This is a genomic window from Novosphingobium sp. UBA1939, assembly GCF_002336885.1.
Lineage (GTDB): Bacteria > Pseudomonadota > Alphaproteobacteria > Sphingomonadales > Sphingomonadaceae > Novosphingobium.
This window is the reverse complement of the sequence record NZ_DDFB01000137.1, coordinates 174,581-231,661: the sequence shown is the minus strand read 5'-3', so window position 1 is coordinate 231,661 and position 57,081 is coordinate 174,581. Positions and strand designations below refer to the sequence as shown.

Here is a 57,081-nt window from a genome sequence, read left to right as displayed (position 1 = left end):
CAATCCCGGCGACCCGCTGCTGCTGGACGAGATCGCCGGCGTGCTGGCGCGGGCAAACGCCCCGGCCTTCGTGCTGGGTGCCGGCATCGCGCGCGATGGCGCGTGGCAGGAAGCGATCGCGCTGGCGGAACGCCATTCGGCCAAGGTCTGGGCCGCGCCGTTCGCCGCGCGCGAGGTCTTTCCCGAGCGGCATCCCCTGTTCGCGGGCTTTCTCAACCCGGCCCGGGAAGCAATCGTCCACGACCTTTCGGGTCACGATCTGATCCTGGTCGTGGGCGGCCCCTTGTCGCTTTACCACACCGAGGGGTTCGGACCGCACCTGCCGGAAGGCGCGCAACTCTACCACATCGTCGATTCCATCGCGGTGGCTAGCTGGGCGCCCGATGGCGCGGCCGTGATCGCCGATGCCAAAAGCGCATTGGCGCGGCTGCTGGGAGGCCCGGCGCCGAAGGCACGCACGCGGCCGGCCGGCCGCGAAATTCCCGCGCCGCTCGCGGCCTCCGGGCTGACCGACGCTTACCTGCTCCAGCAGATCGCCCGCCTGCGGCCGGCCGGGTCCGTGATCGTGGAGGAAGCGCCATCCAGCCGCGGTGCGATGCACGATCATTTGCCTATCCTGGATGCGGGCGGCTTCTTCACCTGCGCCAGCGGGGGGCTTGGCCACGGATTGCCCGCCTCGGTCGGTGTCGCGCTCGGGCGGCCCGATGCCAAGGTGATCGCCATTCTGGGCGATGGATCGAGCATGTACGCCATTCAGGGCCTCTGGTCGGCCGCGCAGCTGGGCCTGCCCGTCAGCTTCGTGATCGTGAACAACCGGCGTTATGAAGCGCTGGTCAACTTCGGCCGCCACTTCGGCTTGCAGCAGACTCTGGGGACCAATCTCGACAATATAGATTTCTGCGCGCTGGCCCGGGGCCAAGGCCTTTCGGCGGTGCGCGTCGATACGGTAGAAGCTCTGGACAGCGCGCTGACCGCTTCCTTCGCGGCGCAGGGGCCGACGCTGGTAGAAGTGCTGGTCGATTGACGCGCACTGCCACGAACGGGGCTCCATGAACGGGGCTCCATGAACGGGACAAGGACAATGTTCACCGGACGCCTCTCGGACCTGATCGACGACCGCCCCGATGAAGGCATCTTCCGCGTCAGCCGCGCGATCTTCGACGATCCCGGCGTCTTCGAGCTGGAAATGCGCCACATCTTCGAAAGCGGATGGGTGTTCCTTGGCATCGCCGATCAGGCGCGCGATCCGCATGACTTCTTCACTACCGATATCGGCCGCGTGCCGGTGCTGGTCAGCCGCGATGGCGAGGGCGCCCTGGCGGCCTTCGTCAACTCCTGCCCGCACCGTGGTTCGCGCGTGGCGCAGACACTGGCCGGCAATGCGCGCCTGCACGTGTGCCCTTATCACAGCTGGAGCTTCGACAGCGCGGGCCGCAACAAGAACGTGAAATTGAAGCGCGCCGGCTGCTATGCCGAGAGCTTCGACGCGCAGAGCCACGACTTGCCCGCCCTGCCCGCCTTCGGCGAATATCGCGGCTTCCTGTTCGGCAGCCTCGATGCAAACGTGCCGCCGCTGGAAACACATCTGGGCGAAGCGGCCAAGCTGCTGGATCTTGTCGCCGATCAAGGCCCGGATGGCTTCGAACTGGTGCCCGGTGCCGTCACCTTCACGTTCCAGGCCAATTGGAAGCTGCAGCTCGAAAACTGCTCCGACGCCTATCACTTCACCTCGACGCACCCTTCCTACATCCGCATCCTCGAACAGCGGCAAACCGCCAACACCGGCTTCGCCGTGAAGTCGGTATGGGAAAGCAGCGACTATTGGCGCGAGGACGCGCAAGGCGTGGCCGGCGGCAGCTTCAGCTTTCCCCACGGCCACGTGTTGAACTGGGGCATTTTCGGCGTGACCGAGGCGCTGCCGCTGTTCGAGCAGGCCGAAGCGCTGGCCGAACGGCACGGCGCCGCCAAGCGCGACTGGATGTTCAACATGCGCAACCTGTCGATCTTTCCCAATCTGCAGATCGCCGAAAACGCGTCGAGCCAGTTGCGCGTCATCCGCCCGCTGGCAACGGACCTGACCGAAATGCGCACCTGGTGCATCGCTCCCAAGGGTGAAAGCGCGCAAGCGCGGCGCCAGCGGATCCGGCAGTACGAGGATTTCTTCAACCCCAGCGGCATGGCCACCCCCGATGATACGGTCAGCTACGAGAACTGCCAGCGTGGCTTCGCCAGCCGCGTAGATCCCTGGCTGCAAGGCTATTCGCGCGGCACGACAGCCAGCAAGCCCGGCGGCAACCCGTTCTCCGACCTGATCGGCATGGAGCCCGCCCGCAACGTGCTGGCCGATGCGCAGCTTGGCGATGAAACACTGTTCCAGAGCTACTATCGCGAATGGGCGCGCCGCATGGCGGGAGTGATCGGACAATGACGCTGTCCCTGCAAGACGCGGAAGCCATCCTCTATCACGAAGCGGAATGCCTTGATGAAAGCCGCTGGGACGATTGGCTGGACCTCTATGCCGAAGATGCCTGCTTCTGGATACCGGCATGGAAGAACGAGACCGAAACGACCACCGATCCCGATACGGAGCTCTCGCTGATCTATTACAAGGGGCGCAACAACCTGGCCGATCGCGTGTGGCGGGTGCGCTCCGGGCAATCGGTGGCCTCCACTCCGCGCATCCGCGCCGTCCACTTGATAACCAACGTCAGGCTGGTGAGGGCCGACGAAGCGAGCGCGCAAGTCGCGGCGAATTTCGCGGTCAATCTGTTCGACAAGCGATCAGGCCGGACGCATACCTTTTTCGGGCACTACCGGCACGCGTTGCGGCGCGAAGGGGATCGCTGGCTGATCGCTGGCAAGACGATCGTGCTGCTCAACGATACCATCCCCACCGTGCTGGACTTCTACTGCATCTGATGGAGGATGTTTGACCCCGTCCCTGGAAATGCCTCCAGCGGGAATGAGAGGAATCTGGCAAAATCGAAGCTGCGCGCAGCTGGAGGTTTTGCATGAAGAAGTCGAAGTTCACAGCGGAGCAGATCGCGTTTGCGCTGCGCCAGGCAGAAGTGGGAACGCCGGTCGCCGAGATCTGTCGGAAGATGGGCGTTTCCGAGGCGACGTATTACCGCTGGAAGCAGTTGTATGGCGGTCTGGGGCCATCGGAACCGCGCAAGATGCGTCAGCTTGAGGAAGAGAACCAGAAGCTGAAGCGCCCTTGCGTGGCCCACTCCCATCCGCTGGCGGCTCTGGACCGGCCTGCCTTGCCAGCCGATCTGGAACCGCATGTGCAGCTTGTGCTGTCGGACCCGCTCGAAACACAAGGTGCCAATTACGGGCTGGCCAGCGCTCGCCTGTGGCGCTTTATCGACCTCGGGCGGCGGCTGGATTTTCTGCTCGCGGGGCTCGGCTGGTGCCGCATGCCCGACCATGTGGTCGCTGCGCCGATTGCCCGGGGACAGGTCGTGCGTTTCCAGATCGAGGACGACCCTACCCCGCGCGAGGGGCTCACGATTTATGCCGCGCATCGGCGCGATCGCGGGCTCGGTCCGGGCGGGCGGCGTCTGTGCGACGAATTGCGCCAGCGCTTGATGTGAAAGGGCAGAGCCATGATCCACTTGGCAGGTTGTGCGAGCAGCCATGCATCAGCGGGTAGATGGACCTCAGCCCTTCGGCATGGACACGATCGTCATTGTGCCCGGCGCCTTCACCCTTCACCACCGGTACTGCGCATTTCATGCATGCCAACCAGCTATCCTGCCGTGCAGGCACTGCATGGGCAGTTGACGGCCTCAACGCCAGCGCATCAATGGCTCTTTATGCGCAGTCACTGGTCTTTGATCCCGTTTCGCACGCGGCCTGTGGCCGCTGAAAGTCGAATGAAGCTCGGAGGAACGGCAGGTTTTGGGAGAAGCTGTTGTTGAAGAGCCAGTAAGGGAACGACAAGGCTTGGTCGGGTTCGTCCAGTCCGCCGCGGTGGGAATTACCGCCTTCAAAGGGGACGTTGCACGGCCTGGGGGCCGGCCACCAAACCGCTCCTTCGTTCATCTTCTGGGGAGAGGCGGCAAGCGGCGGCTTACAACGACGCGGCAAGCATCGCCGCTCGGCGCCAATGGCGGGGCTGCGGACGCTCCGCTGCCTAATCCGGCAAATTCTGCCCCAGCAAAACCACCTCGCTGCCATCTGCGACCAATGCGTTGCCGTCAAAAGTTTTCAGCCCGAAAATGGGATCGCCTTGTGGGTCATGAATATGTGCCTCGGCTTGAACGAGAATGCTTGGCAGATCGCCGTCTTCGCCGCGCCACAAAGCGTATTGCGGGATCAAAACGTCAAGAGCGCTAGGCTGAGCCCCTTCCGACGATTGCTGGCAGAAAACCGCGTTACCTTGGTCAACGTCATCCATTTTCGCGGATCGCCCTGCCAGAAAGCCTTGGGTTGGGAGCGATGGCCAATTCATGAGGCTATGAATTGCGCAAAAAACGAATGGCCGCAATGTTATCGTGTCCGCCAAGCCAGGTTTTTGCGCGGGAATGGCGATAGCCGCCGCCAGCGTGCCGGCGTCACGCTCCGCCTCTAAAGTAGACGTTCAGTGCCTCCGGAGGCTCAACCCAAACTTGTCGTTCATTCATAAAATGCTCAGGGCAGATGGCGCGCCATGCGTGTCTTGAGCAGTTCGACGAGTTCAGGTTGCATGAAGGCATAATCGTCCGGGATATCCAGACAGATAATCCGTTGCCCGCGCAGGGCCTTGCGGAATCGCCGTTGCAGTTTGGCGCGATGCTGCTTTTCCATCACCACGATGATGTCGGCCCATGACACGAGTTCAGCGGTCAGTTGGTTTTCAGCATCGTGGTTGGTGCCCGCAGAAGAGACCTCCAATCCCGGATAAAGAGCGAAAACTTGCTCGGCTGTAGGGCTGCGCAGGCGATTCTGGCTGCAAATGAAGAGTATGGCTTTCAAGCAACGCCTCTGGCGAAAATCTGCGGACGTTTTTGAGCGCCTTGCCGAAAAGGTCAATCTGAACTACCAGCCTGTTCAGCCAAATCCGGCCTGTTCTTAAACCGAGGAAAGGAGAAGACCATGCGCGCAGCATTCGCACGCCACAAATGCCGCTTCTTATTTCCCTGTGTTCAGGAACAGATTGCATGGGCAATTCTCTCACGGGCGACGCGTCTCGCCTGATTGCTTTCCGCGGCCTTCGCGCCGCTGATTTTCCCAAATTTTTTGCCGTCGTCGCTCCTCTCTTTGGGGAGGTGAATCATGCGCGATGACATGTTCAAGGTGATTGTCGAACGCCCTCGCTGGGGCGCACGGCACGCTGCCTCGCCCAAACTGAAAAGGATGCCTCACGCCGACACGAAGCATATCGGGCTCAAGCGCCATGTTCGCATCGGTGCGCCCTACACCAAGATGCTCAACGAAAACCTTGCCCCGCTGCTGCGCTACTTGCGCCGCCAGCGCGGGCGCCGCTGGGACGCCGTCTTCAGCGAGATTTGCGCCAGCCTCGACACAGGCAGCACCGTCAAAATGCACGTGCGCCAGCATATTGAGGACTTCGTTCTGACGCGTATCTCGATCGGGCGTGGCGGCGAGTGGATGTTCGAGGGGCAGGTTCTTGGCCACAATGGCCAGTGGTTCCGCCGACGGGAGCTGTTTGTTGATCCACGAGACGGCATCCTCAAGGATATGAAGCAACTTGAGGCATGGCTGGCCGCGGGACAGATCCACGGCAAGGGAGGCCTGCGATGAGCGACATAACTCTGATCGCCGCCGATCCCTCGCGTTTCGACCCTCTAGCGCTGGACCAACTCGACGCCTGCGCGCGCTATGGCGGCATGGCGCGCGTCGTCGGACTACCCGATCTCCATGCCGGCAATGGCATCGCGGTGGGCGCGGCTTTTTGGTCTCCTACCCACATCTGGCCCCATTTGGTGGGCAGCGACATAGGCTGTGGCATGGCGCTGTGGGAGACGGACTTGCCTTTGCGCAAGTTTCGGCTCGGCGCGGTAGAGCGCAAGTTGCACGGACTGGATGGGCCTTGGGCGGGCGATGGCGCCGCGGCTCTGGTCGAGGCCGGATTGCCGCCCAGTTTGGTCAGTCCTGCGCTGGGTACCATCGGCGGGGGCAACCACTTCTTCGAATTCCAGCGCATTGAGGCGGTAGCAAATGAGGAGCGCTTTGCTGCATTGGGCTTGGCGCAGGATCGGGTGTGGATGATGGTCCACAGCGGATCGCGTGGGCTGGGGCAGGCTGTCTTGCAGGCGCATCGCCAGCCTGACATCAGCCAAGGCATCCCGGCCAATAGCTCGCAAGCCCAAGCCTATCTGTCCGACCACGATGCGGCCTTGGGCTGGGCCATCCTCAACCGCCAGATCATCGCTGTGCGCTTTTGCGATAGCCTTGGCCTTGAAGGGCGCTGTGTGCTGGACATCTGCCACAACAGCGTCACCCCGCATCAAGGCGGGTGGCTGCATCGCAAGGGGGCCGCCCCCGCTGACAAGGGGCTGGTGACCATCCCCGGCTCGCGCGGGGATTTCAGCTATCTGGCCGAGCCCATTGTCGATGGCGCGGATCATGCCCTCCATTCGCTGGCCCACGGCGCGGGGCGTAAGTGGAGTCGCAAGGATGCCCACGCCCGCTTGTCCCGCCGCTTCAAGGTGGCCGATATGCAGCGTACGAGCCTTGGCAGCCATGTGATCTGCGAAGACCGCCGCCTGATTTTCGAGGAAGCGCCCGATGCGTACAAGGACATTGGCATGGTCATCACGGATCTGGAACAGGCAGGGCTGATCCGCGTCATTGCCAAGCTGCGCCCCCTTCTCAGCTACAAGACGAGGGCAGCATGAGCGAGGTGATCCTGCACATCACGGCGGGCAAAGGTCCGCAGGAATGCCGCTGGGTGGTGGCACAATTGGCACGTGCTTTTGCGCGTGAGGCAAAGGGCATCGGGCTGGAATGCGAGTTGCTCGATGGGGCGGAAGATTTGTCGCCCTCGATCCTGCTGCGCATCGTGGGCGATGGGGCCTCACCCTTTGCCGCCCAACGCATTGGCACCAACCTGTGGATCGGCAACAGCCCCTTTCGCCCGACACACAAGCGGCGCAACTGGTTCGTCGGCGTGGCTCTGGCGCCGGAGCCCGAAACCATCAGCGACCTGCGAGAGGACGATATCGAATATCAGGCAATGCGCGCCAGCGGGCCCGGCGGCCAGCATGTCAACAAGACCGACAGCGCCGTGCGGGCCACCCATCGTCCAACGGGTCTTGTCGCCACAGCGCAGGAACAGCGATCCCAGCACGCGAACCGCAAGCTGGCGCGGCTGAAACTGGCGATCATGCTGGACGAGCGGCGCGGACAGGCCAAGGATGATGCGCGCCGATCCCAGTGGCAGGTCCATCAAGAGCTTGAACGCGGCAATGCGGTCAGGGCGTACACCGGAAGCAAATTTGCGCTGAAGGCATGATCAGTCACCCGATGGAGAGCAGATGCTCGCCATCGCCCTGCCTTGTCAGTTCGATCCGCCGCCCCGTGAAGCGCCTGGCGATGTCGATAGCCGTGCGCGTATGCTGGCTGGGTTTCACGGTCGTGAAAGCGCCACCACTTGCCAGCACGAAAGGCAGGACCAATTGGTCAGCGAGATACGGTCCTGCAAATGCCGAGGTCGCGATGTAGCCTGCCATGCGCGCAGCGGCAGTCTTCGCCAGGCTTTCCGCAGGGACGCCAAGCTGGCCGAAACCGCTCACGACTTCGGTGACGTTGGCGTAACGCGCCTCCAACATCAGGATCACGCCCGGCCCCTGTTCAGCCGGGAGTTCGCGCACCACAAAGGCGTCGTCGGACCAAGCGGCCAGGTCGCGCCTGGCGCGCGCCAACATGCGTTCGGCGATCTCGGACGGCAGACCTGTGTAAACCGCGTGTCCGGCAACACCCAGTTGCTCGCCGCGCGTGGTGCAATCTATGGGGACCAATGGCGCCGGGACTATGTCGACCTCGATCCGTCCACCGCCGCGCGGATAGAAGCCGTGCCGGACGAGCCGTGCGGAAACGGTCGGTCCCATGCGGTTGATGACCGGGAGAAAAGTCCGCTCGATGAAGTCGAACGGTGGCGCCAACATGTTGTGTGTGCCACCTTCGAGAACGAGGCGCGATGGACTGTCGGCAAGGATGAGCGGCATCAGTACGGTTTGGAGTACAAGGCCGGTCGATCCTGCGGTGCCAACGGCAAAGAGATACTCGCCGGGGACCGCTCGGCCGGGGCGGAATTCCAGCTCGGACCCGCCGACAGCAAGGCCGGTGCATTCCGAACCTGAAATCACGCATGCGGCTTCCACTGCGGTCACATGCTGCCGCATGAGGCCGGGCTTCGAGCGCTTTGCGCGGATGTTGCTGATACGGAACGGCTCGCCGGTTAGGAGCGACAGCGCGCATGAATTGCGCACCATCTGCCCGCCGCCTTCGCCTTCCGATCCGTCGATTGTGATCATGGTACTTTCATTCGATGGGGCAGGTCGCCCGCGTGAAGGGGGATTACCCCTTCACGCAGACCACCTGCTTCAGCGTATGAACAATCTCCACCAGATCGGCCTGTGCGGCCATCACGGCTTCGATCGGCTTGTAGGCCTTGGGCGTTTCATCGATGACGCCCACGTCCTTGCGGCATTCGACACCTTCGGTATCGCGGACATGTTCATCGAGCGTAACGAGGCGCTTGGCCTCGTTGCGGCTCATGACGCGTCCGGCCCCGTGAGAGCAGCTGTCGAAGCTCTCCGGGTTACCCAGCCCGCGCACGATGAACGACTTTGCGCCCATCGAGCCCGGGATGATGCCCAGCGTTCCCTTGGCCGCGCGCACCGCTCCCTTGCGGGTGATGAGCACGTTCTCGCCGAAGTGGTTCTCGCGTGTCACATAGTTGTGATGGCAGTTCACCGCTTCCAGCTCGGCCTCGAAGGGCTTGGCGATCTGGCCCCGAAGCGCGGCGATGACGTTGGCCATCATCATGCGCCGGTTCAAGGCCGCAAAGTCCTGCGCCCAGCCGACCGCCTCGACATAGTCGTCGAAGTGATCGGTCCCTTCCGGGAAGTAGGCAAGGTCCTCATCGGGCAGGTTGATATGCCACTTGCGCATGTCCTGCTTGGCCAGTTCGATGAAGAACGAGCCGATGGCATTACCCACGCCGCGCGAACCCGAATGCAGCATTACCCAGACGCGCGCCTCCTGATCGAGACACAGCTCGATGAAGTGGTTTCCCGTGCCGAGCGTGCCGAGGTGCACCAGGTTGTTGGTGTTCTTCAGCCGCGGGAACTTGTCGCAGATCCGCTCGAACCGAGCGACAAGCGTGGCCCAGGCCTCGACAATCGCCGGGGGCGGCGAACCCCAGGAACCCTTGTCGCGCTTGCCGCGCCCGACATCGCGCCCGTGTGGCACGGCCTGCTCGATCGCCGAGCGAATAGCCTCCAGGTTGTCCGGAAGGTCATGCGCCATCAGCGAGGTGCGGGCGGCCATCATGCCGCAGCCGATGTCCACGCCAACGGCCGCCGGGATGACCGCGCCCTTGGTGGGGATTACCGATCCCACGGTGGCGCCGATCCCCACATGCACGTCCGGCATGGCTGCGACATGCTTGAAGATGAACGGCATCTTCGCCGCGCGCGAAAGCTGGTCGCGCGCCTTGTCGTCCACGGGTACGCCGCGCGTCCACATCTTGATCGGCACGCCGCCCTGCACGGCCTGAAACTCGAACGTCGTATCGGCCATGAACGGCCTCCTTTGCTTGCATCATGGTGCCGGCGACGAAGTTTGGCGAGACATTACCCGGCTCTCAGCCGGGTGGAGGAGTCGAACCTCCTAGCCCGATGTAGTCCCGCCGGCATTCGCCAGCATTGAAAGTGTTCACGGCGACGAGGTGTGGGAAAGACATGCCCCCGAAGGGGCGCCGCTCTAACCGCTGAGCTACAGGCCCGCACATGGTGGACCCGGCGGGATTCGAACCCGCGACCGGCATCGTCACAAGATGTAGTCCTTACCCGGCATTCGCCGTGAATCGGGGTTGCCGTGGCGACAAGGGATGGCGAGACGCGGTCCTTAAGCTACGTGTCGGCGGCGGGATTCGAACCCGCATCTCCCGTCACCCCTTCTCCCGCAAGAGATATGGCAGATCGGGGCGCTTTACTCGTCGGACCTTCGGTTGGGGACATGTAGTCCCACCGGCATTCGCCACGGCAATTCGGTGAAATTCATCAAAGGGTCACGGCGACCAGGTTTGGAAAGACATTCGTGCTCTACCAACTGAGCTACCGCCCCGAGGGACAGGCGGGGATCGAACCCGCGACACCGACATTATCAATGTAGTCCTTCCGGCATTCGCCGTGACCCTTTTCTATCATACCTCCGTATTCTGAACGATCTCGACCCAGTCACGCGACTGCCCGGAGGCAAAGCGCGCCATTGCGTCGAACACCGCGTCGGTGAAGCCACCGACATTCATGATGTCTGCGCGATCCCCCTTGGAATCCGGGGCCTGCGTGGAGCCATAGGGCTGGATGTCGATGCAGATCAGCTTCGCGCCCGGGTTGCGGGCCTTCAGCTTGTTCCACTCGTTCATCGTCGCCGTGGCGCCGCGCCGCGAGGGATCGACCCAGGACTCGTTGTCCGAGACGATCACCACGACATCCACCCGCGCCCGCTCCGTGTTGAGGAGCGCCAGCGGAGCCGAGACATTGGTCCCGCCGCCACCGACCCCGGCCAGCTTCGCTGCATTCACCGCAACGCGGGCATGGGGATCGAGCTTCAGCCTGACCACGTTCTGCTCGAACGGGATCACCCGGGCATCGCGGTTCTGGCGCAGCACGGCGGCGGCAACCAGCGCGGCGATGTCGATGCAGCGCACCTTCGAGCTGGCACCCTTGCGGTAGCCCGTCGCCGGCGAACCCATCGAGCCCGAGACGTCGGGGCAGACCACGACCTGGTCTTCCAGCTTCGGCACACCGGCCAGCGATGCTTCGAGCGCGCTTTCGAGCGCCGCCTGTACCGCCAGTGGTACACCGTCACCCACCTGACCCAGTGCCACCATCAACTGATAGGGCATCGGGCGAACGCGGGTGATCGCTGCGGGATCGGCGAGCCGAGCCGCGACCGCTTCGGTGACCCCGTCTACCGCGAACGCGCCATTACGCGCCAGCGTGTTGAGGTTCATCCGCAGCGCCTGCCAGCCCATGCGGCCAAGACCGTCACGGGTAGCAAGGACGCCCCACTGCTCAGACGAGAGCGGGAAAGCGGTCAGCCATTCGAACGGCACCGGGGGCAGCTCGCCTTGCGGCGTCCGCTTCCAGGCTTCGAACGCCGCGATCTCGACGGGCAACGCTGCCACATCGTATGGCTTGCCAATCAGCCAGCCATAGAACGCACGCCGCTCAGCATTGGCTGGAGCCGGGTGGACCATCTTCACGATGTCCGCCAGGCTCGGATCGTTGCCGGTAGCCGCCTGCATCAGCTGCGCCATCGACGCCTGCTCCAGCCATTCGCGGACCAGCCGCTTCGGCCGCGAGCCAAGCGAGGCACGGCCAACCTGACCCGAGCGCATGATCTGCACGAAGGTGCGCAGCATGCGGCCGTTGTCGATCACGCGCCGGAACACGCGCACCGACAGGTCGGGATCGGCCACCGTCAGATAGGCCGCCAGCAGAGCCGGCATATCCTTCATGGCGCCCGACTGGCGCGCATAGACCGCGCACTTGGCGACCCATTCCGGATCGACATCCTTGGCCGCCAGCACGACATCGGCGAGCTGGGTCTCCGCGCTCGAGTAGAAGCCATCGGCGAGCGTGCCGGTTGCGGCAAGCTGGGCCAGCCTGGCTTCGGGGCCATAGGCATAGGCGGCCCCACCCGCCTGGTTGACCGTGTCGGCGCGCGGCAGGAACCGCGACAATGCCGAAGCGAAAAGATTCCTGTTGGCCATAGTCCAACTCCAAAGCTTTCGGACCTGCGAGGCGGCCGGCCCATTCCGGCCGCCTCATGGTTCCGCTGGTGCCGGGCTGTTCGACCGACCCGACGCCAATATCGTTGCAGAGCGCGTGCCAGTTGCGCTCGACAGCGCTAGGAATTTTTATAATAGATTGTAATTAGGCCATTTTATCTCCGATTTGAGATACTGAACCCTCGACATTGCTTTGCAGCATTTCCCAATATTGTATCCCTGAATATAAGATTATATATCCTGAGCGCATGAAGCCCACTACGGTCATCAGCTTTCTCGGCTCCACGCTCGACGCCTCCAAGTTCGGTCCGTCCCGCTGGATGAAATGGCGGCCTTCTGTTGGCCTGTGCATGCACGAGGACCTCCGCGTCGATCGTTTCATCATGATCCACGGCTCGGCACACCGCCGCCTCGCCGAATATGTCAGCGAGGACATTGCATCGGTCTCGCCTGAGACGTTGGTTGAGCGGCACGTCATCGACTTCGCCGACGCTTGGGATTTCGAGGAAGTGTACGGCAGGCTGCTCGACTTCGCTCGCTCGCAGCCGCTCGACCCGGATGTCGAGGACTATCTGATCCACATCACCACCGGCACCCATGTCGCGCAGATTTGCCTGTTCCTGCTGACCGAGGCACATTACTTTCCTGGCCGCCTGCTCCAGACCCAGCCTCGGCGCGGCGCACCCAATGCGGCCGGGACCTGGAGCGTGATCGACTTAGACCTGTCACGCTACGACAGCATCGCCACCCGCTTCGCCAGCGAAAGCGCGGAAAGCACATCGTTCCTCAAGTCCGGGATCGAGACGCGCAACGCCGCGTTCAACGCGATGATCGACGAGATCGAGCAGGTCGCCAGCCGCACCCGCGCTCCGATCCTGCTCATGGGCCCCACCGGTGCAGGCAAGAGCCAGCTTGCCCGCCGCATCTTCGAACTCAAGAAGCTAAAGCGGCAGGTCAGCGGTTCGTTCGTCGAAGTGAACTGCGCCACCCTGCGCGGCGACAGCGCGATGTCGGCACTGTTCGGCCACAAGAAAGGCGCCTTTACCGGAGCGGCAGCAGATCGACCGGGCCTTCTGCGCACCGCCGATGGTGGCATGCTGTTCCTCGACGAGATCGGCGAACTCGGCCTCGACGAGCAGGCGATGATCCTGCGCGCGATCGAGGACAAGCGTTTCCTCCCGGTCGGTGCCGACCGCGAGACGGAAAGCGACTTTCAACTGATCGCCGGCACCAATCGCGATCTCGCTCAGTGCGTCGCTGATGGCACCTTCCGCGACGACCTTTACGCACGTCTGAACCTGTGGACTTTCGCGCTACCCAGGCTCGCCCAGCGCCGCGAAGACATTGCGCCCAACCTCGATTACGAACTCGACCGCCACGCCGAACGTGAAGGCGAACGGGTGACCTTCAACAAGGAAGCGCGCGAACGCTACCTCGCCTTCGCGATGTCCGGCGAAGCGCAATGGCCCGGCAACTTCCGTGATCTTGCCGCCAGCGTCACCCGCATGGCGACGTTTTCGCCAAAAGGGCGGATCGACAGCGAAGTCGTGGACACCGAGGTCGCGCGCCTGAAGCGTGCGTGGACCGGAAAACAAGACTCACTTGATCAATTGGACGGCTTGCTAGGCAAGGAGGCCTTGGCCGGCATCGACCCCTTCGATCGCGTTCAACTCGCCTTCGTTGTCGAAACCTGCCGCGCCAGCCGTTCACTTTCAGATGCCGGACGCAGACTTTTCGCCGCATCGCGTACCAAGCGAGCAAGCACCAACGACGCCGACCGGTTGCGCAAATATCTGGCGCGCTTTGGTATCACGTGGGAACTCGTGACTGGGTAACGCTTAGTCGCAATAGCTGACGTTTACGGCATTTGATCGCATCGTCCAAAGCGGCCTTCCGTTCATGGGGTGCCTTCGGCGGCGTGACAAATTGGCTATTGGAGAATTCGTCATGGCTGCGGAGATCACGGCAACGATCATAACGAGGATTGTAAGCACTTCCATGTAGCAATGCTCGCACGGAACCCGGATTCCGGTAACGATAGCTTGGGCAGCAGGCGATTGACGTAAAGCACTTCCCTTGATTCAAGGCTGCTTTTGAGAGGCAGGTCTGAGCGGGGGTGATCTCACCGAGGCAGAATGGCGCGTGTTGAAGGGCTTGTCACCAATCGAGCCCAAGAACCGTGGTCCAGGCAGGCCGCCAGAGCTGAACCGTTCGATCATCGATGGCATCCTCTGGCGGCTTCGGTGCGGTGCTCCATGGCGTGATGTGCCGCCCAAATATGGCAGTTGGAACACCATCTATCACCGGTTCCGGCGATGGAGCGGGGCCGGGGTCTGGGAGGGCGTGGCGGTGACTTTGGCCGAGGTCATGGTTGACAGCGGCCACTACAGCACCACGGTTCGCGCCCATGTCTCTGCAGCGGGCGAAAAAGGGGGACTCATCGACGCGCTCTTGGTCGCTCGCGGGGCGGGTTCACCAGTAAGCCACTGCATGGCCGATGCCCTCGGACGACCGCTTGTTTTCCACCTAACGGGAGGAGAAGCAGCGGATTGGAAGGCTTAGACGACCTGATTGACTTGCCTGAACGGCGCCGGATGCTTTTCTGGCGGACAAGGGCTACGATGCTGACGCTATTCGCGCCAACCTTGCCGCGCGGAAGATCGAACCCGTAATTCCCGGACATTCCAACCGCCGGGTGAACATCGAATATGACGGGCGCTCTGCAAGCAACGGAACCGCATCGAACGCATATGCGGTCATCTCAAGATCAACAGTGCAATCGCGACCCGATACGATCAGTCGGCCAAAAGCTTCCTTGGCATGGTTCATATCGCCACCGCTCGATACTGGCTCAAATTTGTCCACGCCGCCTAGTAAGAAGACGCTTTACATTAATGTGCTCAGCCTCGAACACTCTGGACCAAATAATTGTAAAGTGCTAATGTGGATTCCAATTATTTTGGGAATGGGAACTTCAATCTTTTGGGAGAGCCCATTTGACCGATGTGCGCAAACTTGCCTGCATCGCCTGTCCCTTGGCGTCCAAGGCCGGCGAAAAACGCCAACGCTTGGAAATGACGTCGCAGGTTGTGATCACAAGAATTTGACGAATTGGCTCTTTCCCAAACGAATTGCATCCACTCACCAAGCCATCCGCGGAAACCTCCACCTCAACATTCGCAGTACCCTCCCAACCCTGACGCGCAGCCTGAGCGGGATAATCATCGTCAGAAAAGATCTCTGTTACAGCCTCTTTTGGCTTGGGAGATGTGACCGCAGGCTTGCCGGACCCACGATTGATGCGCTCCAACTCCACGGTACACCGCTTGAGCATCGAGTATTGTACGCCACCATCTTTAACAGATACCAGAAATTCTGGCAAATTTTCAAAAGTCTTAATTTTAATCCCCGAATATCCAAAAAATATTCTGAGTATACCAGATCCTACATCTACCTCAGTTTTATGAAGATCAACGTTAACCTGAATATCTTGCACGAGACTCGGGAGGTCGATAACTATCTTTCCACTTTGGTCTGTATACGGAACTATTTCTACCGAAGCCGCAGGGATCTGGTGCTCGTCTACCAAAGCATTTCCTTGGACGCTTAAAAATTCTCCGCGTCCTCGAGTCATAGCCGCATCTACGCTAAGACCAATTATTCGCCCATCCTCAAATCGTATTTCAGCCTTACCAAAATAGGTCGCACAGCCATTTGCCCCCCGAGAGACAATCCCGTTGGGGCCAACATCCCAGAAGGTCGTGTTCTGCGGCCATGACTGAGCCATAGCAACATTTGGAAAAATCATTAAGATAGAAGCTACGACTGCAAAGATTTTCATGATCAAAACTCATCAAGGCACGGTAAATTCTCGATTCCGGCTTTCTTTATCAACAGTTCAAGCCCATCTCAATGCGCTCTCACAAGCCGGATCAGAGCTTCTCCGCCATGATCGCTTTCGCCGGAACCTGACGCTGACTTCGCCTGTCATACTTACCACTGGACCTTAAACGAACTTGTTCAGGACGGGCACTGCTGCCCGCATTCCCTGTCAAGCTGCTATGCTCGCTCGACATCCGCATTGTCGGTGCGGTATTATGCTGTAGGGTATGCGAGCAGCCCGCTGGCAGGTGACCATGTTCGATTTTCTGACAAAGCAGTTCGTCGACATTATTGAGTGGTTGGAGGAACCCGGTCAGCTGGCTTGGCGGGTGCCTTTTGCAGACCAAGAGATTCAACATGGCGCGCAGCTGACGGTGCGCGAGGGACAGATCGCCGCCTTCGTCAATGAAGGCCGGATTGCCGACTACTTCGGGCCAGGCCTCCACACTCTGGAAACGGCCAACCTGCCTTTGCTCTCAGACCTAATGAACTGGGACAAGGGCTTCCGTTCACCTTTCAAGTCTGACGTCGTGTTTCTTTCGCTCAAGGAACAGCAGGGGCTCAAGTGGGGCACAGCTCAACCCATCACTATCCGCGATACCGAGTTCGGCGCCCTGCGGCTACGCGCGTTCGGCTCGTACTCCATCCGCGTGAACGAAGCTGTACCTTTCATCTCAAGGGTGCTTGGCACCATGTCCGGCGTGACCGTCGCATCGCTCGAGCCGCAGTTGCGGGCCGCGATCCAGACCGCGATGGCAACAGCGTTGGGCGGCAGTGGCATCGCTTTTCTCGATCTTGCGGCCAGCCAGCAGGCCTTGTCGGACAGGATCAAGGTCGAAGTCGACAAAGCATTCGCCCAGTGGGGCCTTACCTGCCTTTCATTCTACGTGGAGAGTGTCTCGCTACCCGACGAGGTGCAGACCCATCTCGACAAGGGCAGCTCCATGCGGGTGCTTGGCGACCTTGCCGGTTACACTCGCTTTCAAGCCGCCGAAGCCATCGAGCAGGCTGCGGGTAACGACTCCGGAGTAGCCGGTATCGGCGCAGGCATGGCGGCCGCGACCGCCCTTGGCGGTGCTATGGCCCAGGGACTCAGCGCTGCGCCCGCGGTACAACCTTCCGCCGCAGTCGAAGATCCCTTGGCGACAATCGAGAAGTTGCACCGCCTGGTGACGATCGGAGCCTTGAGCCAGGAAGAATTCGAGGCCAAGAAGGCCGAGCTGCTCAGCCGGATCCGCTGAGCATAACCGGGGCGGGGGAATGGAGAGCGTGAACTGTCCCTCTTGCGGGGCTTTGCTCCCGCTGCGCGATCCGGGGTTGCCTTACTCGACCTGCCAATACTGCCAGAGTCTCGTCCGGCGGCGGGATGGTGTTGTCGAAGCAGTGGGAACGGTGGCCAGCTTACCCCAGGACGTTTCTCCGATACAGATCGGCACGACATTCGCCCTCGATGGCAACAGTGCCGAGGCGGTTGGCCGGGTGCGCTGGGGTTGGCAGGATGGTTCGTGGAACGAATGGTTCCTGCGCGCCGACGATGGCCGGCATTACTGGCTGGGCGAGGCCATGGGCATGTATATGCTGACCAGCGAATACCCCGCCGTGCTGGAGGTGCCTGCTATCAGGAACTTCGTCGACGGTAACGCCATTGCCGTGGGGGTCACCGTGAAGGCTGGCGGCAAATGGCTCGCGGCAACAGATGTGAAGGAAACGGCCTGTCTTGGCAGCGAAGGCGATCTGCCCTTTCCGACGCTTCCGGGCCGGACCATGACCAACGTCGATTTCCGCAATGCTGACGGCGACGCGCTTTCGGTTCAGCGGGACGATGATGGCACGACGGCGTGGCTTGGTCGCTGGAGCGATCTGGCAGGTTTGCAGCCTAGGAACCTGCGCTGGATCGAAGGCTGGACCATGCCCGGAACGCTGGCATGACACTGGCCCGCGCCGTCACTTGCCCTTCGTGCGGCGGTTCAATCGAGGTGCGGGCTGCCGGCTACACCGTCACCCTGGCTTGCCGTTATTGCGGGTCGGTGCTCGACGTGGCCCACGAAGATGTCCGGCTGATCACCGCCTACAAGCGTGCGAACGCCAATTTCGCCATCGAACTCGGCACGCGTGGAACCTTATTCGATGTCGAATGGGAAGCGATCGGAGCGCTGCGTCGGCGGAGTTCCGGAGCGATCTGGCAAGAATACCTCCTGTTCAATCCTTATGCGGGATACCGCTGGTTGGTCGTTGCTGATGGTGAGTGGCAATTCGGCACGATGCTGCTCGATCAGCCGGAAGGCGCAGGGGCTTCGATCGAATGGCGAGGAGAGAGATACGCGCTCGATGACGAAGCGACGGTCGAGACCACGACCGTCCTCGGCGAATTCTACTGGCGCGTTTCACGTGGGGATCGCGCGCAATGCACGACCTTTGAACGCGGAAGCGACTTCCTGTCCCGCGAGACCACGACGGACGAGGTCACATGGACCCAGCTAGTACCGGTCCACCAGCACGAAGTGGAGGACGCATTTGCTGTCAGGCAGCGCTACAAGCCTCGGGCGGGCCTTGCGACCAAGCGGAATGGTTTCTTTTCGGCGCCGGGCACGGACCAAAACGACTTGCCGATGATGTTTCTCATGGCACTGGGCGCGCTGCTCATCATTGGGATCGTCCAGTACGTGATGAGCGGACCAAGCCTGTGCGCCAACAATCGCTTCAGCGTCATCGTAGGCGCCGCCACCACGACCCACAAGATTGGCACGATCGACGTGAAGCGACCTTGGCAATTCGTCACCATTCAGGCGGACAGCAATGACTTCAGCAACCGCTGGGTGGATCTCGACTACAGCCTGGTCAACCGCCGCACCCAGCAATCGATCGACGCCTATGGCATCGTGGAATACTACACCGGGTCAGACAGCGACGGCCCATGGACCGAAGGCAGCCATCATGGCGAAACACTCTTTGCCGGCGTTCCGCGCGGCAGCTACGATGTCTACGTCGACACCGGAGCGCATGGCTGGCCGATCGATCCGCCCGCGAATCCGGCGGATCCCAACAACCCATGGAGCGCGCCGGAAGCGGTATCGCTGTGGTTCAACGCCTGTACCGGAGGGTATTCGTGGGGCACGTTCTGGATTTTCGCGATCCTACTGCTCGGCGCGCCTTGCCTGATCGTGTGGTGGAGGCACCGGGGTTGAGATGAGCAAGCGCCTGACCGCTTTCTCCGCTTGGTGCGCCTTCCTGATCATCCTGGCAGGCATCGCGACGTGGTTCGCCTGGTCGCCCTTCTCCGACGACGAGCGACCTGTCTCCTCCGCCTATCGCGGCCCCACCCACAAATAGTCCACCCTTTGCACGATGGAGTGCTGCCGATGCTGACCCTCGATGTTTTCCTCGCCACCGTGCTTTATGCGGCCCTTGGTATTGTCATATTTATCGTGAGCTTCGTGCTGGTCGACAAGTTGACGCCAGGCGAGCTCTGGCGCGAGATCATCGAGCGCAAGAACCTTGCAGTGGCGCTGCTTGCCGGGGCTGTGGCGATCGGGATTTCCAACATTATCGCCGCTGCCGTGCATGGTTGATCCCGTCACGAGGGATGACAGCGGGGTTGAACCAGACTCTCCTGCATCCCTCGCCGTCATCCTGCTGGTATCGGTCCTGGTGGTCGCTACATGCGGCCTAATCTACGAACTGCTCGCAGGGACACTCGCCAGCTATCTGCTTGGCGACAGCGTAACGCAGTTCTCGACCGTTATCGGCAGCTACCTGTTCGCCATGGGCGTCGGCAGCTACCTGTCGCGCCATGTCCAGCACAACGAGATCGGGGTGTTCGTTCGCGTCGAAATCCTGATCGCCGCGCTCGGTGGATGGTCGGCGGCCGGGCTCTTCTTGCTCTTCCCCATCGTCGAGGATTTCCGGGTCGCACTCTATGCCTTGGTGCTAGCGATCGGCATCCTCGTTGGCCTGGAAATCCCGTTGCTGATCCGCATCTTGCGCCATCGCTTCGCTTTTCGGGACCTCGTTTCGAACGTCCTCACTTATGACTACATCGGGGCCCTCATCGCCTCCTTGCTATTCCCGCTAGTCTTGGTGCCATGGCTGGGCATGATCCGCACCGGTTTTGTCTTCGGTCTGGCCAATGTCGGCGTGGCCGTCGCCTTACTTCTCGCCCTGCGCGCGCGGCAAGGCATTGGCCGCGATCTCGTCGCAGCCCTCATCGTGCTGGTATCGCTCATTGCCGGCCTGTTTGCAGCTGACCACATCCAGCGCAGGTCGGAAGTCGCGTTCTATGGGGAGCCTGTCATTTATGCCCGTTCGACGCCCTACCAGCGCATAGTCATCACGCGGCAGGACAAGGACCTGCGTCTCTATCTCAATGGCAACCTGCAGTTCTCGACACGCGACGAATACCGGTATCACGAGGCGCTCGTCTGGCCCGTGTTGGGCCGCGTTGCCCACCCACGGCAGGTGTTGATTCTGGGTGGTGGCGACGGACTTGCCGCACGTGAAGTCCTGCGCGATCCGCGCGTATCGAAAGTGACGCTGGTCGATCTCGACCCAGAGATGACACACCTGTTCCGGGATGTGCCCCAGCTTGCCCAACTCAACAGGCATTCGCTATCCTCTCCCAGAATGCACATCATCAACACCGACGCATTCCGTTGGGTCAGAAAGGCGACCGGGCCCTATGATGCGATCCTGATCGACTTCCCCGATCCCACCGAATTCTCGCTCGGAAAGCTCTATACCGAGAGTTTCTATCGCGAGGTCGCACGCCTGCTGGCCCCGGCGGGGGTGCTGACGGTGCAAAGCACGTCGCCGCTGGTGGCGCCGCGCTCTTACTGGACGGTGGCAAGCACGCTTGAAGCTGCCGGGCTGTCGGCGCGCGGCTATCACGCCTATGTTCCCAGCTTCGGCGAATGGGGTTTCACACTGGCTGCGCACAGCCCGCCCGGGGATGCGGTGGCGCTTCCGGTAGGGCTTCGGTTCCTGACGCAAGCGAGCGAACGGGGCATGTTCGATTTCCCGCCCGATATGGCGCGTCGCCCCACCCCGGTGAATCGCCTCGACAACCAGGCTCTGGTCCGCAGCTTTGCCGAAGAATGGGGCCATTACGATGGCTGATGCCACCCGGCGCGATCTCCTGAGAGTCAGCGCCGCCGGAGCAGGCACCCTCGCTCTGGGCAGTTGCGCCAAACCATCCATCTCTGGCGCGCTCGACGGCGCGAATTGGCAGCGCGGCCATCTTGTCCGCGACGGCAAGTTTCCTCCTGCAAACGGAGCGGAGCAGCAGGCGGCAATTGTGATCGCCGGCGGCGGTGTGGCCGGGCTCTCCGCGGCTTGGCGGCTCAAGACCGCCGGCTTCGACGATTTCGTTTTGTTGGAGCTTGAGGACACCGTTGGTGGTAACGCACGATCTGGCCGCAACCAGGTGAGCGCCTATCCACTTGGCGCCCACTATCTGCCAATCCCGAACAAGGAGGCTGTGGCTCTGCGGCACATGCTGAAGGAGTTCGGCATGATCGTCGGCGAAGAGGGCGGTGCCCCGGTCTACGATCCGTATCAGCTCTGCGCCGATCTCGAAGAACGCCTGCTTTGGCGGGGGAGTTGGCAGGAGGGGCTCTTTCCTTCCAGCGGACTGACAAGCGAAGACGCAGCCCAACGCGATCGCTTTGCAGGCGAAATGGCGCAGCTGCGCAATGCAGTGGGTGTGGATGGGAGACCCGCGTTTGCCATACCCCGCGCCTATTCTAGCGCCGACCCCGCCTATACCGCGCTCGACCGCCTCTCGTTTGCGCAGTGGCTCGATCTGCAGCGCTACACCTCCCCCGTGCTGCGTGCCTATCTGCGGTATTGCTGTCGGGATGACTATGGAACCGAACCGGACGAGGTTTCGGCATGGGCTGGCGTTCACTATTTCGCCGCACGCCGGGGGTGGGCCGCGGGTGCCGACGGCGATCGTGAACTAACCTGGCCAGAAGGGAATGGGCGGCTCGTTTCGCTGCTGCATGAACAAGTCGCCGGCCATATCCGGTCGGCGCGCAGCGTGTTCGCAATTTCCCAGCGGAGCGACATGGCTGTAGTCGATGCCTTTGACCACGAGGCTGCATCCAGCACCAGGTGGAGAGCGGCTTGCGCGATCGTCGCCATGCCGCACTTTGTGGCCTCGCGGGTAGCGCCCGCCCATGCCAACAAGGGTCATTTTCGCTATGCGCCCTGGGTCGTGGCCAATGTGACCGTCAACCGGCATCCCAAGGGGCGAGGCGTAGGCATTGCCTGGGACAATGTCTCGACCGGCAGCGACAGCCTTGGTTATGTCGTCGCGACGCACCAGTCGGCCAGCGGCGGCGATGGCCCAACCGTGCTGACGTGGTATCTTCCCCTGTCCAAAACCGCTCCACAAGAGGCGCGAAAGCTTTTGATGACGCGCACGTTGCGGGCATGGCAGCAGCTGATAGCGGACGATCTCCTGACAATGAATCCCGATCTGGCGGGCGCCATCGACAAAATCGACGTCTGGCGCTGGGGCCATGCCATGATCAGTCCTACCATAGGCTTCCTGTCCGATCCGGCGCGCAAGGCGGCGATCGGTGCAGCACCGCCCGTTCTCTTCGCCCATTCTGACCTGTCCGGTCTTTCCCTCTTCGAGGAGGCGCATTACCGCGGCGTGGTCGCGGCGGAGGCCGCGCTGACCCACCTTGCTCAACCTTTCGAGAGCCTTGTTTGACATGACGCACTTGCCTGGCACCAGTGTCCATCTAATTGCGGACCTGAGCCACGCGACGGGGCTGAGCGACTTAGCGTTGATCGAGGCTACATTGCGCCAAGCAGCTTTGGCAGCAGGCGCCAAAGTCTTGAGCGTCCATGTTCACGCCTTTGGCGGGGACATGGGCGTAACCGGGATCGCCCTGCTCGCGGAATCGCATATATCGATCCACACTTGGCCAGAAACTGGTGAGGCGGCAATTGACCTATTCGTCTGCGGCAAAGAGGTGAATGCAGAATGTGGACTAGCCGTAATTGTCGAGAATTTTGCTGCGGTGATCAACCAGACATTTAGAATTGAACGACTTTCAAAAAATATTCTCACCGAAAATGAGTAATATACTGACCTGTCTGAATGACCGTGTCGACCACCTTCGTGACCGGATAGAAATTGCCGCTGCCGCAATAGCCGCCGTTCAGGCACCTGATTTGGTGCGCCGGAAGCGGTCGTGTGCTTGCCTATGTCGCTAGGCCCGTGAATAGCATGGGTTGGTGGGGAGAGGACGTCTAAGCAGGTGCCGCGGAAAGATCATCCCGTACCTTGGTTAGTATCAGTCCCAAGAGGTTTTGGCCTCGCCATTGTTTGGGTGAGTGCCCAAGCGGATCATCTACCCCGCGACCAACACCCCAGATCCAATCTCGTGGATTTGCCTCAACCAGCATGGCCTTACCAGTATTTCGAAGCTGCCTGAGTGCTCCTGGATTCTGGCTAAACTTTGCTATGTTCCCACGATAGACGATATCGATCTTCCACTCGTTCCACTTCTCGGGTTCGAAGCCTGAAACCAGCTGACCCAGTCGTTTTTGTGTGCTCGGGTCGGGGCTCGCCAGAATCTGTCGAGCAACCTCCAGATCGCCAAACAGAAGTGCTTTCGCGAACATCATCCATTGCTCGGCAGCAACGAACGACTGACCATCAAGGTTGAAAGGCGTGAAATGCCATTGGCTGAACACACCCTTCAAGAACGGCACAAAGGTATCAAAGTCGGCCGGATCAGGCAGCGCGGTATATTGAACGGCTGGCTTATCAAACTTTATTGCCTGCATTCCGTTTTCGCCCCCCTCGGCGTAGGTGCGTGGCACGATGTGAGAAAGCCTGCAATGTCGCCGTGTCCGAAAGGCCGCTTTAGGCCCGTTTGGGGTGGGATGCTGGCGCGCCCCAAGGACTACCGTGAAGCAGCAGCAGGCTGCAGTTCGTCCATAGTCACTCTGTCTCCGCTTTTCCGGATTTCACGAATGAGGTTGGACCAGTAACCGTGCCAAGGCTCAAGCACGTCATTAATACACGTTCTTCTGATCACCAGCGGCACGCGTAGCTGGCCCACTTCCCAACGAGCTTCGGCACTTACACTTACCTTAGGACTTTGCATGGCTACGGTCTGGCGGAGCGTTTTGCCATGGCTATCCAGCAAGCCTGAGCCCCAAGGTGACATGCCGATGCGTTTGGCGATTGCATCGAAGCTACGTTCCAACTTTCTTGGACTGATCTCCGGAAAGTCGATAGTTGCTCGGGCCAACACCCGCTCCCGCGTCGGGTGAGAGCAAAAAGTAGTCATCGCTCCTGACGGTTCAGAGGCGACATTGATGAGGACGGCGATCGCCAAGGCTGCAAGACAAGGTCGCTTCATCGTTTGAGCTTACCAGCGAGTCGAACGTCCGCAATGTTGTGGTGTCCGGAAACCCGGTTATTCGATGCGCTGGCGATAGCCGCCGCCCGCGTGCCGGCGTCAAGCCCGACGACTGCCGCCGCGATAGTGGCCGTTCAGGCACCTGAGCTCGTACGCCGGAAGCGGTCGTTTGTTTATCGATGTCGCTGGCCCGGTGAAAGGCCTGGGTTGGTGGTTAGCTGCCGCTCGGCGTTGTTGACATCTGCTTGCGCATTGTCTGCTCAGCGAAGCTCACTGCTTCTGCAACAGTCACCGTAAAGACGCCGCCTTGCGCCTTCCGCCACTCGGCTATGCCGCCGTTTGCGTCAGGAAATTCCGCTTTTGACGCTGAGAGTTTCGTGACGCTCGCATCCAAGGAGGCCCTTGAGAAAGGTGCGTGCTGAAGGGTGCCATTAACCGGCAAGCCATCGAAATGTATGCCGATTATGCTAACGTGGTAGACTGGGCCGCTCTTAGTAAACTGCGGCGAAACCTCGATTTTTTGTATCTTGAGCAACGATCCTTGGTCGCCCGGGCGAGTTTGATATTCCCAGACCTGACCTTCCGCGTATCTGTCAACGGTCGGGGTGGCCGCCATCGCGCCCGCCGCCATGACAAGTCCAAAGCACGCTAATCCTAAGTGACGCATCGCTCTCTCTCCTGACCTCGATGGAAGCTGCACCATCGGCGAGGCGTCCGCAACTGGGCGACAACCGTCAAGACCCCTTCAACCCTCTCCATCCTCCCCAGTCATGCCAGCTTAGGCTGGCATCTCTGACCTCATGCAATCCGGCACGAGATCCCGGCCTTCGCCGGGATGACGGGATTTCGGGCGACGGGTTCTGGGCGGTTGCAGACGTTGAACGCTGCATTCACGCCTCGCAAAACCCGCGTTTCGTTCAGGCGGCGATCCTTGGTTTCGGCCCGACGTAAAGGGACGCGGGCCGTATCAGCCTGCCATTGGCAACCTGTTCGCGCGCATGGGCGAGCCATCCCAGCGTTCGGCCCATCGCGAACACGCAGGTGAATTCGCTAGCGTCGAAGCCCAGCGCTTCGAGCAACAGCGCGGTGTAAAACTCGACGTTTGTTTGGAGTGATCGGTCCGGCTTGCGCTCGCGCAGGATCTGAAGGGCTGCCTGCTCCACCGCCTCGGCCAATGCCAGCCGGCCCGCATCGGGAGAGAGCCCTTTCAGCGCGCGCTTGAGCGCGTCCGCTCTTGGATCGCGCACCCGGTAGATGCGATGGCCAAAGCCCATCAGCCTGTCCCCCCGGTCGAGGGCACTCTCGATCCAGCGCCGTGCGTTGGACGCGTCACCGATCGCGTCGAGCATTTCGATAACCGGCCCGGGTGCGCCGCCGTGCAGGGGGCCTTTCAAGGTGCTGAGCCCCGTCAGCACCGCCGACGTCAGTCCGGCCAGTGTCGAGGCGGTGACGCGCGCGGCAAAGGTGGAGGCGTTGAGGCCGTGATCGCAGACGGTGACCAGATAGGTATCGAGCGCCGCGGCTTCTTCCAGCGTCGCCGTGGTTCCCCGCACCATCCGCAGCACATCGGCGGCGTGGTCCGCCGCCGGATCGGGTGGTACCAGATCCTGATGCTGGCGCCGGCGCGCGACAGCGGCGGTGAACACCGAAACTCCCGCCAGCAGCCGCAAGGCGGTCCGCACATCATCGCCCTCGGGTATCCGCGCCAGCAAGGCACGAACCGTTTCGACCGGGTTCAGGCCAGCGGGCATGGAATGGGGCACCTCGACATGCGTGAAGGCTTCGACCCGCGCCTCGCCCAACATCCTTTCCAGTCCGTCCAAGTCGGGCAGATCATCAAGGAACCCGTCGAGCAACAGGTGCGCCGCTTCCGCGAAACGCGTGCGCCCCGCCAGCTGGCCCAGTTCGAAGCCGCGGATCACCAGCCGTCCAGCGGCACCATCGACATCGGACAGAACTGTGCTCGCGGCCACGACGCCTTCCAAACCTTCCGCCATCTTCTGCATCTCCTGGACTTGACGGGCACAGGATTCCGGCGGAAGTTGATTTGGTCAATCTTGATCAACTTAATCAATGTCTGGGCTTGAGCATGGCTGGCTGGTTGACCGCAGAAGAAGTGATGGCGCGGCTCGGCCTCCGGGCGCAGACGCTTTACGCCTACGTCAGTCGCGGACGGATCGAGGCGCGGCGGGACGCGGACGATCCGCGGCGCAGCCTCTATCGCGCTTCGGACGTCGACCGGTTGCAGAAGCGGCGTGCCCGTGGCCGGGGACAGGCCGCCGTGGCCGAAGAAGCCATCGCCTGGGGAGAGCCGGTGCTGGCATCGGCGATCACGACGATTGCGGACGGCAAGCTCTGGTACCGGGGCAGGAACGCCGCGTCGCTTGCCGAGACCGCAAGCCTCGAAGGTGTCGCGCGCCTGTTGTGGGACTGTGGCAATGAGCGGTTCCCGACACAAACCAACACGATCGCGCCGGGCCGTGCGCACGACCGGATGTTTCAAGCCCTTGCCTGGCGCGCTGCAACAAGCCCCGCCACGCGGGGACGAAGGCCCGAGGCGCTATACTTCGAAGCGGCAGCGCTGCTCGACCTTCTCGTGGACGCGGTGGCCGGAGGCTCGGGCGACGGTCCGATGGATCAGCGGCTCGGCCGCGCGTGGGGGTGCGACGACGTCGGGACGGACCTTATCCGGCGGGCCTTGGTCCTGCTGGCGGACCACGAGTTGAATGCTTCAACTTTTGCAGCGCGCGTCACGGCTTCCACGGGAGCATCGCTGGCGGCCTGCGCGCTCGCCGGACTTGCCGCCCTGTCCGGCCCTCTCCATGGGGGGATCGCGACGCGCGTGCGCAGTTTCCTGACCGAAGCCGGCAAGGCTGACCCGCATGGAGCCGTGTCGGCACGTCTTGCGGCCGGCGCGGCACTGCCCGGCTTTGGACATCCCCTTTATCCTGATGGAGACCCGCGCGCAAAAGCGTTGCTGGCGGCCTTTGATCCGCTGCCAGAGCATCGTGATCTCGCGGCGGCCGTGCTGGAGGCCACGGGCGAACTCCCGAACATCGATTTCGCCCTGACCGCGCTCACCGAGCTTGCCCATCTTCCCGAAGATGCACCGTTCCAGATTTTCGCGACCGCGCGGTGCACCGGCTGGATCGCACACGCCCTCGAGCAATCCCGCGCCGGGAAGCTGATCCGGCCGCGAGCCAGATATGTCGGTGTGGCGCCCGATACAGTATTTGCCGAGGCAAACCCGTGAGCGTTGCGGAAGCTCAAACGCCGGGAACGAAGGCCTTGATCCAGTTGAGGATTTCCGCGCGGCGGCGTCTATCGTCGGTGATGTCCTCGTCCACCCCCAGTTGCCAGGCAAGGCCGGCATCCTGAGGCGCGGCGGCAAGGCTGGCCAGCACTTTCACATAGGCATCGAGCGCGGCGCGATCGGCGAAGAAGCCCTGCGCGATCATGTCGTCGGCATAGAGCGTGTAGAGCTGGACGAGCTGGGCAATGTCGAATTCGGGGTGGTACTGCACCGCCCAGACGTCGCTGCGCCCCACCGGCACGACCGCTGCCTGTACCACGCTGTGCGCGTTGGACGCGAGCAGCGTGGCGTTGTCCGGCAGGCGCGTGACTTCGTCGTAATGGATGCACGGCGCATCGAACACCGCGCCCTTGCCCGCGAACATCGGGTGATCGGTACCCGCCGCCGTGCGCACGATCTTGCGCGCGAAGCCGACCTCGCGCCCGCGCGGATTGTATTCGACCTGCCCCCCGGCGGCCATGACGGCGATCTGCAGGCCCCAGCAGCTTCCGAACACCGGCAGACCCGCTTCGGCCGCGTCGCGCAGCATGGCGATCTGGTTGGTGACGGCGAATTCCTTGTCATAGGCATGAAGCGACGAACCGGTGACGACGAAGCCGTCGTAATCGGCGAACGACCGGCCACCGGGGATAGCCCAATCCGCATCGGCCGCGTTGACCACGTCCAGATCGAAATCGGGAAAATGCGCCAAGATCGCCAGCGCGTAGATCTCGCTGGACGAACGCACGCCCAGCTCGGCGGCGCGCGCGCGCTTGTCGGCGGTATTGCCTTCCATCAGAAGCAGTCGTGTCATCGGGTATCTCTAGTGTTGCGATTGCAAGGTATCCGCGCGGTAACGCTGCGGCGGCACGCCCACCCAGCGGGTGAAGGCGCGCGTGAAATTGGAATGCTCGGCATAACCCAGCCGTAGCGCGACCTGCGCGATCGAGCATTCAGGACGGGTGCGGAATTCCAGCATCGCCTGCCGCATCCGGCATTCGTCGAGCAGTTGCTGGAAGGTCAGTTGGGCCTCGGCCAGCCGGCGCCGCATGGTGCGGCTCGACATGCCGATCTCGCTGGCGAGTTCATCCTGGTTGATCTCGCCCTGCGACATGCGCGCGAAGATCATCGCGGCCAGGCGATCGCGTGCGGGTTCGGCGCGGCGCTTGCGCGCGATCTGCGTCGACAGGTCCTTGAGATTGCTCCTGGCGTCCGATGGCGGCATCGCCGCATCGAGCATGGCAACCGGAAGACTCAGCGAATTGACCTCGCCGCCAAAGCTCAGGCGGCTGAGCGGCATGGCAAGCCCGGTATCGCGGCGCGCGCATTCGAACCCCAGCTCGATTTCGTCCATCGCGTCGGGCACGGCCATGCGCACGATGCGGGCGACGATGCCAAGGCTGAACATGGCGTCATGGTGGCGCGGCCAGATGTCGGGATCGAGGATGCGGTAATTGACCGTTGCCGTCCCGTCCTTGACCTGAAAGTCCAGCGTGGTCGAATCCTGGAGCAGTTCGAAATGATCGGCAAAGCGGCGCAGGGCCGCGCCGAGCGTCTGTGCCGAGGTGATCGCGGTGCCGATCTCCCCCAGTTGCGCAAGATCGTAGTTGAGGCCGATCGTCCATGTCGCGGCCGGATGATTGGCCCGCTCGCCAACGGATTCCGCCATGCGCGCGAAACGCTTGAGCGAGATGCGATTCGACGTGGCAACGTCGCCGTTGTCGAGACCTGCCCGGGCAAGGGCTTCGTCGGGTTCGATACCGAAGGCGGGCATGGAGTCGGTCCACCCGCAAAGCGCTTCGGCCTGTACTGCCGGTTGGCTCATGGCTACTCCCCTATACGATAGTCGGAATGCGATTCCCGATCTTGACAGGAGCGTAACGCAGCCCCGCCATTCCAAATTATCCGAAGCGGTCATTGGATTGATACTTTCGATCAAATCCGGAGCTTGCTTTGATCGGGAATGCCACTTGGCCAGTCCTGCCAAGTGAACCTGCCGCCGCTGTCCTAGGAACTGGCTCCTTCAAGGGGAGGGACTCGCATTGGCCCAGCAATACGACGTCGACAGTCCGGCAGCCGTTGTCAGCGCAATCGTGCTGGGCACGCTGGGCGTTCTTTCGTTCATCGTCCAGCCCGCGCTGGTTCAAGGCTTCGTCACCCACCTGCATGTCGGCGAACCCGAAGCGCTGAACCTTGCCGGCATCGAGATGCTGGGTGTCGCCATCTCCTCGATCGCCATGGCGCTGGGTTCGCACCGGTACGACTGGCGGCGAGTCATGGCGGCGGCACTGCTCGTCGCGGCGCTGGGCAACGGCCTTTCGGCCATGGCATCCGGTGGCGGCACGCTGTGGACTGCACGCTTCATTGCCGGACTGGGGCACGGCGCGATCATCACACTGAGCTTCACCTTCGTCGGCCTGACGCGCAAGGTGGACCGCAACATCGCCTTGTATCTGGCTCTGCTGCTGACCTACGGCGCGATCGGCGTGTGGCGGATGCCGGCGTTTCTCGATCGGTTCGGCCTGCCGGCCCTGTTCTGGCTGTTCGCAGCCCTTCTCGTTCTCGGGCTGGCGACCGTGCGCAACGTGCCGCGCACGCACGAGGCGCGGGCCGAAATTCCTGAAGGCGCGCGCGATCTGCCGCATGGCATGGTTGCGGTCGCGCTGGCGGGCGTGCTCGCGTACAACATCGCGCAGGGCATCGCCTGGGCCGTGCTGTTCCTCGTCGGCATCGCGGCCGGTCTTGGCGAACAATCCGTGGCCGACGCGCTGTTCGCCTCGCAGGTTCTGGCGATCGGCGGCGCGCTGGCATCGGTGTTTCTGGCAGGCGCACTGGCGCGCGACCGCGCGATCATGATCGGCATTCTCGGCGGCGGGGCGTGCATCGGGCTGCTGCTGGCCCATCCCGGCATCGTGCTGTTCGCGATCAGCGTCTGCGGCTTCAACGTGCTGTGGAACTTCGTGCTGCCCTTCATCCTCGGCACCGTGGGGGAGTTCGACACGCGCGGGCGCATGATCGGCCGCGCCGTGGCAATGCAGATGCTCGGCCTTGGCACCGGCCCGTTCCTGGCGGGGCTGCTGACCAACGGTTCGAGCTATACCCTGGTCGAACTGGCCTGCATCTTCTTCTTCCTTGCCAGTTTCGCGCTGCTGCTTCTGCCGATGCAGGCGCACCGCCGCCTGCTCGCGCCGCAGGGCTGAGGATACCGCACGCACGGCGCGGGCGGCGTCTGCAAAACGGAAATGTCCCGATCTGCCAAGCAGGACGGGGCGCATCGGTATCTCCTGCAATCGACACCGGCGCGTCAGCCACATGGCGACGGTCCGGGCGACACAGGGAGATTACGCAATGACGCAGCCGTATCATCGACTGTTCCATGCTTCGCCGATGGCCATCGCGGCGGCCATCGCGGTCATCAGCGCCACACCGGCCTTCGCCGAGACGCAGCCGGCCGCGGAAGCGACCGAAGCGCCGCAGCAGGGCTTCGGCGATATCGTCGTCACCGCCAACAAGCGCAGCGAGAACCTGCAGAAAGTCGGCATCTCGGTCTCGGCCTATTCGGGTGACCAGCTCAAGGCGCTGGGCATCACCGATACCACGCAGATCACCCAGCAGATCCCGGCGTTCCAGTTGAACGCGTGGTCACCCAACGTCACGATCTTCAACCTGCGCGGCATTTCGCAGAACAACTTCACCGATTACCTCGAAGCGCCCGTCGCGGTGTACATGGACGATGCCTACATGGGCTCGATCAACGGCATTTCCGGCCAGTTGTTCGATACCAAGCGCGTGGAAGTGCTGCGCGGCCCACAAGGCACCCTGTTCGGCCGCAACGCCACCGGCGGCCTGGTCCACTACATCAGCAACGATGCCAGCCAGGCCGATTTCAACGGCTATGCCGAAGCCAGCTACGAACGCTTCAACCGGCGCGCGCTGGAAGGCGCGGTAGGCGGTTCGATCACGCCGGGGCTGCGCTTCCGCGTGGCCGGGCGCGTGGTCAAGGCGGATGGCTATATCAAGTCCGCCGCCGCCCTGCCCGGCACTTTCGACGGCAACGGGCAGGATCTGGGCGGCGAAAACGCCTGGGCCTTGCGCGGCACCGTGCAGGCCGACATCGGCAGCGACGGCAAGCTGGACCTGTGGTTCAAGCACAGCGAGGACAACCACGTCGCCACCGGCGGCTATGTCTTCGACAACTGCGATCTGCTCGCCAACGGCTATTGCCACGTCAACCCGGCCGGCCTCAGCGACGGCACCGGCGGCGTCATCAACGGCATCACCGGCGCAAAGGCCAGCCCCTACCAGAACTTCTCCAACGATCGCGGCAACTTCGATCGCCGGACCGACATCTATCAGGGCAAGCTGGTCAAGAAGTTCGGCGGCGTGGAACTGACCGCCATCACCAACTACACCGATCTCAAGAAGTCCTATGCCGAGGATGGCGATGCCCTTCCCGTCACCGTCATCCAGTTCCTCACCACCGCGCGTTACAAGCAATTCAGCCAGGAATTGCGCCTTTCGGGCGACAGCGGCCCCTTCCGTTGGCAGGCGGGCGCCTATTACCTCAACATGAAGATCGCCGGCTCGCTCACCACCATCGGCGCGCCGGTGCTGGGCACCGCCTTCGCCATCAACGGCGCGGCCAACGATCCGCGCGTGGTCGAGGACTATACGCTGCGGTCGAAGAACTGGTCGCTGTTCGGCCAGGGCGAATACGATCTGTCCGACACGCTGACCGTGATCGCCGGGGTGCGCTATTCCAAGGACAACAAGTCGATCGACTATACCTCGCGCCTGATCGACACGGGCTTCCCGACCGTGGTGCGCGCCACGGACGAAGCGTTTGCGGCCGTCGTTCCCGGCATCAACCGCATCAAGTATGGCGACTGGGCGGCCCGCGTTGGTCTGAACTACAAGCCCAATCCCGATACCCTGCTGTTCGTATCGTGGAACCGCGGCATCAAGGGCGGCAACTGGACGCTGAGCGCCGATGTGACGCCGGCCAACTTCCGCCACGATCCCGAACGGCTCAATTCGTTCGAGGGCGGCGTGAAGTGGTCCAACGCCGGTCGCACGCTGCGCGCCAACCTGACCGCCTATCACTATATCTACGACAACTATCAGGCGTTCTCGGTACTGGGCGGCCTGCCGCAGGTGAGCAACAGCGACGCGCGGGCCACGGGCACGGAGCTGGAAGTGTTCTGGCAACCGGTCAAGCGGCTCAACGTGAACCTTGGCGCGACCTGGGAGACCACCAAGGTCAAGCAGATCCTTGGGCCGGGCAGCCAGATCGGCCCCGAATTCTTCCCCGGCGCGCCCGATGCCCAGTATTGCGCCAACCAGGGTGACGGCACCTTCCTGTGCACCTATCCGCAAAAGGCAATCACGGACGCCAAGCTGCCCAACGCGCCGAAGTTCAGCATCAACTACCTGCTGCGCTACAACATCGACGCGTTCGGCGGCAATCTGGCGGCGCAGTTCGACGGCGTGTGGTACGACGACCAGTATCTGGAAGTCACCAACGGCGCTTCCTCGCTGCAGAAGGCCTACAACGTCTCGAACGCGTCGCTGACCTGGACCACCGCCAACGACCGCCTGTCGGTCCAGGTGTTCGGGCGCAACGTGTTCGACAAGGCCTACCGCGCCTATACGCTCAACCTCGGCATTCTCGGCACCACGTCGGTCTATGCCAAGCCCGCCACGTATGGGGCGAGCGTGACGGTGCGCTGGTAACACCCGACATGAGGGCGACGCCGGGCCGGGTTTTCCGGTCCGGCGCTGCCCTCTGCCGGCCGCCCCGGACCACCGGGCGCTTTGCAATTCTGGCCATTCGCCCCTCGGCGCAAAAGGAATTGATCCTAAGCATCATGCTGCGCTGCAACTGCGGCCTTCGATCAATTGCATTTTCGGGACGGGCCATAGCTTTCGTTTCGTGAACAGAAGCCGGCCGCGACGATTCAGCGGCGGCATGAACAGGGGAGTTCATCATGGGGGTCCACCGCACATTGGGACGCAGGCTTGGCCTGCTCGGTACGTCGATGCTGGGGGCGATGATCGTCGCCGCGCCGGCCTTCGCGCAGGAAGCGCCGCAATCCGCCACGGAAGGCGCGAACGACGCCAGCGGCGAAATCATCGTCACCGCCACGCGCAAGTCCGAAGCGCTGAGCAAGGTTCCGCTGAGCGTCAGCGCCTTTTCGACCGAAACGCTCGACAAGCGCGGCGTGCGCGATTTCAGTGACGTGATCCGCCAGACGCCGGGCGTGGTGTTCGAAGCCACCAACACCACCACCAACATTGCGATCCGCGGCATCAATTCCACCGTCGGCGCGGCGACCACCGGCGTCTATATCGACGATACGCCGATCCAGGTCCGCGCGCTCGGCTACAGCGGCGGCAACGCCTATCCGGTGATCTTCGATCTGGAACGCATCGAAGTGCTGCGCGGCCCGCAGGGCACGCTGTTCGGCGCGGGTTCGGAAGGCGGCACGATCCGCTTCATCTCGCCCCAGCCGAGCGCCACCACCACCTCTGGCCGTATCCGCTCGGAACTCTCCTTCACCGAAGGCGGCGCGCCCAGCTATGAAATCGGCGCGGCGTTCGGCACGCCGATCGTGCAGGACAAGCTGGCGATCCGCGCCAGCGGGTACTACCGCCGCGATGGCGGGTACATCGACCGGGTGCGCTTCGAGGACAAGTCGGTCGTCCAGAAGAACGCCAACTGGAACGAATCCTACGTCGGCCGCGTGGCGCTGGCATGGACACCCACGCCGCAACTGACGATCACGCCTTCGGTCGTGTTCCAGAAGCTCAACACCAACGACAGCGGCGAATCCTGGGACAATATCGCGGCCGACCAGACCCAGCCGAGCGTGCCCTTCTCCGACTATGCCAACAACAAGCTGCTCAACGGCAACCGCGTGCGCGAATGGAGCAAGGACCGCTTCGTGCTGCCCTCGCTCAACATCCGCTATGACCTGGGCGGCGCGGACCTGATCGCGATCGGCTCCTATTTCGACCGCAAGCAAACGTTCGTGTCGGACTACACCACCTTCGACCAGAGCCTGTTCACCGGCATCACTCTGCCGATCTTCCCCAACCAGTCCGCATTCAGCGACTTCGTGAACACCCAGAAGAACTGGACCGGGGAACTGCGCCTGCAATCGACCGCCAAGGATTCGAAGATCTCGTGGGTCATCGGCACGTTCTACCAGCAGGCCAAGCAGACCTCGATCCAGCAGGTCAACGACACGTTCTTCTACCAGTACGCGCCGTTCCTGGCCGGCATCCTCCCGCCCTTGGTCAACGGCAAGCTGATCTATGATCAGGCCACCACGTCGAAGGACACGCAATATGCGGTCTATGGCCAGGTCAACTACAAGCCGGTCGACCGGCTGACGCTGACCGTGGGCCTGCGTTATGGCGAGACCAAGTTCGCGATCAACTCCTTCGCGCAAGGGCCCGTGGTCGGCCCGTCGGTCACCGACGTCGGCACGCAGAAGGAACATCCGTTCACGCCCAAGTTCGGCATCGATTTCCAGGTGACCGACCGCACGCTGATCTACGGCTCGGTGTCCAAGGGCTTCCGCCCGGGTGGCTACAACCCACAGGTGGGTTCGCCCTGCGGACCCGAACTCGCCTCGCTCGGCTATCCCGGCGGTCGCCCCAAGCTTTACAATTCGGACTCGGTGTGGAGCTACGAACTGGGCCTCAAGACGCGCGTCGCGGACGGGCGGCTGGGCATCCAGGGCAGCGCCTACCAGATCGACTGGAAGAACATCCAGCAGTCGGTTGCGCTCAATTCCTGCGGCTTCCAGTTCACCGGCAACCTTGGCAACGCGCGCAGCCGCGGTTTCGACCTGCAGCTCGACCTGAAGGTCAGCGAGCAGTTCTCGCTCCAGGCCGAGGTCGGCTACACCGACGCCAAGTTCCTCAACACGTTCCTCGGCGGCCCCAGCGCGACGGTGCCTTCGGTGACCAAGGGCAACCACATCGCCTCGCCGCCGTGGACCGTGTCGGTGCATGGCCAGTACGATATCCCGCTCGGCGAGAACAAGGCCTACGTCCGCACCGACTTCGACTACCGCGCCTATCAGAGCGCGCTGACGCCGGGCATCGATCCGCGCAACGGCGGGTCCGATCCGACGCTGTCCAACCCGCCGGCCGTGAAATCCTGGTCGATGCGCGCGGGCTATCGTTTCAGCGGCGTTGATGTCTCGGTGTTCGTGAACAACCTGCTCAACCAGCACATCTGGGCCGGGCGGCGTTCGCGCGACAACGGCTTGTCGACGATCTACCGTTCGAACATCGTGCGTCCGCGCACCTTCGGCCTGACCGCCGCCTACAGCTTCTGAGGCGGCGGCCAGCAAATCGAAAAGACGACAAGGGGGAAATACCGACGATGGCTGCTCACTGGAAACACCTGCTTGCGGCGACCGGCCTCGTCGGCCTCCTTGCAACGGGCGGCGCGGCTGCCGCCCGGCCGGCCGCGAAAGCCGCCGCAGCGCGAACCGCGGACGTTCGTTTCGTCAACGGCCATATCTACACGCCCACCGGCTGGAAGACTGCCATGGCCGTGCGCGACGGCAGGATCGTCTCGCTCGATACGCGCACGCCCGCGCGGCAGGTGATCGATCTCAAGGGCCAGACCGTCCTGCCCGGCCTGTACGACATGCACGTCCACCCGATCCTGCAGGCCAAGGGCGGCGAAGGTCGCTGCCGGGTACCGCAGGACGCCAACGCGGCCAAACTGCTCGAACTCGTCGCCGCCTGCGTCAAGCAGGCGAAGCCCGGCGAATGGGTGACCGGCGGCCAGTGGCAGGCCTCGCTGCTGGAAGGCACGCCGATCACCGCCGCGACGCTCGACGCTATTTCTCCCGACAACCCGCTGATGCTGTTCGATGTCAGCGGCCACAGCGTGTGGGCCAATTCCAAAGCGCTCGCCGCCGCCGGGATCAGCGACACAACGCCCAACCCCGAAGGCGGGATCATCGAGCGCGATGCGGCGGGCAAGCCGACCGGCGTGCTGCGCGAGACGGCGGGGCGGCTGGTTACCGGCAAGGTGCCGCCGCAATCGCGCGAGGAAACCGGGAAAGTGCTGCGCGAACACCTCCAGATGCTCGCGTCCTACGGGGTCGTCGGCTACGTCGAGGCAATGGCCTTCCGCGACGATCTGGAAGTCTATGCGGACCTGGCCGACAAGGGACTGCTGAAGCAGCGCGTGCAGGCCTGCATCGCCTATTCCGAAGCCGGGCAGGCCAATCCCGATTTCGACCGGACCGTGGCCGACCGCGCCAAATACGTCCGGCCGCTGTTCAACGCCAATTGCATCAAGGTCTTCGCCGACGGCGTGCCGACCGAGAGCCACACCGGCGCCATGCTGGGCGACTATCAGGCCGGCCAGCCCAACGCCCCGGCGCGCGGACTGCTGCTGTTCGATCCGGCGCAGATGGCGGAAAATCTCGTCAAGTGGGACAAGCTGGGCGTGACCGTGCTGTTCCACGCCGCCGGCGACCGCGCGGTGCGATCCGCGCTCGATGCCATCGCCGCCGCGCGCAAGGCCAATGGCATGAACGGGCCGATCCACCAGGTCGGCCATTCCACTTTCGTCGACCCGGCCGACCTGCCCCGCTTCAAGGCGCTCAAGGCGGCGGTCGAATATTCGCCGTACCTGTGGGACCCGCAGCCGATCAACGACGACATCACCAGCGCCGTGGGCGAACCGCGCATCGATCGCGTCTGGCCGATCCGCGAAGGGTTCGAGGCGGGCGCACTGGTCATCGCCGGGTCCGATTGGGCGGTCGTGCCCAAGCCCGATCCCTGGATCGGCATCGAAACCGCCGTCACGCGCCGCAATCCCGGCGGCGGCACGCGCAGCTTCGGCCTGAAGGAAGCGATCACCCTGCCGCAGGCTATCACGATGTTCTCGATCGATGCTGCCAAGCGGCTCGGCACCGCCGCCACCGCCGGCTCGCTGGAAACGGGCAAGGTCGCGGATTTCATCGTGCTGGACCGCGATCCCTTCGCCGGTCCGCCCACCGCGATCCATGATACCCGCGTGCTCGAAACCTGGGTCGGTGGCACGCGCATCTACCAACGCACGAAACCCTGACCGATGCGCCGGCTGGCGATCACCCTCACCCTTTGCGTGCTGGCGATCGCCGGTTGCGGGCGCGCGCCCGACAAGCCGCCAGCACAATCCGGTGCGGCCATCGCGGCGGTGGAGCACGACGCGACCGGCTGGCCGAGCTATGGCGGACAACCCTCGGGCACCAAGTATTCCGCGCTCGACCAGATCAACCGCGCCAATGTCGGCTCGCTGCAAGTCGCCTGGACCTATCACACCGGCGAAATCTCGTCCGGAACCGACGATACCGACGCCACCGTCAGCGAACTGACGCCTGTCTATGCCAACGGGCATCTCTACATCTGCACGCCGTTCGGGCGCGTCGCCTCGCTCGATCCCGCCAGCGGGCGGCAGGTGTGGTCGTTCGATCCGAAGAAGCCACGCAGCGGCAACATGTATGCCGAGAACTATTGCCGGGGCGTCGCCTACTGGGAAGCGCCGGACCCGCAGGCGCGCGCCGCCGAATGCGGCAAGCGCGTGCTACTGGCCGGGCAGACCGGCATGCTCATGGCGATCGACGCCGACCGGGGCCGCCTGTGCCCCGGCTTCGGCCAAGGCGGGCGCGTCAACCTCGCCGCGCTCGACTACAAGGGCGAAGGTCCGCTCGCCAACACCTCGCCGCCGGCGATCTACCGCAACGTGGTGATCGTCGGCGCCTCGGTCACCGACAACAAGTTCCGCAACTCGCTCGACGGAATCGTGCGCGGGTTCGACGTGGTCACGGGCCGCGAGCTGTGGAGCTGGAACCCGATCCCGCCCGAACTTTCGGACCGGACCGGCGCCGCCAACACCTGGGCGCCGATCTCGATCGACGCGCAACGCGGCTGGGTGTTCCTGCCCACCGGTAGCGCCAGCTGGGATACGCTGGGCGTCAACCGCATCGACGCGATCCCGGACGCCAACGCCGTGGTCGTGCTGGACGCGCAGACCGGCCGGCGGGTGTGGTCCTACCAGACAATCCATCACGACCTGTGGGACTACGATCTGCCCGCCATGCCCACGCTGGCCACGATCGAACACCAGGGCCGCCCGGTCGATGCCGTGATCCAGGGCACCAAGACGGGCAATATCTTCGTGCTCGACCGCCAGACGGGCAAGCCACTGTTTCCGGTACGCGAAATGCCGGTGCCCCGAAGCGACGTACCCGGCGAACGGGCGTCACCAACCCAGCCGATGCCGGTGCTGCCCCACCCCGTCACCTCGCAGGCGCTCACCGCCGATCAGGCCTGGGGCGCGATCGGGTTCGACAGGTGGCGCTGCAAGGCGAAGCTGGCGGCGTTCCGCAACGAAGGCATGTTCACCCCGCCAAGCATCAAGGGCTCGCTGCTGCACCCGAGCTTCCTGGGCGGCACCAACTGGGGTGGCATTGCCTACGATCCCAACACCGGGCTGGCCGTGGTCAATTCCTCCAACCTCGTGTCCTCGGTGATCCTCAAGCCGCGCGCCGAATACGATGAAAAGCGTGACAAGCGGCCGGGCGTCTCGGTCTATGAGATGCGCGGTTCGCCTTACGTGATGCTGCGCGAAGTGCTGCTCTCCCCGCTGGGCGCGCCGTGCAATCCGCCGCCGTGGGGCCAGCTGACCGCGATCGACATGAAGACCGGGCAGACGCGCTGGCAGATCCCGTTCGGCCGCATCCGCTTCTCGTCCGGCTTGTCCTCGCCCGCATCGTGGGGCGCCCCCAACCAGGGCGGGCCGATCGTGACGCGCGGCGGCCTGATCTTCATCGGCGCCAGCCTCGACAGCCGCTTCCGCGCCTATGACATCCAGACCGGGCGGGAAGTGTGGAGCGCGCGCGTTCCCGCACCCGCCACGGCCACGCCGATGACATTCCGCCATACCGACGGGCGGCAGTACGTGGTCGTCGCCGCCGGCGGCCATGGCGGATTTGGCACTCCGCTCGGCGATGCGCTAATAGCCTATGCCCTGCCTCGAAAGGCCTACGCCCCGCCCCGAAAGGATTGACGTGATGCCTCGTCTCGTCCCTGCCCTGATCGCACTTGTGCTGGCATCGACGCCCATGGCGGCGCATGCCAGCCCGCCCGCGTGGCGCGCGAACGTCGAAACCTTCGCGGCCACTCATTTCAAGCACACCGCATGGGGCTTCGCCCATTCGCGGCGCGACTATGCGCTGGCATCCGCGCTGGCGGCGGAAGACCACGCCACGGTCGATGACGATGTGCTTTATGCTGCAGCCATGCTGCACGATATTGCAGCCTTTCCGCCGTGGGAGGACGCCAAGAAGGACCATGCCGATCGCGCGCTCGAGCTGCTGCCAGCCGTGCTGCGCGACGCCGGCTTTCCGGCGGCCAAGATCCCCGCGGTGCTGGAAGCGACCCGCACGCACATGTTCGATCGCAAGCCGGTCGCCCCCGAAGCCATCTATCTGCACGATGCCGATGCGCTCGACTGGCTGGGCGCGATCGGCGTCTATCGCCTTGTCTCGCTGATCGACACCACCGGCGGACAGCCCGATGGTGCGGCCACCGTTACGCAGCTGCGCACCTTTCTCGCGGCGGTTCCGGCCGGGGTCGTCAGCCCTGCCGGCAAGCGGGCGCTGCCGGGGCGCGAAGCCTGGCTCAAATCGTTTCTGGATACGCTCGGCGCGGAAAGTGACGGGATGAAGCTGCTTTAGGCGGCAAGCGCCCAAAAGTAGACGTTGCAGACACGACGGCATTGTGGACGTTCGATTATTGCGATACCTTTGGTCGATGAAGCTATTCAGGGCCGTGTTCATCAGCTTTCTGGCGGCAAGTTGCTCGGCCGAATCTGCCCCAGAAAAGTCTCTTCCCTCGTGCTGGAATATAAACGACTTGGACTTAGGCAGGTTTGTTGGCCAAGGGATTTTTATCACCTCAATGGAGGGGATTTCCCTTCAGGCTCCTGGTTGTGACGACAGCAATGGATATAACAGTTTTAAGCTATCACCGCCGGTCGACCAAGCGATTCGCGACTACATGTTGCGCGGTGCGGGGGAACGATTCATCGGGTTCACCTTTCACGGTCGAGTTGCCAACATTGGGAACCGCAAGCAACTCGTCATTGACAGCGTGGATCAAATTCAGGGCGCGGAAGAGCCGCGATGGCTGGCTGATCTTGAGCGTAGCCATTGAAGAAAATGATCTCCCGGCGAAGTCAGCTTCCCACCAATCTCGGCCGCTGAGCGCAATTTCGCGACGTCCGCTCCCCCTAACCCCCTTCCCGTTCCGTCCCTTGTCGGCGATTTCCGGTAGCCGTCGTCCCTCCAGAGCAGGATGTGTCCAGGTGCCCTAAGCAATGTCGCTTTCGCGATAGCGCTTGGGCGTGGTGCCGAAATAGCGGTTGAAACTGCGCACGAAGCTGGCGCTTTCGGAATAGCCGACGGCGAGCGCGATCTCGGCCACGCCGCGCTGGCTCTGGCGCAGCAGGCGCGCGGCGGCGTTCATGCGCCGGTCCTGCACGATTTGCCGCCAGCTGACCCCTTCCGAGCGTAGCCGGCGGTTCAGCGTGGCGACCGAAATGCCCAGCGTGTCGGCCGCCTCCTCCAGCGTGGGCGTCGTATCCAGCGGGCTGGTCTCCAGCAGGCGCATCAGATAGCCCGAAGGGCACAGCGCGTTCTCGGTATCGGCGGCGCGGCGGCGCAGATGTTCCTCGATGATCGGGAACAGCGCCGCATCCAGCACCCCGCCCCGCTTGTCGAGAAAGCGGTCCTCGAACGAGAACGAATTGGTGTCCTGATCGAAATAGACGTCACACCGGAAGAAATCGCGATAGGCGCGATAATCGCCGTCGCGCGCGTGTTCGAAGCGCACCTCCACCAGCTCGAAATCGGAACCGGCGTAATTGCGCGCGAACGTGTGCATCGCGGCAACGGAAAATTCGGCATCCTGACGCCGCTTCTGCAAGGTCTGGTCGGTGATGACGTATTCGAACGTGGCGATGCCGTCTTCCTCGACAAAGCCGTTGCGCGCGGCCTGCTGCATCGTTTCCAGCAGCGAGGTGAACCCCCGGAATGCCGCGCGCAATGTCGGCGCGCTGAGGAACAGGAAGCCCAGCGGGCCAAGGCTGTCCGATCCCGCCAGCCGCCCGGCATAAAGCCCGAAATGCGGGTTGTTGGCCCGGATCGCCGCGATCTCGAAGAAGGAGAGGAAGTCCTCCAGCGCGATGACGCCCTTGGGATCGTCAAGGTCATCGCGGCGCAGGTTGTACATGGCCAGCAGCGGTTCCGGGCTGCATCCGGTGAGGACTAGGCAATTGGCGACGTGGCGCAGCACCTGAATCGAAATCGTCGGCTTGCTCATGCCACGGTTGCCTCCCTTCGGCGGGATCATTCCATAGCATGGGCGCGGAGGACAGGGGCATGCGCTGTTTGGCCGATATTGCCAAATCGGCGAGCCTGCAAACTTGGCCGATGATGCAAAGACAGCGACGGTGCCACGCAGTCTCCTGCGGTCCGAAAGGAATCCCGGATGACACGCCGATCCCGCTCTCTCCCCTCGGGGGCCACCGCGTTGGCCGTCACGCTGGCCAGCATAGCCCCCATGACCGCCCAGGCGGCGGAACCCCTAGCCGACGCCAGCCTTCTGTTCGTGAACGGCACTGTCCTGACGCCGCGAGGCAGCGCCGAGGCGATTGCCGTGCGCGATGGCGCGATCATCGCGGTCGGGCGCAGCGAGGAAATTCTCAAGCTGCCCCATGCCGGTGCCACCACCGTCGACTTGCAGGGCCGCACGCTGATGCCCGGTCTCTACGACATGCACGTCCACGTCTATCCGGCGGGGCAGGCCAAGCTCGCGTGCAAGATTCCGCAAGGCGCGGGTGCGCCGGTCATCTTCGCCACGGTCAAGGCCTGCGCCGCCAAGGCAAAGCCGGGCGCATGGATCACGGGCGGAAGCTGGGTCGCGGCGGCGCTGAAACCCGGCGAACAGACGCGGCAACTGCTGGACAGAGCCGCGCCCGATAATCCGGTCATGCTTGACGACGAAAGCCTGCACAGCGTCTGGGCCAATTCCCGCGCGTTGCAACTGGGCGGCATCACGCGCGCCACGGCCAATCCCGCCGGCGGCGTGATCGATCGCGACGCGAAGGGCGAACCGACCGGCGTCCTGCGCGAAGCGGCCGCGCGCAACCTTCTGGCCGTGCTGCCGCCGGTTCCGATCGACCAGCAGGTCGCGGCGATCAAGGCCGCCACCGATGAGATGCTGTCCTATGGCATCATCGGCTTCACCGATGCCGCGATCCGGCGCGACGGAGCAGAGGCCTATGCCCGCTTCGCCGCCACCGGCGGCCTGCGGCAATATGCGCGCGGGTGTGCGGTATGGGGTCCGAATTCGGGCGGCAGCGAAGGCCTTGTCGCCGCGCGGCAGGACTATTCGAAAGGCCGCTTCCAGCTCGATTGCGTGAAGATGTTCCTCGATGGCGTGCCGCTGGAAGGCCGCACGGCAGTGATGCTGCAACCCTATGAACCCCGCTACGGGGAACATGGTTCGGACGGTACGGGTGGCGAAAAGGGCCTGATGATGGTGCCGCCCGACAAGCTTAATGCCGCCGTCACCGACTTCGATCGGCAGGGCCTGCTCGTGAAGTTCCATGCTGCCGGCGATGGTGCGGTGCGCGAAGCCGCCGATGCCATCGCCGCCGCGCGCAAGGCCAACGGCTGGGGCGGACAACACCACGAGGTCGGGCACAACACCTTCATCGACCCCGCCGACGTGCCGCGCGGGCGCGAGTTGCACTTCACCTGGGAACTTTCGCCCTACATCTGGTGGCCCACACCGATCACCTCGGTCGATATCGCCGCCGCGGTCGGGCCTGAACGGATGAAGCGGTTGTGGCCGGCGCGCGATGTCATCGAAAGCGGCGCCAACGTCGTGACCGGGTCGGACTGGCCGGTGGTGCCCTCGGTCAATCCGTGGCTGGCGCTGGAAACGCTGGTCACGCGGCAAGTGCCGGGCGCCACCGGCGCACCGATCAACGAAGGGCAGCGCATCACGCGCGAACAGGCGCTGGCGCTGATGACGCGCAACGCCGCCGCCGAAATGGGCCGGCTCGATCGTGGCGGTACGATCGAGGTCGGCAAACTGGCCGACGTGATCATCGTCGACCGTAATCCGCTGACCGCGCCGGTCGGCACGATCCACCAGACCCGGGTGATCCGCACCTACATCGCGGGCGAACTCGTCTGGTCCAGCGAAGGGAATGCCAAGCCGTGACCACTCAACCCCTGTTCCTGACAGACGAACGCACGTTCTGGCACAGCACCGGCGTGCAAGCGCTGTTCCTGCCGATCGGCGACTGGGTGGAGCCGCCCTCGGGCAGCTATGGCGCTGACACGCCGGGATCGAAGCGGCGGCTGGTCAACCTTGTCCGCGCCGCCGGGTTCGATACGAAGCTGACCGTGTCGAGCGCACCGTCCGCCACGCGCGACGACCTGCTGCGCGTTCATCCCGCCAGCTATGTCGATGCCTTCAAGCAGCTGAGCGACGCGGGCGGCGGGGAACTGGGCCTGTTCGCGCCTTTCTCGAAGGGCGGCTATGAAATCGCCACGCTGTCGGCGGGCCTGGCCATCGATGCGCTCGACGCGGTGCTGACGGGCCGCGCCCGCAACGCCTATGCGCTGTGCCGGCCCGCCGGGCATCACTGCCTGGCCGATCAGTCCATGGGCTTCTGCCTGCTCGCCAACATCCCGATCGCCATCGAAACGGCGAAGGCGCGGCATGGCCTTGGCAAGGTCGCGGTGCTCGACTGGGACGTCCATCACGGCAACGGCACGCAATCGATCTTCTACGATCGCGACGACGTGCTGACGATCTCGATCCACCAGGATCGCTGCTTCCCGCCGGGGTACTCGGGTTTCGAAGAGCGTGGCGAAGGCAAGGGCGCGGGCTTCAACCTCAACGTTCCACTGCCGGCAGGCAGCGGGCACGAGACCTATCTCTACGCGCTGGAGCAGGTGGTGATCCCGGCGCTGCGCGATTACGCGCCCGATATGATCGTCGTCGCCAGCGGGCTGGACGCCAACGCGGTCGATCCGCTGGCGCGCCAGCTGCTGCACAGCGACAGCTTCCGTGACATGACGGCGCGTATCGTCACGCTGGCCGACGAACTGTGCGGCGGGCGCCTCGCGGTCATTCATGAAGGTGGCTATGCCGAAGCCTACGTGCCGTTCTGCGGCCTCGCCATTCTGGAGGCCCTGGCCGGCGAACGCAGCGCTGTGATCGATCCGGAACTGGATTTCTTCCAGGCCCAGCAGCCCGACGAACGCATGATCGCGTTCCACAAGGTGCTGATCGACGAAATGCGCGGGCAACTGGGTTTCTGACCTTTCCCGCCGCCGCTCCCCCCGTAGCGGAGCGGAAGGACGCCCGCCCTCGCCCGCCCGAGGGCGCACTGTGCAAGGACGGTTGCGGCATGGATCGTTCCCCGATCCTTGCACGCTTCCGTCCGCGCACGCGGTTCGGATCAACCGGCCAAAGCGTCCAGCGCAGCTTTAGCCTCCTCGGTCAGGGTGAGTTCCGCCGCCCCGCAGTTCTCCGCCAAATGCGCGGTGCTGGACGTCCCTGGGATCAGCAGCAGGTTCGGTGATCCCGCCAGCAGCCACGTCAGGGCCACCTGCAGCATCGCACTGACCGAAGCTGGCACGCGTCTTTCGCAAGGCTCTCTCCGGCGATTGTGCCGCCTTTCCTGAAGACGCATCCCCGGGTCCGTATCGAGGTGACGGTGGAAGACGGCTTCGTCGACATTCTCGCTGCCGGCGCGGCCGCTTGTCCGCAGGCTCAAGATTGTTCGAGCCTTCCCGCCGCGAAGTCGCGCGCGAGCGCGATAAAGGCCTGGAAGGCCGCAGAGGAATTGCGCCGATTGGAATAATAGAGACACAGCGGCACAAGCGGCGGTGTCCAGTCTTCGAGAATGCGCACGAGCCGTCCCGCTACAATGTCGTCGCGTATATCGGCTTCCATGAAATAGCCGATCCCGGTGCCGTTGGTTGCCGCGATCCGGGCCAGGGAGGCCTCGTCGAGGGTGATCGGGCCCTCGACATCGAGCTGCAATTCTTCTCCGTCCTTTTCAAACCGCCATCGGAACAAGGCGCCATTGGGAAGCCTCACGCGAAGACAGGGATAAGCGAGCAACTCCTGCGGCGCCCGGGGAATAACCCTGCTTTCGAAAAAGGCAGGAGATGCGACCACCGCCATGCGTCGCATTTGACCCAGCGGTATCGCGATCGCGTCGCTGGGCACCAGATCCGCGCTGCGCACGCCCAGATCGAAGCCTGCCGCAACGACATCGACAAGCCGACCCTCGGTGACAAGGTCGATATGGACCTGCGGATAGCGCTGCAGATAGCTGAGGACCAGTGGCGCCATGATTTCACGCGCGGCCGTCGCGAAGGCATTGATGCGCAAGGTGCCGGACGGCGTCTCCTGCTGGGCGCGCACCATATTCATCGCTTTCTGGATCTCCTCCAGCGCAGGCTTGATCTGAGCGACGAATATCCGGCCCGCATAGGTGAGCGAGACGCTGCGCGTGGTGCGATTGAACAATCGCACGGCAAGCTCCCGCTCGAGCTTGCCCACCGCGTTGCTGATGGCCGTGGTCGACATGCCAAGATCGAGCGCTGCCGCTCGAAACGAGCCGCACCGAACGATGGCCAGGACAGCCTCGAGCTCAATCAGCGAATGGCGAGTCATTGATCCGATTTTCGTGATACTTCATGTCAATTTGTCTCGATTATCAGGCGAAAAGTCCATCGCTAAATGGGCCTCGTCACTATCGAGGAGATCAACATGTCAATGGACCTACCCAAGCCGATCGCCGACTATGTCGAGGCAAACGCCCGTCTCGACATCGATGGCATGTTGAAGCCCTTCCTCAGCGACGCCGTGTTTATCGATAACGGTAAGCACTTCGAGGGCGAGGCCGCGATCCGCCAGCTGTTCGAGGAAGAGGTGATGCCGGTGAAGGCGATCTTCACGCCCGATACCGTTCGGGAAGACGGCGGCGACGTGGTCGTCGAAGGCCCCGCCCATGGTGACTTCCCGGGCAGCCCGCTCCGCTTCACCTACCGCTTCACGCTGGAGCGCGGCGCCATCAGGACGCTGGAGACCACGGTATGAACATCAAGACCGATCCCACCGAGTTCGCCGGCAAGCGCGTTCTCGTCAGCGGTGGCACCAAAGGCTTGGGCCGCGCCACCGTCGAACGCTTCCTGGCCGGCGGAGCCCGTGTGGTCACCGCCGCCCGCTCGATCAAGGATTCCATAGAAGGCGTCGAATATGTGCAGGCCGACCTGACGACCGCGGAGGGCGGCGAAGCCTTCGCCAAGGCGGCACTCGAGCGGCTGGGCGGCATCGACATTCTCGCCCATGTCATCGGTGGCTCGGCTTCGCCGGCGGGTGGCTTCGCCGCGTTGACCGACGACCACTGGCTCGCCGAGCTGAATCTCAACCTGCTGGCGACGGTCCGGCTCGATCGCCTGCTGATCCCGCAGATGCTGGAGCGGCACGGCGGCGTTGTGGTGCACGTCACCTCGATCCAGTCCGTCCTGCCGCTGCCCGAGTCCACGACAGGCTATGCTGCCGCCAAAGCTGCGTTGAGAACTTACAGCAAGTCGATCTCGAAGGAGCTCGGCCCCAAGGGCGTGAGGGTCAACTCCGTCTCGCCCGGCTGGATCATGACGGAGGGCGCTGACGACTTTCTCGAAACACTGCGGGCCACCAGTGGCGGCACGATCGAGGATGCGCGTCAGTCCGTGCTCGATGCCCTGGGTGGCATCTCGATCGGGCGGGGAGCCGCGCCCGAAGAGGTGGCCGACCTCATCGCCTATCTCGCTTCAGACCGTGCCGCCGCAATCCATGGCGCCGAGTTCGTCATAGACGGCGGGACGATCCGCACCGTTTAAGGGCCGGCTGGCACTCGTCTCGCTCGGGGACGTTCGCCGCCTTCAATACGGCTGATGTCCGACCCTGGCCTCCTGGCTGCAGTCAACGCTCGGTCACATCGCGTTCCATCGGCGCCAGCTTGGCCAGCACCCGGTTCTGCGCGGCGAAGGAAACATGCGCTTCGCGCATTGCGCGTTGCAGGTTTTCGACCAGCGTGCGCTGTAGCCGCACGAGGTCGTGCTCGGCGAAGATCGCCTTGATCCGGGGATCGGCCACGTTGAGTTCGACGAAACGTGCGGTAATGCGGCGGATACCCGCCTGCCCGCCAAAGGCCCGCGCCATGCCTTCGCCGGCAAATGGCTTCGCCCCGGCGTTGGCATCGCTCTGCAGGTAGGGATCGACCGGAAGCTCCTCCGCCACGCTGGCCGCCCCTTGTCGCCACCGAACCCACGTCGACGTAGGCTGCGGTCAGCGTTACATGGCGGGTCACCGCCCAGCCCGTCCTCGCGCAGACGATCGTGCAGGCCCTCGCCGCCGCGGGGCTTCCGGCCGCCCGGCTCGAATTACGCATTGCAGACTGTCCGGCCCCGCTCGGTTGCCGTCATGTGCGCTTACGTGTGGCGACTTGCCCCCGAAATCGAGCTTTTGCGTGCGACCGGCCGGCTACCGTCCGGTCTATGGCGCTCCTATGTAAGTGAAAGCTCCCCAGAAAGCGGGGTGCGACTGGCGCGCCCGTATCGCGATCCGCAAGCTCTCCCGAACGCGAGCGAGCACGCAAAGCCTCTTCGGTGGCGGCATCGTAAAGAAGCACATCACCCGGCCCGGCCGCGAAGGCCTGCTGCATCTCCGCAGCCTCGAGGCGCGTTCCGGGATGAATGCGACACGCACCTATGTGCACTACAGACCGTCGACGGCACTCGCCGGACAACTTGACCCGGCGCAGGCCATCGATACGCTCCTGGCTAAGGCAAGGTCCGCGCTGTTACCCGCGATGGTGGTGCTGATTGCCGTCTTCGCGCGGGAAGCGATCGTGTCAACCTTGCGCGTCAGCGGCATGATATTGCCGATCCTCGTTTCGTCTCTCTCGCTCGTGATCTTTTTCTCCGGCTTCGTGCTGGATATCATCGAGGGCGTAACGGGGATCGAGGAAGCCGCGCGCGCAGGCCGGCAGGTGGACCTTGTCACCCCCGCCATCCTGACAGGACTCGACCTTTACCGCGAACTTGCGAATTCGCTCATGAAGCTGTTCGAGTCTTGGATCGTGGCGCTCATAGCGGCGCCCGCCAGGGCGATCCGCTGGATCGGGGCACAACTTCTCTGACGAGAACCTGCGCAAGGCGTCGGCATTGCCAGCGGGCGCGCATCTGTGCCAGACGGAGCTTCCCGACAACAATCCGATCCGGTTGCGACGTTCGGGGCCGGGGGATGCAAGCACAAGAGAAGCGCCGCACACGCATGAGCCGCGTCACCATCAAGGATGTCTCAAAAGCCGCCCGTGTCTCGATCAAGACGGTTTCCCGCGTTCTCAACAAGGAACGCTACGTCAGCGAGGAAACGCGCATCCGCGTCGAGGAAGCCGTCGCGCAGCTCAACTATCATCCCAATCTGGCGGCGCGCACGCTGGCCGGGCACCGGTCGTTCCAGATCGGCCTGATCCACGACAATCCCAGTCCGTTCTACATCTACAACATGCAGGCAGGGGTCGGGCAGCGCTGCCGCGAATCCGGCTATCGCATGATCGTGCAGCCTTGCGACATCGCCGCGCCGGGCCTGCTGGGCGATATCGGAGCACTGGTCGATCAGGTGCAACTGGACGGCATCATCGTGACCCCGCCGGTAAGCGATTCCGTGGAGGTCCTCGCGGAACTCGAAAGGCGGCGCATTCCGATCGTGCGCGTCCAGCCCGGCACGGACCTGACCGCCACCTCCGCGGCCAGCATCGATAACGTGCAGGCCGCCGATGACATGACCTCGTACCTCATTTCGCTCGGCCATCGCCGCATCGGCTTCGTCAGCGGCCACGCGGGGTATGCCGCCAGCACCCAGCGCTTGACCGGTTACCGGCAGGCGCTGCTGCGCGCCGGCCTCGGCTATGACGCGGCGCTGGTTTCTCCTGGCCGGTTTGACTTCCAGTCGGGCGTGGAAGCGGCGGAAGCGCTGCTCGCAATGGACCATCCGCCCACCGCGATCTTCGCCAGCAGCGACGAGATCGCGGCCGGCGTGCTTGCCGCCGCGCACCGCAAGGGCATCGCCGTGCCGCGCGATCTTTCCGTGGCGGGCTTCGACGACAACGATCTGGCGCAAGTCGTCTGGCCGCCGCTCACCACCATCCGCCAGCCCGTCCACGCTCTCGGCTATGCGGCGGCGGACCTCCTGATCGGCGCCGCCGACCGGATCGAGCGCCGGCTCCTGGCGCACGAACTCATCGTGCGCGGATCGACCTCAGCGCCCGGCGAAGGGTAATTGCTTCCGGGGACGATTATCCTTGTCTTTCTGCGTATGACAACGTTATCCTATACGCGATAAAGAGTGACGTTGGGGAGAATGCAGGATGTCGCAGGTCAGCGATCGACGCCGATGGCTTGTCGTGGGACTCGTTTTTGTCGCCATCGTGCTCAATTACGTCGACCGCCAGATTCTCGCGCTCCTGAAGCCCACGCTCCAGGCGGAGTTCCACTGGTCGGACCGCGATTACAGCCACATGGCGTCGGCTTTCCAGTTCGCTGCGGCGATCGCCTTTCTCGGCACCGGCTGGTTCATCGACAAGGTCGGGCTGCGCCCCGGTTTCGCGCTGGGCGTCGGCGTGTGGAGCCTGGCCGGCATGGCCCATGCCTTTGTCTCCTCCGTCGGCGGGTTCGTGGGCGTCCGCGCCGTGCTGGGCGTGGCGGAATCGATCGGCACGCCGGCCGCGGTAAAGACGGCGGCCACGTATTTCGAGCCGCGCGAACGTTCGATCGCGCTGGGGCTTGGCGGGATCGCGCCCAACGTCGGCGCGATCCTCACGCCGCTGCTCATCCCGCTGATGGCGCTGATGATGGGCTGGAAGGCGACCTTCCTGATCGCCGGCGGCCTGGGTCTGGTGTGGGTCGTGGTCTGGCTGGCGGTGCGCCTGCCCGAACAGCCTCAATCCGATGCCGAAGCGCCGACGATGGCGTGGAGCGCGCTGCTCACCGACCGGCGCCAGTGGGCCATCATCCTTGGCAAGGCGCTGACCGATCAGGTCTGGTGGTTCCTGCTGTTCTTCCTACCCGACCTGTTCCACCGCGTGTTCGGGCTGGACCAGAGCGCGCTGGGGCTGCCCGTGGCGCTGGTCTATGCCATGGCCGCTGTCGGCGGCATCACTGCCGGCTTCCTGCCCGCCGCACTGATGGGGCGCGGCTGGAGCGTCAACGCGGCGCGCAAGGTCACGATGCTCATCTACGCCGTGATGGTGCTGCCCGTACCGCTGCTTATCCATGCGCAGAGCCCGTGGCTTGCCGCATTCATCGTCGGCGTCGCGCTGTTCGCCCACCAGGGCTTTTCCACGAGCCTGTTCGGCCTCACGACCGACGTCTTTCCCGCCCGCGTGGTCGGCTCGGCGATCGGCATCGGCGCGTTTGCCGGAAACCTTTCGGGCATGGCGATGATCGAGTTCACCGGCTGGTCGCTCGATGCCGGGCATGGCTATTTGCCGATGCTGCTGATCTGCGCCGTCACCTATCTGGCGGCGCTGGGCGTCATCCACCTGCTGCTGCCGCGCTTCACCGCGATCGGCGGCGACAAGGATGGCGCATCCCCCGTCCTTGCCCACTGACGCCGCGCGCCCGGCAAGGCGGGGGTTGGCTCAGCTTACCATCTCTTCGCGGATCGAACCGCGCGCCATCCAGAACAGCGCCGACGCCACCGCGCCGAACAACACGAAGATGAGCAGCGACCAGCGCACGCCTTCCGCCGGCCCAAGCCCGAACGTATTGCCGATCAGATCGCTCACCGCGCCGACGCCCAGCGGCCCCAGGCCCAGCCCGATCAGGTTGACGAGGAACAGCAGCACCGCTGCGGCCGTCGCCCGTGTTTGCGGCTGGACCAGACCCTGCACGGCGGCATAGCTCGGGCCATACCACAGCGTGTTCAGCACGGGCGGGAACGCGAACATGAAGAGGGCGAACACCGCCGATTCCGTGAGCAGCCCGACGATATAGAAAGGAATGCCCAGCAGCGTGGACACTGCCGGAATCGCCACATAGGCGCGCAAGTCACGCGCGCCGTGGCGATCCGCCAGAAAGCCACCCAGCCAGGTGCCAGCTGCGCCGGTCAGGCCCAGCACGATCCCCAGCGTGACCCCGAGAAAGCCGGTCAGCCCCAGGCCGAAGCCATCGGCCAGCGGGATCAGCTCGGCGGCGTGGTTGCGGAAGAAGAACGGCGCCAGAAACGTCGCCGCGCCATAGCCGATGAAGGCCTTGATCGCCCCGGCGAAGGCGATCAGCCAGAACGTCCGCTTGCCCCTGATCTCGGCGATAGCGTCGCGAAAGGGAATGCGCGCCACGGCCGTTGCGATCATGTCGGCGCGCAACCGGCTACGCGGCTCGATCAGCGTAAAGCGCGCCACCAGCGCCATCAGCAGGCCGGGTACGCCCGCCAGCAGGAACGCCGCGCGCCAGCCGTGCGCATCCGCCACCATCCCGCCCAGCGCCATGCCGAACAGACCGCCCAGCGGCGTGCCCAGCGCATAGAAGGCCAGGGCGGACGCGCGCTTTTCGCGCGGGGTGTAATCGGTGATCAGCGAATGGGCCGGCGGGGTGCAGCCCGCCTCCCCCACGCCCACGCCAACCCGGCACAACACGAGCTGGGCGAAGTTCTGCGCAAAGCCGCAGGCCATGGTGAACAGGCTCCACACCCCGGCCGCCGCCGCGATGATCCGCGGGCGATTGCCGGTCTCCGCCAGCCGCGCGATCGGAATACCCAGAACGGTGTAGAACAGGGCGAAGGCCAGCCCGTTCATCACCCCCAGTTGCCAGTCGGCCAGATGGAGATCGTGCTTGATCGGCTCCGCCAGGATCGAAACGATCTGCCTATCAAGGAAGTTGAGGATGTAGATCACCAGCAGAACCCACAGGGCATAGCGCCGATAGCGCTCCGGGACAGGCGACGGGGCCGTGGGCTGTTCAGTCATGGGATCCTCTCGCAACGGGTTGACACGCCGCTCCCTGCCGTTCTTATGACAACGTTATCAGGGAGAGAGCACAATGGCGCGCCTGCTGGTCTTGCAGTCTGTCTGGGGTTTGGACAAATGCCCGGGCTTCGACATCGAGAACGACCTCGACACCGCGCTGGAACGGGTGATCGCCGCCGGGTTCGACGGCGTTGGCGTGAATATCGTGCGCGCGGCCCGGACCGCGGGCGTCGTCCGGGCGATGAACCCGCGCGGGCTGGCGTGGGAAGGGCAGGTCCTGGTCCATTCGGCGGATCAGCTCGCCGCCGCCATCGCCGAAGCGCACCGGCTGGGCGCACACCATCTCAACGTGCAGATCGCGGGGCCGGTGGCCCACCTGTCCGATGCGCTCGCGCTGGTCGACAGCCTCGTTCCGCTGGCCGAACACGCACCGCTGCCGGTATGGTTCGAAACCCACCGGGGCCGGCTGACCAACGACCTGCTGTTCACCCTGCGCCTGCTGGAAGCGCGGCCCGACCTGCCGCTGACGGGCGATCTTTCGCACTATCCCGTGGCGGGCGAAATGGAGCTGCCGCTGCGCGCGGACCAGCTGGCAGCGATCGAGCGCATCCTGCGCAATTGCCGCAACTTCCACGGCCGCATCTCCACAACGCATCAGGTGCAGGTCACCTTCGACGCGCCGCAGCACCATGCCTGGCGCGACCAGCATCGCGCATGGTGGCGCCGGGGCTTCGAGCTGTGGCTGGAACGGGCCGGATCGGATGAGGCGCTCCCTTTCATGTGCGAACTGGGGCCGCCGCCCTACGCGATCACCGCGCCCGACGGGTCGGAGCTTGGCAACCGCTGGGACGAAGCGCAACGGATGCAGGACATGGTGCGCACGCTCTGGCGCGAGGTCAACGGCGCACCCTGATCCGGCAGCGAAGGCCATCCGTCACGCGTCGACGTCGACCGCCGCCCGCCATGCGGCGTAAGCGGCGTCGGCCTGGTCGCGCGTAACCGCAGGGTGGAATTCACGGCCATACCGCACGACGGCCGACAGGTCGGCCGCGTCGAGCAGCCCCGCCCCCAGCCCGGCCGCCAGCGCTGCCCCATAGGCCGTGCCCTCCGGCACGGCATGGCGGCGCACCGGGCGCTGGAGCGTGTCCGCCTGCAACTGCAGCAAGGTATCGCTGGCGGAAAGCCCGCCATCGGCGGGCAGCGCTTCGGGCACCGGCAGCGCCTTTTCGATCACATCGACAATATCGCGAAAGCGATGCGCGATTCCGTGCAGCGCGGCGCGCGCGACTTGCGCCGGGCCGCTGCCAAGGTTCAACCCCGCGATCATCCCGCGCGCATCGAAGCGTCCGTGGGGTGCGCCCATGCCCGCCAGCGAAGGCCGCACGATCACGCCGCCGCTATCCGCGACCGAGGCCGCGGCAGCCGCCAGGACAGAGGGCGATGCGAACAGCCCCAGCGCACCGCACATCCATTCCACAAGCGATCCCGCCGTGATGACCATCCCCTCGATGCAGAACCGCCGCTCGCCTCCGGCAAAAGCCAGTGCTTCGGCCGGCATGCTGAAGTGGGGCGCCATCGGTTGATCGCCGGTGTTCGCCATCAGCACGCCGGAAGTGCCATAGGTTACCTTCCACGCGCCGCGTTCGAGCGCGCCATGCGCGACCATGCCTGCCTGCTGGTCGGCAATCAGCGCGGTGATCGGCACCACTGCGCCCAGCGCGGCGGGCGCGGTCCACGCGATCGGCCCCCAGCTTTCGACCAGCGCCGGAAACATGCTTTCGGGCAGCCGCTGATACTCCAGCAGGGCCGGGTTCCAGCCCCCGCCGCCGGCGTAGTCAAAATAGCCCGTCATCCAGCCGCAGGAAATGTCGGTCACATGCGCCGCGCCGCCGCTGAGGCAATAAACCAGCCAGCTATCGAGCGTTCCCCACTGGAGATCGGCCGCAGGCTTGCCGGAAAGCGCGATGGCGGCGGGAAGCTTGGCGGAGGGCACCTGCGGCCAGGCGGTGAAGCCGGCCGCGCGCAGATCGCGATAGGCGTCCATGCCGCGCAGGTCGCTCCACACCAGCATCGGCGCGGCCGGCTGGCCGGTGTGCCGGTCCCACACCACCACGCTGGCGCGCTGCGAGGTGACGCCGAGGACCGCGACATCCGCCATCGTGCGGCCCGCCGCCGCCAGCGCGCCCGCGATCACGGCGCGGCATATGTCCCACACGCCGGCTGGGTCCTGTTCGACCAGACCCGGGGCGGGATAGGTGCTGACGATCGACCGCTTGTCGATGCCCAGCACCACGCCGGCCGGATCGACCAGCATGGCGCGGGCGCCGGTGGTGCCCGCATCGAGCGCCAGCAGCAGTTCAGGCATCGGGGATCAGGTTGCCGGGATTCATGATGCCCTGCGGATCGAGCGCCGCCTTGATGCGCCGCAACAGCGCCACGCCTTCATCCCCCAGATCATGGTGCAGGTAGGGCTTGCGCAACCGCCCCGCACCATGATGGTGCGCCACGCCGCCGCCATGCCGTGCCGTCGCTTCCATGATCGCGCGCCAGCCAGCGAAATAGGCCGGCTCCATCTGCGCCGTATCGTCGAAGGTCGCGGCGAAGCTGAAATAGAGGTTGATGCCCGAACGATAGACATGGGAGCTGTGCGCCGACGCGTTCACGACCCCCGGAAGCGCGTTCAGCGCGGCGATCGCATCGTCATAGATCGCGCCGATTTCGCTCCAGCGACCGGAAATCTCGACCGTGTCGGCGATGTAGCCGCGCTCGAACATCTCGCGCCAGCTCGGCACATGGTTGCGCCGTTCGATCCATTGCCGCGCGGCGGCGGGATCGCCCGCCTCCAGCCCGGACGCGGCCGCGATCTCGTGCATCGCCGCCAGCTCGGCGTCGATCCGCGCCTGCGGGCCTTCGTGCACCATCAGCAACATGGCCTTGCCGCCGCGTTCGTAGTCGCGGAACAGGCGGCGGACTTCGCGGCCATCGTACTGGCGCATGACGGGCGGACGCCAGTCGGCGCGGATGATCCGGCGCTGCGCCTCGAAACCGGCCTGCATGTCATCGGCATAGAAGATACTGTAGCCGCGTTGTTCGGGCTTGGCACGCAGCGAAAGCGTGACCCCCGTAACCACGCCCATCGTGCCTTCCGCGCCCATCAGCAGGTGCCGGAGATCCGGCCCCGCAGCCGCGCGCACGGCCTTCCCAAGCGTGACCAGTTCGCCCGTGGGCAGCACCGCCTCGATCGAATGAATGATGTCCTCGATATTGCCATAGGCGGTCGAGAATTGGCCCGAAGCGCGCGTCGACACCCAGCCGCCCACGCTGCTGATCGCGATGGACTGCGGCCAATGGCCGATGGTGAGGCCCTGCGCAGCCACGGCTTCCTCGGCCTCCATCCCGTTCAGCCCGGCATCGAAGCTCGCCAGCAGATCGTCGCTGTCGATGAAGCGAACCTTGTTCATCGCGCCCATGTCGAGCAGGATCGCATCCGGCGTCGGCTCGATCCCGCCGCAGACGCCGCTGCCCAGGCCATAGGGGATCAGAGGCACGCGGTGTTCGTTCGCCAGGCGCACGACCGTCTGCACGTCTTCCACCGATCCGGCTCGCACGATCCAGCCCGGCGCGGCCACCGCTTCCCCGCGCCAGTCGCGCAGATGCTTGACCGCCCACTGATCGTACCGGCGCGCGTTCAGCGCCTCGCCATCGCTGGCCACCTTGTCGCCGCCCAGCGCGCTCACCAGCGCTTCTCCGATAGCCTTCATTGCCTGCATTCTCCCTGTACCTTGGCCACGCGATGCGTGTCAGGCTTGTATTTCCATCCCCGGCGTCGCTTCCAGCAGACGCCGGCTGTCCCGTTCGAGCGCGCGGCACCGGGCGACCTGATCCGCATGCTCCTGCGCACTCCACCCCAGCAGCGCGCCCATCGCCGCCGCCGCTGGCTCCAGCGCATCAAGCCCCGCGCCATGATCGAACCACGCGCGCGCGCTGCGGCGGACCCAGTAGTCCTCCAGCGTCGCCGCGCCTTCATGCGTGACCGCGCGGCGCGCCTCGGCCGCGACGTCGCCGCCATCGGCAACGATTTCCGGCGCCTCGCTGCCGTAAAGTCCCGTCAGCCGCTCGGCGGCGACCGGGGCGATGCCCGCCAGATCGGGAGCCGCCTCGCCACCGGGCAACGGCACATCCGCCGTCGCACAGGCGCGGGCAGCGGCGCCGGTACGTTCGACCACCAGATCGACCACCCGCTCGGCCATCGCGCGATAGGCGCTGAGCTTGCCGCCCGCGATCGAGACCAGCCCGCCGGGCGACGTCCAGATTTCGTCCTTGCGCGAAACCTCGTTGGCCTTCTTGCCGGGCTGCGCGATCAACGGCCGCACGCCGGACCACAGCGCCTCGATCTCGCCATCCGCGATCGGAGCAATGTCGAGCG

The 57,081-nt window shown here is 64.0% G+C and carries 53 protein-coding genes and 1 pseudogene (2 of these 54 only partly in view); 34 read left to right on the top strand and 20 right to left on the bottom strand.

The genetic code is table 11. The features are described 5' to 3' along the window. From mdlC to B3547_RS22105, 5 genes and pseudogenes are all read left to right on the top strand, one after another. Positions 1-1,024: the 3' portion of a benzoylformate decarboxylase gene (mdlC, locus tag B3547_RS18790; RefSeq protein WP_292965785.1), read on the top strand. Its footprint begins 533 nt before the window's first position; only the last 1,024 of its 1,557 coding nucleotides appear in the window; its start codon lies beyond the left edge, outside the window; its stop codon occupies positions 1,022-1,024. 57 nt (positions 1,025-1,081) lie between these two features. Next, a complete protein-coding gene (locus B3547_RS18785) occupies positions 1,082-2,428 on the top strand; it encodes an aromatic ring-hydroxylating oxygenase subunit alpha (RefSeq protein WP_292965783.1) in 1,347 nt (448 codons plus the stop codon). After that, positions 2,425-2,919 carry an aromatic-ring-hydroxylating dioxygenase subunit beta gene (locus tag B3547_RS18780; RefSeq protein WP_292965781.1) on the top strand — a complete coding sequence of 165 codons (495 nt, stop codon included), beginning with the start codon at positions 2,425-2,427 and terminating at the stop codon, positions 2,917-2,919. Before B3547_RS18785 ends, B3547_RS18780 begins: the two co-directional genes overlap by 4 nt. A 92-nt stretch (positions 2,920-3,011) precedes the next feature. Then, a pseudogene (locus B3547_RS22110) lies at positions 3,012-3,215 on the top strand (transposase); the annotation flags it as partial. Between the two features lie 6 nt (positions 3,216-3,221). Continuing rightward, positions 3,222-3,596 (top strand): LysR substrate-binding domain-containing protein, encoded by a 375-nt coding sequence (locus B3547_RS22105; protein WP_414690592.1) that lies wholly within the window; start codon positions 3,222-3,224, stop codon positions 3,594-3,596. Between the two features lie 542 nt (positions 3,597-4,138). Here the strand turns inward: B3547_RS22105 and B3547_RS18770 are convergent. Together B3547_RS18770 and B3547_RS18765 are read right to left on the bottom strand one after the other, a co-directional pair. Continuing rightward, positions 4,139-4,402 carry a hypothetical protein gene (locus B3547_RS18770; protein ID WP_292965777.1) on the bottom strand — a complete coding sequence of 88 codons (264 nt, stop codon included), beginning with the start codon at positions 4,400-4,402 and terminating at the stop codon, positions 4,139-4,141. Positions 4,403-4,635: 233 nt separating this feature from the next. Further along, the gene (locus tag B3547_RS18765) at positions 4,636-4,959 is read right to left on the bottom strand and encodes a low molecular weight protein tyrosine phosphatase family protein (RefSeq protein WP_292965775.1); all 324 of its coding nucleotides are present in this window, start codon (positions 4,957-4,959) and stop codon (positions 4,636-4,638) included. A 300-nt stretch (positions 4,960-5,259) separates the two neighbouring features. Here B3547_RS18765 and B3547_RS18760 point away from each other — a divergent pair, with 300 nt between their 5' ends. The 3 genes from B3547_RS18760 to prfH are packed head-to-tail and all read left to right on the top strand — an operon-like array spanning position 5,260 to position 7,462. Further along, complete coding sequence (locus tag B3547_RS18760) at positions 5,260-5,748, top strand: hypothetical protein (RefSeq protein WP_292965772.1); 489 nt, start codon at positions 5,260-5,262, stop codon at positions 5,746-5,748. Beyond that, positions 5,745-6,845: an RNA ligase RtcB family protein gene (locus B3547_RS18755; RefSeq protein WP_292965769.1), complete on the top strand. Its 1,101-nt coding sequence runs from the start codon at positions 5,745-5,747 to the stop codon at positions 6,843-6,845. The genes B3547_RS18760 and B3547_RS18755 overlap by 4 nt, the downstream gene beginning before the upstream one ends. Next, on the top strand, positions 6,842-7,462 hold the full coding sequence (prfH, locus tag B3547_RS18750) for a peptide chain release factor H (RefSeq protein ID WP_292965767.1): 621 nt from the start codon (positions 6,842-6,844) through the stop codon (positions 7,460-7,462). Before B3547_RS18755 ends, prfH begins: the two co-directional genes overlap by 4 nt. Positions 7,463-7,466: 4 nt before the next feature. Here the strand turns inward: prfH and rtcA are convergent, their stop codons facing one another. From rtcA to B3547_RS18735, 3 genes are all read right to left on the bottom strand, one after another. After that, the gene (gene rtcA / locus B3547_RS18745; protein WP_292965764.1) at positions 7,467-8,483 is read right to left on the bottom strand and encodes an RNA 3'-terminal phosphate cyclase; all 1,017 of its coding nucleotides are present in this window, start codon (positions 8,481-8,483) and stop codon (positions 7,467-7,469) included. Positions 8,484-8,526: 43 nt separating this feature from the next. Next, positions 8,527-9,753 carry an RtcB family protein gene (locus B3547_RS18740; RefSeq protein ID WP_292965761.1) on the bottom strand — a complete coding sequence of 409 codons (1,227 nt, stop codon included), beginning with the start codon at positions 9,751-9,753 and terminating at the stop codon, positions 8,527-8,529. Positions 9,754-10,378: 625 nt separating this feature from the next. Continuing rightward, positions 10,379-11,953 (bottom strand): vWA domain-containing protein, encoded by a 1,575-nt coding sequence (locus tag B3547_RS18735; RefSeq protein WP_292965758.1) that lies wholly within the window; start codon positions 11,951-11,953, stop codon positions 10,379-10,381. A 266-nt stretch (positions 11,954-12,219) separates the two neighbouring features. On the opposite strand from B3547_RS18735, the gene rtcR reads away from it, so the two are divergent. Together rtcR and B3547_RS18725 are read left to right on the top strand one after the other, a co-directional pair. After that, positions 12,220-13,806: an RNA repair transcriptional activator RtcR gene (gene rtcR, locus B3547_RS18730; protein ID WP_292965755.1), complete on the top strand. Its 1,587-nt coding sequence runs from the start codon at positions 12,220-12,222 to the stop codon at positions 13,804-13,806. A gap of 271 nt (positions 13,807-14,077) precedes the next feature. Further along, the gene (locus B3547_RS18725) at positions 14,078-14,533 is read left to right on the top strand and encodes an IS5 family transposase (RefSeq protein ID WP_292965928.1); all 456 of its coding nucleotides are present in this window, start codon (positions 14,078-14,080) and stop codon (positions 14,531-14,533) included. Between the two features lie 412 nt (positions 14,534-14,945). Here B3547_RS18725 and B3547_RS18720 read toward each other — a convergent pair whose 3' ends face one another. After that, complete coding sequence (locus B3547_RS18720; RefSeq protein WP_292965752.1) at positions 14,946-15,812, bottom strand: energy transducer TonB; 867 nt, start codon at positions 15,810-15,812, stop codon at positions 14,946-14,948. A 295-nt stretch (positions 15,813-16,107) separates the two neighbouring features. On the opposite strand from B3547_RS18720, the gene B3547_RS18715 reads away from it, so the two are divergent. Genes B3547_RS18715 through speD form a run of 8 tightly spaced genes read left to right on the top strand, consistent with a single transcriptional unit; the run spans position 16,108 to position 22,944 of the window. Continuing rightward, the gene (locus B3547_RS18715; protein WP_292965750.1) at positions 16,108-17,094 is read left to right on the top strand and encodes an SPFH domain-containing protein; all 987 of its coding nucleotides are present in this window, start codon (positions 16,108-16,110) and stop codon (positions 17,092-17,094) included. A gap of 52 nt (positions 17,095-17,146) precedes the next feature. Then, on the top strand, positions 17,147-17,782 hold the full coding sequence (locus B3547_RS18710; RefSeq protein WP_292965747.1) for a DUF4178 domain-containing protein: 636 nt from the start codon (positions 17,147-17,149) through the stop codon (positions 17,780-17,782). Further along, on the top strand, positions 17,779-19,038 hold the full coding sequence (locus B3547_RS18705; RefSeq protein ID WP_292965744.1) for a DUF4178 domain-containing protein: 1,260 nt from the start codon (positions 17,779-17,781) through the stop codon (positions 19,036-19,038). Before B3547_RS18710 ends, B3547_RS18705 begins: the two co-directional genes overlap by 4 nt. Before the next feature lies 1 nt (position 19,039). After that, the gene (locus B3547_RS18700) at positions 19,040-19,183 is read left to right on the top strand and encodes a hypothetical protein (RefSeq protein ID WP_292965741.1); all 144 of its coding nucleotides are present in this window, start codon (positions 19,040-19,042) and stop codon (positions 19,181-19,183) included. Positions 19,184-19,212: 29 nt separating this feature from the next. Further along, complete coding sequence (locus B3547_RS18695) at positions 19,213-19,422, top strand: DUF350 domain-containing protein (protein WP_292965738.1); 210 nt, start codon at positions 19,213-19,215, stop codon at positions 19,420-19,422. Next, on the top strand, positions 19,415-20,965 hold the full coding sequence (locus B3547_RS18690; protein WP_292965735.1) for a polyamine aminopropyltransferase: 1,551 nt from the start codon (positions 19,415-19,417) through the stop codon (positions 20,963-20,965). Before B3547_RS18695 ends, B3547_RS18690 begins: the two co-directional genes overlap by 8 nt. Then, positions 20,958-22,568, top strand: coding sequence for an NAD(P)/FAD-dependent oxidoreductase (locus B3547_RS18685; RefSeq protein ID WP_292965732.1), 1,611 nt, complete (start codon positions 20,958-20,960; stop codon positions 22,566-22,568). The genes B3547_RS18690 and B3547_RS18685 overlap by 8 nt, the downstream gene beginning before the upstream one ends. A 1-nt stretch (position 22,569) precedes the next feature. Then, positions 22,570-22,944 carry an adenosylmethionine decarboxylase gene (gene speD / locus B3547_RS18680; protein ID WP_292965729.1) on the top strand — a complete coding sequence of 125 codons (375 nt, stop codon included), beginning with the start codon at positions 22,570-22,572 and terminating at the stop codon, positions 22,942-22,944. Positions 22,945-23,113: 169 nt separating this feature from the next. Here speD and B3547_RS18675 read toward each other — a convergent pair whose 3' ends face one another. The 4 genes from B3547_RS18675 to B3547_RS18660 all read right to left on the bottom strand — a co-directional run bounded on the left by B3547_RS18675 (position 23,114) and on the right by B3547_RS18660 (position 26,231). Next, on the bottom strand, positions 23,114-23,689 hold the full coding sequence (locus B3547_RS18675) for an NADAR family protein (protein WP_292965726.1): 576 nt from the start codon (positions 23,687-23,689) through the stop codon (positions 23,114-23,116). Between the two features lie 83 nt (positions 23,690-23,772). Then, a complete protein-coding gene (locus tag B3547_RS18670; RefSeq protein ID WP_292965723.1) occupies positions 23,773-24,210 on the bottom strand; it encodes a hypothetical protein in 438 nt (145 codons plus the stop codon). Between the two features lie 238 nt (positions 24,211-24,448). After that, positions 24,449-24,901: a hypothetical protein gene (locus tag B3547_RS18665; protein WP_292965720.1), complete on the bottom strand. Its 453-nt coding sequence runs from the start codon at positions 24,899-24,901 to the stop codon at positions 24,449-24,451. A 250-nt stretch (positions 24,902-25,151) separates the two neighbouring features. Next, positions 25,152-26,231: a citrate synthase/methylcitrate synthase gene (locus B3547_RS18660; protein ID WP_292965717.1), complete on the bottom strand. Its 1,080-nt coding sequence runs from the start codon at positions 26,229-26,231 to the stop codon at positions 25,152-25,154. 50 nt (positions 26,232-26,281) lie between these two features. Between B3547_RS18660 and B3547_RS18655 the strand changes: the two genes are divergently transcribed. Further along, positions 26,282-27,487: a citrate synthase family protein gene (locus B3547_RS18655; protein WP_292965714.1), complete on the top strand. Its 1,206-nt coding sequence runs from the start codon at positions 26,282-26,284 to the stop codon at positions 27,485-27,487. A gap of 13 nt (positions 27,488-27,500) precedes the next feature. Here B3547_RS18655 and B3547_RS18650 read toward each other — a convergent pair whose 3' ends face one another. Together B3547_RS18650 and qhpR are read right to left on the bottom strand one after the other, a co-directional pair. Next, a complete protein-coding gene (locus B3547_RS18650; protein ID WP_292965711.1) occupies positions 27,501-28,340 on the bottom strand; it encodes a type 1 glutamine amidotransferase in 840 nt (279 codons plus the stop codon). Between the two features lie 9 nt (positions 28,341-28,349). Continuing rightward, the gene (gene qhpR / locus B3547_RS18645) at positions 28,350-29,351 is read right to left on the bottom strand and encodes an AraC-like transcriptional regulator QhpR (protein WP_292965708.1); all 1,002 of its coding nucleotides are present in this window, start codon (positions 29,349-29,351) and stop codon (positions 28,350-28,352) included. 217 nt (positions 29,352-29,568) lie between these two features. Here qhpR and B3547_RS18640 point away from each other — a divergent pair, with 217 nt between their 5' ends. The 7 genes from B3547_RS18640 (at position 29,569) to B3547_RS18610 (ending at position 40,762) form a co-directional block, all read left to right on the top strand. Continuing rightward, on the top strand, positions 29,569-30,726 hold the full coding sequence (locus B3547_RS18640) for an MFS transporter (RefSeq protein ID WP_292965705.1): 1,158 nt from the start codon (positions 29,569-29,571) through the stop codon (positions 30,724-30,726). Positions 30,727-30,874: 148 nt separating this feature from the next. Further along, positions 30,875-33,259, top strand: coding sequence for a TonB-dependent receptor (locus B3547_RS18635; protein ID WP_292965702.1), 2,385 nt, complete (start codon positions 30,875-30,877; stop codon positions 33,257-33,259). A gap of 254 nt (positions 33,260-33,513) precedes the next feature. Beyond that, positions 33,514-35,877, top strand: a complete 2,364-nt coding sequence (locus tag B3547_RS18630) for a TonB-dependent receptor (RefSeq protein ID WP_292965699.1) — start codon at positions 33,514-33,516, stop codon at positions 35,875-35,877. A 47-nt stretch (positions 35,878-35,924) separates the two neighbouring features. After that, positions 35,925-37,634 carry an amidohydrolase gene (locus B3547_RS18625; RefSeq protein WP_292965696.1) on the top strand — a complete coding sequence of 570 codons (1,710 nt, stop codon included), beginning with the start codon at positions 35,925-35,927 and terminating at the stop codon, positions 37,632-37,634. Positions 37,635-37,637: 3 nt separating this feature from the next. Beyond that, the gene (locus tag B3547_RS18620) at positions 37,638-39,614 is read left to right on the top strand and encodes a pyrroloquinoline quinone-dependent dehydrogenase (protein WP_292965693.1); all 1,977 of its coding nucleotides are present in this window, start codon (positions 37,638-37,640) and stop codon (positions 39,612-39,614) included. A gap of 4 nt (positions 39,615-39,618) precedes the next feature. Beyond that, positions 39,619-40,284 carry an HD domain-containing protein gene (locus tag B3547_RS18615; RefSeq protein WP_292965690.1) on the top strand — a complete coding sequence of 222 codons (666 nt, stop codon included), beginning with the start codon at positions 39,619-39,621 and terminating at the stop codon, positions 40,282-40,284. A gap of 94 nt (positions 40,285-40,378) precedes the next feature. Continuing rightward, positions 40,379-40,762: a hypothetical protein gene (locus B3547_RS18610; protein WP_292965687.1), complete on the top strand. Its 384-nt coding sequence runs from the start codon at positions 40,379-40,381 to the stop codon at positions 40,760-40,762. Positions 40,763-40,918: 156 nt separating this feature from the next. Here B3547_RS18610 and B3547_RS18605 read toward each other — a convergent pair whose 3' ends face one another. Beyond that, complete coding sequence (locus B3547_RS18605; RefSeq protein WP_292965684.1) at positions 40,919-41,929, bottom strand: AraC family transcriptional regulator; 1,011 nt, start codon at positions 41,927-41,929, stop codon at positions 40,919-40,921. Positions 41,930-42,097: 168 nt separating this feature from the next. Between B3547_RS18605 and B3547_RS18600 the strand changes: the two genes are divergently transcribed. Further along, complete coding sequence (locus tag B3547_RS18600) at positions 42,098-43,840, top strand: amidohydrolase (RefSeq protein ID WP_292965682.1); 1,743 nt, start codon at positions 42,098-42,100, stop codon at positions 43,838-43,840. Further along, positions 43,837-44,949 (top strand): class II histone deacetylase, encoded by a 1,113-nt coding sequence (locus B3547_RS18595; protein WP_292965680.1) that lies wholly within the window; start codon positions 43,837-43,839, stop codon positions 44,947-44,949. The genes B3547_RS18600 and B3547_RS18595 overlap by 4 nt, the downstream gene beginning before the upstream one ends. A 140-nt stretch (positions 44,950-45,089) precedes the next feature. Here B3547_RS18595 and B3547_RS18590 read toward each other — a convergent pair whose 3' ends face one another. Then, a complete protein-coding gene (locus B3547_RS18590) occupies positions 45,090-45,248 on the bottom strand; it encodes an aldo/keto reductase (RefSeq protein WP_292965678.1) in 159 nt (52 codons plus the stop codon). Between the two features lie 155 nt (positions 45,249-45,403). After that, a complete protein-coding gene (locus B3547_RS18585) occupies positions 45,404-46,315 on the bottom strand; it encodes a LysR family transcriptional regulator (protein ID WP_292965675.1) in 912 nt (303 codons plus the stop codon). Between the two features lie 96 nt (positions 46,316-46,411). Here B3547_RS18585 and B3547_RS18580 point away from each other — a divergent pair, with 96 nt between their 5' ends. Together B3547_RS18580 and B3547_RS18575 are read left to right on the top strand one after the other, a co-directional pair. Then, positions 46,412-46,741, top strand: a complete 330-nt coding sequence (locus tag B3547_RS18580; RefSeq protein ID WP_292965925.1) for a nuclear transport factor 2 family protein — start codon at positions 46,412-46,414, stop codon at positions 46,739-46,741. Then, positions 46,738-47,526, top strand: coding sequence for an SDR family oxidoreductase (locus B3547_RS18575; RefSeq protein WP_292965672.1), 789 nt, complete (start codon positions 46,738-46,740; stop codon positions 47,524-47,526). The genes B3547_RS18580 and B3547_RS18575 overlap by 4 nt, the downstream gene beginning before the upstream one ends. Before the next feature lie 82 nt (positions 47,527-47,608). Here the strand turns inward: B3547_RS18575 and B3547_RS18570 are convergent, their stop codons facing one another. Continuing rightward, on the bottom strand, positions 47,609-47,926 hold the full coding sequence (locus tag B3547_RS18570) for a hypothetical protein (protein ID WP_292965669.1): 318 nt from the start codon (positions 47,924-47,926) through the stop codon (positions 47,609-47,611). 274 nt (positions 47,927-48,200) lie between these two features. Between B3547_RS18570 and B3547_RS18565 the strand changes: the two genes are divergently transcribed. The 3 genes from B3547_RS18565 to B3547_RS18555 all read left to right on the top strand — a co-directional run bounded on the left by B3547_RS18565 (position 48,201) and on the right by B3547_RS18555 (position 51,299). Next, entirely contained in the window at positions 48,201-48,827 is a 627-nt protein-coding gene (locus B3547_RS18565; protein ID WP_292965666.1) for a hypothetical protein, read from the top strand. Between the two features lie 134 nt (positions 48,828-48,961). Next, positions 48,962-49,969: a LacI family DNA-binding transcriptional regulator gene (locus B3547_RS18560; protein ID WP_125953351.1), complete on the top strand. Its 1,008-nt coding sequence runs from the start codon at positions 48,962-48,964 to the stop codon at positions 49,967-49,969. Between the two features lie 88 nt (positions 49,970-50,057). Next, positions 50,058-51,299, top strand: coding sequence for an MFS transporter (locus tag B3547_RS18555; RefSeq protein WP_292965663.1), 1,242 nt, complete (start codon positions 50,058-50,060; stop codon positions 51,297-51,299). A gap of 30 nt (positions 51,300-51,329) precedes the next feature. On the opposite strand, the gene B3547_RS18550 is transcribed toward B3547_RS18555, so the two are convergent. Beyond that, a complete protein-coding gene (locus B3547_RS18550) occupies positions 51,330-52,655 on the bottom strand; it encodes a spinster family MFS transporter (RefSeq protein ID WP_292965660.1) in 1,326 nt (441 codons plus the stop codon). Positions 52,656-52,728: 73 nt separating this feature from the next. On the opposite strand from B3547_RS18550, the gene B3547_RS18545 reads away from it, so the two are divergent. Beyond that, positions 52,729-53,568, top strand: coding sequence for a sugar phosphate isomerase/epimerase family protein (locus B3547_RS18545; protein WP_292965657.1), 840 nt, complete (start codon positions 52,729-52,731; stop codon positions 53,566-53,568). A gap of 21 nt (positions 53,569-53,589) precedes the next feature. On the opposite strand, the gene B3547_RS18540 is transcribed toward B3547_RS18545, so the two are convergent. The 3 genes in view from B3547_RS18540 to B3547_RS18530 are tightly spaced (at most 39 nt apart) and all read right to left on the bottom strand, a layout consistent with a single transcriptional unit that may run on beyond the window. Next, positions 53,590-55,020, bottom strand: coding sequence for an FGGY-family carbohydrate kinase (locus tag B3547_RS18540; RefSeq protein ID WP_292965654.1), 1,431 nt, complete (start codon positions 55,018-55,020; stop codon positions 53,590-53,592). Then, entirely contained in the window at positions 55,013-56,416 is a 1,404-nt protein-coding gene (locus tag B3547_RS18535; protein ID WP_292965651.1) for an FAD-binding oxidoreductase, read from the bottom strand. Before B3547_RS18535 ends, B3547_RS18540 begins: the two co-directional genes overlap by 8 nt. Positions 56,417-56,455: 39 nt before the next feature. Then, positions 56,456-57,081: the final stretch of a glycerol-3-phosphate dehydrogenase/oxidase gene (locus B3547_RS18530; protein WP_292965648.1), read on the bottom strand. It continues 955 nt past the right edge of the window; 626 of the gene's 1,581 nt are visible here — the last part of the coding sequence; its start codon lies off the right edge, out of view; its stop codon occupies positions 56,456-56,458.

What these genes read in the sequence shown, in the direction of transcription:
- B3547_RS18720 (WP_292965752.1), bottom strand. Translation starts at nt 15,812, where the DNA reads ATGAAAATCTTTGCAGTCGTAGCTTCTATCTTAATGATTTTTCCAAAT.
- B3547_RS18540 (WP_292965654.1), bottom strand. Translation starts at nt 55,020, where the DNA reads ATGCCTGAACTGCTGCTGGCGCTCGATGCGGGCACCACCGGCGCCCGC.
- B3547_RS18600 (WP_292965682.1), top strand. Translation starts at nt 42,098, where the DNA reads ATGACACGCCGATCCCGCTCTCTCCCCTCGGGGGCCACCGCGTTGGCC.
- B3547_RS18575 (WP_292965672.1), top strand. Translation starts at nt 46,738, where the DNA reads ATGAACATCAAGACCGATCCCACCGAGTTCGCCGGCAAGCGCGTTCTC.
- B3547_RS18715 (WP_292965750.1), top strand. Translation starts at nt 16,108, where the DNA reads ATGTTCGATTTTCTGACAAAGCAGTTCGTCGACATTATTGAGTGGTTG.
- B3547_RS18550 (WP_292965660.1), bottom strand. Translation starts at nt 52,655, where the DNA reads ATGACTGAACAGCCCACGGCCCCGTCGCCTGTCCCGGAGCGCTATCGG.
- speD (WP_292965729.1), top strand. Translation starts at nt 22,570, where the DNA reads ATGACGCACTTGCCTGGCACCAGTGTCCATCTAATTGCGGACCTGAGC.
- B3547_RS18740 (WP_292965761.1), bottom strand. Translation starts at nt 9,753, where the DNA reads ATGGCCGATACGACGTTCGAGTTTCAGGCCGTGCAGGGCGGCGTGCCG.
- B3547_RS18770 (WP_292965777.1), bottom strand. Translation starts at nt 4,402, where the DNA reads ATGGATGACGTTGACCAAGGTAACGCGGTTTTCTGCCAGCAATCGTCG.
- B3547_RS18705 (WP_292965744.1), top strand. Translation starts at nt 17,779, where the DNA reads ATGACACTGGCCCGCGCCGTCACTTGCCCTTCGTGCGGCGGTTCAATC.
- prfH (WP_292965767.1), top strand. Translation starts at nt 6,842, where the DNA reads ATGAGCGAGGTGATCCTGCACATCACGGCGGGCAAAGGTCCGCAGGAA.
- B3547_RS18625 (WP_292965696.1), top strand. Translation starts at nt 35,925, where the DNA reads ATGGCTGCTCACTGGAAACACCTGCTTGCGGCGACCGGCCTCGTCGGC.
- B3547_RS18760 (WP_292965772.1), top strand. Translation starts at nt 5,260, where the DNA reads ATGCGCGATGACATGTTCAAGGTGATTGTCGAACGCCCTCGCTGGGGC.
- qhpR (WP_292965708.1), bottom strand. Translation starts at nt 29,351, where the DNA reads ATGAGCCAACCGGCAGTACAGGCCGAAGCGCTTTGCGGGTGGACCGAC.
- B3547_RS18560 (WP_125953351.1), top strand. Translation starts at nt 48,962, where the DNA reads ATGAGCCGCGTCACCATCAAGGATGTCTCAAAAGCCGCCCGTGTCTCG.
- B3547_RS18785 (WP_292965783.1), top strand. Translation starts at nt 1,082, where the DNA reads ATGTTCACCGGACGCCTCTCGGACCTGATCGACGACCGCCCCGATGAA.
- B3547_RS18590 (WP_292965678.1), bottom strand. Translation starts at nt 45,248, where the DNA reads ATGCTGCAGGTGGCCCTGACGTGGCTGCTGGCGGGATCACCGAACCTG.
- B3547_RS18585 (WP_292965675.1), bottom strand. Translation starts at nt 46,315, where the DNA reads ATGACTCGCCATTCGCTGATTGAGCTCGAGGCTGTCCTGGCCATCGTT.
- rtcR (WP_292965755.1), top strand. Translation starts at nt 12,220, where the DNA reads ATGAAGCCCACTACGGTCATCAGCTTTCTCGGCTCCACGCTCGACGCC.
- B3547_RS18665 (WP_292965720.1), bottom strand. Translation starts at nt 24,901, where the DNA reads ATGCGTCACTTAGGATTAGCGTGCTTTGGACTTGTCATGGCGGCGGGC.
- B3547_RS18580 (WP_292965925.1), top strand. Translation starts at nt 46,412, where the DNA reads ATGTCAATGGACCTACCCAAGCCGATCGCCGACTATGTCGAGGCAAAC.
- B3547_RS18700 (WP_292965741.1), top strand. Translation starts at nt 19,040, where the DNA reads ATGAGCAAGCGCCTGACCGCTTTCTCCGCTTGGTGCGCCTTCCTGATC.
- B3547_RS18630 (WP_292965699.1), top strand. Translation starts at nt 33,514, where the DNA reads ATGGGGGTCCACCGCACATTGGGACGCAGGCTTGGCCTGCTCGGTACG.
- B3547_RS18780 (WP_292965781.1), top strand. Translation starts at nt 2,425, where the DNA reads ATGACGCTGTCCCTGCAAGACGCGGAAGCCATCCTCTATCACGAAGCG.
- B3547_RS18690 (WP_292965735.1), top strand. Translation starts at nt 19,415, where the DNA reads ATGGTTGATCCCGTCACGAGGGATGACAGCGGGGTTGAACCAGACTCT.
- B3547_RS18685 (WP_292965732.1), top strand. Translation starts at nt 20,958, where the DNA reads ATGGCTGATGCCACCCGGCGCGATCTCCTGAGAGTCAGCGCCGCCGGA.
- B3547_RS18755 (WP_292965769.1), top strand. Translation starts at nt 5,745, where the DNA reads ATGAGCGACATAACTCTGATCGCCGCCGATCCCTCGCGTTTCGACCCT.
- B3547_RS18660 (WP_292965717.1), bottom strand. Translation starts at nt 26,231, where the DNA reads ATGGCGGAAGGTTTGGAAGGCGTCGTGGCCGCGAGCACAGTTCTGTCC.
- B3547_RS18555 (WP_292965663.1), top strand. Translation starts at nt 50,058, where the DNA reads ATGTCGCAGGTCAGCGATCGACGCCGATGGCTTGTCGTGGGACTCGTT.
- B3547_RS18620 (WP_292965693.1), top strand. Translation starts at nt 37,638, where the DNA reads ATGCGCCGGCTGGCGATCACCCTCACCCTTTGCGTGCTGGCGATCGCC.
- rtcA (WP_292965764.1), bottom strand. Translation starts at nt 8,483, where the DNA reads ATGATCACAATCGACGGATCGGAAGGCGAAGGCGGCGGGCAGATGGTG.
- B3547_RS18635 (WP_292965702.1), top strand. Translation starts at nt 30,875, where the DNA reads ATGACGCAGCCGTATCATCGACTGTTCCATGCTTCGCCGATGGCCATC.
- B3547_RS18650 (WP_292965711.1), bottom strand. Translation starts at nt 28,340, where the DNA reads ATGACACGACTGCTTCTGATGGAAGGCAATACCGCCGACAAGCGCGCG.
- B3547_RS18605 (WP_292965684.1), bottom strand. Translation starts at nt 41,929, where the DNA reads ATGAGCAAGCCGACGATTTCGATTCAGGTGCTGCGCCACGTCGCCAAT.
- B3547_RS18615 (WP_292965690.1), top strand. Translation starts at nt 39,619, where the DNA reads ATGCCTCGTCTCGTCCCTGCCCTGATCGCACTTGTGCTGGCATCGACG.
- B3547_RS18735 (WP_292965758.1), bottom strand. Translation starts at nt 11,953, where the DNA reads ATGGCCAACAGGAATCTTTTCGCTTCGGCATTGTCGCGGTTCCTGCCG.
- B3547_RS18535 (WP_292965651.1), bottom strand. Translation starts at nt 56,416, where the DNA reads ATGAAGGCTATCGGAGAAGCGCTGGTGAGCGCGCTGGGCGGCGACAAG.
- B3547_RS18545 (WP_292965657.1), top strand. Translation starts at nt 52,729, where the DNA reads ATGGCGCGCCTGCTGGTCTTGCAGTCTGTCTGGGGTTTGGACAAATGC.
- B3547_RS18695 (WP_292965738.1), top strand. Translation starts at nt 19,213, where the DNA reads ATGCTGACCCTCGATGTTTTCCTCGCCACCGTGCTTTATGCGGCCCTT.